The 57,671-nt window shown below is 42.3% G+C and carries 55 protein-coding genes (2 of these 55 running past the window's edge); 37 read left to right on the top strand and 18 right to left on the bottom strand.

From position 1 onward, the window contains the following. Both FHW89_RS17615 and FHW89_RS17610 read left to right on the top strand, forming a co-directional pair. A protein-coding gene (locus FHW89_RS17615) for a KUP/HAK/KT family potassium transporter (protein WP_172336369.1) crosses the window boundary here: on the top strand, nt 1–529 show its 3' end. 1,421 nt of this gene lie to the left of the window's left edge; the window shows 529 of its 1,950 coding nt (coding positions 1,422–1,950); its start codon lies off the left edge, out of view; the stop codon is at nt 527–529. A 216-nt stretch (nt 530–745) separates the two neighbouring features. After that, nucleotides 746–1,363, top strand: coding sequence for a phosphatase PAP2 family protein (locus FHW89_RS17610; protein WP_172336368.1), 618 nt, complete (start codon nt 746–748; stop codon nt 1,361–1,363). 90 nt (nt 1,364–1,453) lie between these two features. Here the strand turns inward: FHW89_RS17610 and FHW89_RS17605 are convergent, their stop codons facing one another. Beyond that, nucleotides 1,454–1,870 (bottom strand): DUF5655 domain-containing protein, encoded by a 417-nt coding sequence (locus tag FHW89_RS17605; RefSeq protein ID WP_253952260.1) that lies wholly within the window; start codon nt 1,868–1,870, stop codon nt 1,454–1,456. Nucleotides 1,871–1,947: 77 nt separating this feature from the next. Continuing rightward, nucleotides 1,948–3,879, bottom strand: a complete 1,932-nt coding sequence (locus tag FHW89_RS17600) for an amino acid permease (RefSeq protein ID WP_172336367.1) — start codon at nt 3,877–3,879, stop codon at nt 1,948–1,950. 80 nt (nt 3,880–3,959) lie between these two features. Between FHW89_RS17600 and FHW89_RS17595 the strand changes: the two genes are divergently transcribed. After that, nucleotides 3,960–4,625: a phosphatase PAP2 family protein gene (locus tag FHW89_RS17595; RefSeq protein WP_172336366.1), complete on the top strand. Its 666-nt coding sequence runs from the start codon at nt 3,960–3,962 to the stop codon at nt 4,623–4,625. A 147-nt stretch (nt 4,626–4,772) separates the two neighbouring features. On the opposite strand, the gene FHW89_RS17590 is transcribed toward FHW89_RS17595, so the two are convergent. The 8 genes from FHW89_RS17590 to yihA form a co-directional block, all read right to left on the bottom strand. Continuing rightward, nucleotides 4,773–5,444, bottom strand: coding sequence for a hypothetical protein (locus FHW89_RS17590; protein WP_172336365.1), 672 nt, complete (start codon nt 5,442–5,444; stop codon nt 4,773–4,775). 348 nt (nt 5,445–5,792) lie between these two features. Further along, the gene (locus FHW89_RS17585; protein ID WP_172336364.1) at nt 5,793–7,496 is read right to left on the bottom strand and encodes a M3 family oligoendopeptidase; all 1,704 of its coding nucleotides are present in this window, start codon (nt 7,494–7,496) and stop codon (nt 5,793–5,795) included. Nucleotides 7,497–7,642: 146 nt separating this feature from the next. Continuing rightward, nucleotides 7,643–8,464 carry a universal stress protein gene (locus FHW89_RS17580; protein ID WP_172336363.1) on the bottom strand — a complete coding sequence of 274 codons (822 nt, stop codon included), beginning with the start codon at nt 8,462–8,464 and terminating at the stop codon, nt 7,643–7,645. Nucleotides 8,465–8,717: 253 nt separating this feature from the next. Beyond that, entirely contained in the window at nt 8,718–9,650 is a 933-nt protein-coding gene (locus tag FHW89_RS17575; protein ID WP_172336362.1) for an NAD-dependent epimerase/dehydratase family protein, read from the bottom strand. Nucleotides 9,651–9,830: 180 nt separating this feature from the next. Further along, nucleotides 9,831–10,436 (bottom strand): Crp/Fnr family transcriptional regulator, encoded by a 606-nt coding sequence (locus tag FHW89_RS17570; protein ID WP_172336361.1) that lies wholly within the window; start codon nt 10,434–10,436, stop codon nt 9,831–9,833. Further along, a complete protein-coding gene (locus tag FHW89_RS17565) occupies nt 10,424–11,278 on the bottom strand; it encodes a UbiA-like polyprenyltransferase (RefSeq protein ID WP_172336360.1) in 855 nt (284 codons plus the stop codon). Before FHW89_RS17565 ends, FHW89_RS17570 begins: the two co-directional genes overlap by 13 nt. A gap of 58 nt (nt 11,279–11,336) precedes the next feature. Then, complete coding sequence (locus tag FHW89_RS17560; RefSeq protein WP_172336359.1) at nt 11,337–11,735, bottom strand: endonuclease domain-containing protein; 399 nt, start codon at nt 11,733–11,735, stop codon at nt 11,337–11,339. Nucleotides 11,736–11,816: 81 nt separating this feature from the next. Next, nucleotides 11,817–12,446 carry a ribosome biogenesis GTP-binding protein YihA/YsxC gene (gene yihA, locus FHW89_RS17555; protein WP_172336358.1) on the bottom strand — a complete coding sequence of 210 codons (630 nt, stop codon included), beginning with the start codon at nt 12,444–12,446 and terminating at the stop codon, nt 11,817–11,819. Between the two features lie 149 nt (nt 12,447–12,595). Here yihA and FHW89_RS17550 point away from each other — a divergent pair, with 149 nt between their 5' ends. After that, a complete protein-coding gene (locus tag FHW89_RS17550) occupies nt 12,596–13,087 on the top strand; it encodes a VOC family protein (RefSeq protein ID WP_172336357.1) in 492 nt (163 codons plus the stop codon). Nucleotides 13,088–13,214: 127 nt separating this feature from the next. Here the strand turns inward: FHW89_RS17550 and FHW89_RS17545 are convergent, their stop codons facing one another. Together FHW89_RS17545 and FHW89_RS17540 are read right to left on the bottom strand one after the other, a co-directional pair. Beyond that, on the bottom strand, nt 13,215–13,949 hold the full coding sequence (locus tag FHW89_RS17545; RefSeq protein WP_172336356.1) for a DUF1080 domain-containing protein: 735 nt from the start codon (nt 13,947–13,949) through the stop codon (nt 13,215–13,217). Between the two features lie 96 nt (nt 13,950–14,045). Further along, on the bottom strand, nt 14,046–15,416 hold the full coding sequence (locus FHW89_RS17540) for a Gfo/Idh/MocA family protein (protein ID WP_172336355.1): 1,371 nt from the start codon (nt 15,414–15,416) through the stop codon (nt 14,046–14,048). A 360-nt stretch (nt 15,417–15,776) separates the two neighbouring features. Here FHW89_RS17540 and ubiE point away from each other — a divergent pair, with 360 nt between their 5' ends. The 28 genes from ubiE (at nt 15,777) to FHW89_RS17400 (ending at nt 47,156) form a co-directional block, all read left to right on the top strand. Next, the gene (gene ubiE, locus FHW89_RS17535; RefSeq protein WP_172336354.1) at nt 15,777–16,508 is read left to right on the top strand and encodes a bifunctional demethylmenaquinone methyltransferase/2-methoxy-6-polyprenyl-1,4-benzoquinol methylase UbiE; all 732 of its coding nucleotides are present in this window, start codon (nt 15,777–15,779) and stop codon (nt 16,506–16,508) included. Between the two features lie 2 nt (nt 16,509–16,510). Next, the gene (locus FHW89_RS17530; RefSeq protein ID WP_172336353.1) at nt 16,511–17,254 is read left to right on the top strand and encodes an outer membrane beta-barrel protein; all 744 of its coding nucleotides are present in this window, start codon (nt 16,511–16,513) and stop codon (nt 17,252–17,254) included. Between the two features lie 198 nt (nt 17,255–17,452). After that, complete coding sequence (locus FHW89_RS17525) at nt 17,453–18,211, top strand: SDR family oxidoreductase (RefSeq protein WP_172336352.1); 759 nt, start codon at nt 17,453–17,455, stop codon at nt 18,209–18,211. 100 nt (nt 18,212–18,311) lie between these two features. Continuing rightward, a complete protein-coding gene (locus FHW89_RS17520) occupies nt 18,312–18,761 on the top strand; it encodes a GatB/YqeY domain-containing protein (protein WP_166089923.1) in 450 nt (149 codons plus the stop codon). Between the two features lie 239 nt (nt 18,762–19,000). Then, nucleotides 19,001–19,762 (top strand): alpha/beta fold hydrolase, encoded by a 762-nt coding sequence (locus FHW89_RS17515; protein ID WP_172336351.1) that lies wholly within the window; start codon nt 19,001–19,003, stop codon nt 19,760–19,762. Between the two features lie 4 nt (nt 19,763–19,766). Next, nucleotides 19,767–20,429 carry a CBS domain-containing protein gene (locus tag FHW89_RS17510; protein ID WP_172336350.1) on the top strand — a complete coding sequence of 221 codons (663 nt, stop codon included), beginning with the start codon at nt 19,767–19,769 and terminating at the stop codon, nt 20,427–20,429. 60 nt (nt 20,430–20,489) lie between these two features. Then, complete coding sequence (locus tag FHW89_RS17505; RefSeq protein WP_172336349.1) at nt 20,490–20,870, top strand: four helix bundle protein; 381 nt, start codon at nt 20,490–20,492, stop codon at nt 20,868–20,870. A 37-nt stretch (nt 20,871–20,907) separates the two neighbouring features. Then, complete coding sequence (locus tag FHW89_RS17500; RefSeq protein WP_172336348.1) at nt 20,908–21,789, top strand: NAD kinase; 882 nt, start codon at nt 20,908–20,910, stop codon at nt 21,787–21,789. Nucleotides 21,790–21,798: 9 nt separating this feature from the next. Beyond that, the gene (locus FHW89_RS17495) at nt 21,799–22,581 is read left to right on the top strand and encodes a DUF6089 family protein (RefSeq protein ID WP_172336347.1); all 783 of its coding nucleotides are present in this window, start codon (nt 21,799–21,801) and stop codon (nt 22,579–22,581) included. Between the two features lie 130 nt (nt 22,582–22,711). Beyond that, nucleotides 22,712–23,230 carry a biopolymer transporter ExbD gene (locus tag FHW89_RS17490; RefSeq protein ID WP_172336346.1) on the top strand — a complete coding sequence of 173 codons (519 nt, stop codon included), beginning with the start codon at nt 22,712–22,714 and terminating at the stop codon, nt 23,228–23,230. A gap of 392 nt (nt 23,231–23,622) precedes the next feature. Further along, nucleotides 23,623–24,363, top strand: a complete 741-nt coding sequence (locus FHW89_RS17485) for an isoprenyl transferase (RefSeq protein WP_172336345.1) — start codon at nt 23,623–23,625, stop codon at nt 24,361–24,363. Between the two features lie 63 nt (nt 24,364–24,426). Next, nucleotides 24,427–26,979, top strand: coding sequence for an outer membrane protein assembly factor BamA (gene bamA / locus FHW89_RS17480; RefSeq protein WP_172336344.1), 2,553 nt, complete (start codon nt 24,427–24,429; stop codon nt 26,977–26,979). A 15-nt stretch (nt 26,980–26,994) separates the two neighbouring features. Further along, nucleotides 26,995–27,525: an OmpH family outer membrane protein gene (locus FHW89_RS17475; RefSeq protein ID WP_172336343.1), complete on the top strand. Its 531-nt coding sequence runs from the start codon at nt 26,995–26,997 to the stop codon at nt 27,523–27,525. Between the two features lie 47 nt (nt 27,526–27,572). Continuing rightward, entirely contained in the window at nt 27,573–28,085 is a 513-nt protein-coding gene (locus FHW89_RS17470) for an OmpH family outer membrane protein (protein ID WP_172336342.1), read from the top strand. 174 nt (nt 28,086–28,259) lie between these two features. Next, nucleotides 28,260–29,099: a glutamate racemase gene (murI, locus tag FHW89_RS17465; protein WP_172336341.1), complete on the top strand. Its 840-nt coding sequence runs from the start codon at nt 28,260–28,262 to the stop codon at nt 29,097–29,099. A 220-nt stretch (nt 29,100–29,319) separates the two neighbouring features. Beyond that, complete coding sequence (gene nuoH, locus FHW89_RS17460) at nt 29,320–30,390, top strand: NADH-quinone oxidoreductase subunit NuoH (RefSeq protein WP_172336340.1); 1,071 nt, start codon at nt 29,320–29,322, stop codon at nt 30,388–30,390. 149 nt (nt 30,391–30,539) lie between these two features. After that, nucleotides 30,540–31,127, top strand: coding sequence for an NADH-quinone oxidoreductase subunit I (locus FHW89_RS17455; RefSeq protein WP_172336339.1), 588 nt, complete (start codon nt 30,540–30,542; stop codon nt 31,125–31,127). Continuing rightward, nucleotides 31,124–31,672 carry an NADH-quinone oxidoreductase subunit J gene (locus tag FHW89_RS17450; RefSeq protein WP_172336338.1) on the top strand — a complete coding sequence of 183 codons (549 nt, stop codon included), beginning with the start codon at nt 31,124–31,126 and terminating at the stop codon, nt 31,670–31,672. The genes FHW89_RS17455 and FHW89_RS17450 overlap by 4 nt, the downstream gene beginning before the upstream one ends. After that, entirely contained in the window at nt 31,669–31,974 is a 306-nt protein-coding gene (gene nuoK / locus FHW89_RS17445; RefSeq protein WP_216650607.1) for an NADH-quinone oxidoreductase subunit NuoK, read from the top strand. Before FHW89_RS17450 ends, nuoK begins: the two co-directional genes overlap by 4 nt. Next, nucleotides 31,974–32,714: a hypothetical protein gene (locus tag FHW89_RS17440; RefSeq protein WP_172336337.1), complete on the top strand. Its 741-nt coding sequence runs from the start codon at nt 31,974–31,976 to the stop codon at nt 32,712–32,714. The genes nuoK and FHW89_RS17440 overlap by 1 nt, the downstream gene beginning before the upstream one ends. Before the next feature lies 1 nt (nt 32,715). Continuing rightward, nucleotides 32,716–34,770 (top strand): NADH-quinone oxidoreductase subunit L, encoded by a 2,055-nt coding sequence (gene nuoL, locus FHW89_RS17435; RefSeq protein WP_172336336.1) that lies wholly within the window; start codon nt 32,716–32,718, stop codon nt 34,768–34,770. 125 nt (nt 34,771–34,895) lie between these two features. Further along, nucleotides 34,896–36,500, top strand: coding sequence for a NuoM family protein (locus FHW89_RS17430; protein ID WP_172336335.1), 1,605 nt, complete (start codon nt 34,896–34,898; stop codon nt 36,498–36,500). Nucleotides 36,501–36,584: 84 nt separating this feature from the next. Beyond that, complete coding sequence (locus FHW89_RS17425; RefSeq protein WP_172336334.1) at nt 36,585–38,507, top strand: mucoidy inhibitor MuiA family protein; 1,923 nt, start codon at nt 36,585–36,587, stop codon at nt 38,505–38,507. A gap of 177 nt (nt 38,508–38,684) precedes the next feature. Beyond that, nucleotides 38,685–40,184 carry an NADH-quinone oxidoreductase subunit N gene (locus FHW89_RS17420; protein ID WP_172336333.1) on the top strand — a complete coding sequence of 500 codons (1,500 nt, stop codon included), beginning with the start codon at nt 38,685–38,687 and terminating at the stop codon, nt 40,182–40,184. A gap of 104 nt (nt 40,185–40,288) precedes the next feature. After that, complete coding sequence (locus FHW89_RS17415; RefSeq protein WP_172336332.1) at nt 40,289–41,596, top strand: ammonium transporter; 1,308 nt, start codon at nt 40,289–40,291, stop codon at nt 41,594–41,596. Between the two features lie 427 nt (nt 41,597–42,023). Beyond that, nucleotides 42,024–42,644: an alpha-ketoglutarate-dependent dioxygenase AlkB gene (locus FHW89_RS17410; protein ID WP_172336331.1), complete on the top strand. Its 621-nt coding sequence runs from the start codon at nt 42,024–42,026 to the stop codon at nt 42,642–42,644. Between the two features lie 415 nt (nt 42,645–43,059). Beyond that, a complete protein-coding gene (locus tag FHW89_RS17405; RefSeq protein ID WP_172336330.1) occupies nt 43,060–45,036 on the top strand; it encodes an amidohydrolase family protein in 1,977 nt (658 codons plus the stop codon). A gap of 212 nt (nt 45,037–45,248) precedes the next feature. Beyond that, nucleotides 45,249–47,156 carry an amidophosphoribosyltransferase gene (locus FHW89_RS17400; RefSeq protein ID WP_172336329.1) on the top strand — a complete coding sequence of 636 codons (1,908 nt, stop codon included), beginning with the start codon at nt 45,249–45,251 and terminating at the stop codon, nt 47,154–47,156. A 180-nt stretch (nt 47,157–47,336) separates the two neighbouring features. Here FHW89_RS17400 and FHW89_RS17395 read toward each other — a convergent pair whose 3' ends face one another. Continuing rightward, nucleotides 47,337–47,993 carry a LysE family translocator gene (locus FHW89_RS17395; protein ID WP_172336328.1) on the bottom strand — a complete coding sequence of 219 codons (657 nt, stop codon included), beginning with the start codon at nt 47,991–47,993 and terminating at the stop codon, nt 47,337–47,339. Nucleotides 47,994–48,163: 170 nt separating this feature from the next. Between FHW89_RS17395 and FHW89_RS17390 the strand changes: the two genes are divergently transcribed. The 3 genes from FHW89_RS17390 to FHW89_RS17380 all read left to right on the top strand — a co-directional run bounded on the left by FHW89_RS17390 (nt 48,164) and on the right by FHW89_RS17380 (nt 50,712). Next, nucleotides 48,164–49,795, top strand: a complete 1,632-nt coding sequence (locus FHW89_RS17390; protein ID WP_172336327.1) for an MFS transporter — start codon at nt 48,164–48,166, stop codon at nt 49,793–49,795. 92 nt (nt 49,796–49,887) lie between these two features. Then, entirely contained in the window at nt 49,888–50,340 is a 453-nt protein-coding gene (locus FHW89_RS17385) for a dCMP deaminase family protein (protein WP_172336326.1), read from the top strand. Between the two features lie 18 nt (nt 50,341–50,358). Continuing rightward, nucleotides 50,359–50,712 carry a DHCW motif cupin fold protein gene (locus tag FHW89_RS17380; protein ID WP_172336325.1) on the top strand — a complete coding sequence of 118 codons (354 nt, stop codon included), beginning with the start codon at nt 50,359–50,361 and terminating at the stop codon, nt 50,710–50,712. Nucleotides 50,713–50,800: 88 nt separating this feature from the next. On the opposite strand, the gene cmk is transcribed toward FHW89_RS17380, so the two are convergent. Further along, on the bottom strand, nt 50,801–51,475 hold the full coding sequence (gene cmk, locus FHW89_RS17375) for a (d)CMP kinase (RefSeq protein WP_172336324.1): 675 nt from the start codon (nt 51,473–51,475) through the stop codon (nt 50,801–50,803). A 162-nt stretch (nt 51,476–51,637) separates the two neighbouring features. On the opposite strand from cmk, the gene arfB reads away from it, so the two are divergent. After that, a complete protein-coding gene (gene arfB / locus FHW89_RS17370; protein ID WP_172336323.1) occupies nt 51,638–52,045 on the top strand; it encodes an alternative ribosome rescue aminoacyl-tRNA hydrolase ArfB in 408 nt (135 codons plus the stop codon). Nucleotides 52,046–52,314: 269 nt separating this feature from the next. Here arfB and FHW89_RS17365 read toward each other — a convergent pair whose 3' ends face one another. Together FHW89_RS17365 and lon are read right to left on the bottom strand one after the other, a co-directional pair. After that, nucleotides 52,315–53,265, bottom strand: coding sequence for a lipid A deacylase LpxR family protein (locus FHW89_RS17365; protein ID WP_172336322.1), 951 nt, complete (start codon nt 53,263–53,265; stop codon nt 52,315–52,317). A gap of 98 nt (nt 53,266–53,363) precedes the next feature. Beyond that, nucleotides 53,364–55,838, bottom strand: coding sequence for an endopeptidase La (lon, locus tag FHW89_RS17360; protein ID WP_172336321.1), 2,475 nt, complete (start codon nt 55,836–55,838; stop codon nt 53,364–53,366). Between the two features lie 368 nt (nt 55,839–56,206). Between lon and FHW89_RS17355 the strand changes: the two genes are divergently transcribed. Continuing rightward, entirely contained in the window at nt 56,207–56,848 is a 642-nt protein-coding gene (locus FHW89_RS17355) for a tetratricopeptide repeat protein (protein WP_172336320.1), read from the top strand. Nucleotides 56,849–57,044: 196 nt separating this feature from the next. Here the strand turns inward: FHW89_RS17355 and FHW89_RS17350 are convergent, their stop codons facing one another. Together FHW89_RS17350 and gpmI are read right to left on the bottom strand one after the other, a co-directional pair. Next, on the bottom strand, nt 57,045–57,590 hold the full coding sequence (locus FHW89_RS17350; RefSeq protein ID WP_172336319.1) for a hypothetical protein: 546 nt from the start codon (nt 57,588–57,590) through the stop codon (nt 57,045–57,047). Nucleotide 57,591: 1 nt separating this feature from the next. After that, nucleotides 57,592–57,671, bottom strand: partial view of a 2,3-bisphosphoglycerate-independent phosphoglycerate mutase gene (gpmI, locus tag FHW89_RS17345; RefSeq protein WP_172336318.1) — the end only. Its footprint extends 1,444 nt past the window's final position; only the last 80 of its 1,524 coding nucleotides appear in the window; its start codon lies off the right edge, out of view — the gene reads right to left on this strand; it ends in the stop codon at nt 57,592–57,594.

The raw sequence follows: 57,671 nt of genomic DNA, 5'->3' as shown, positions 1-57,671 counted from the left end.
GGTGTATTTAACCAGCGCCAATTTCAACTCCGAAATTGAATCGAAGATAGTTTACTCCATTTTACAAAAGCAACCTAAACGTGCTGATGTTTACTGGCTGGTACATGTTGATGTGGTTGATGAGCCTTACAAACGCGAATATGAAGTGGAGTTCCTGGTGCCTAACAAATTGATCAGGATCGACTTTAAACTTGGTTTCCGGGTAGAGCAACAGATCAACCTGCTGTTCCGTAAAGTAGTGGAAGATCTGGTTAAAAAAGGCGAGGTGGATATTACCAGTCATTATAAATCATTGAACAAACACAAGATCGTTGGCGATTTCAGGTTTGTGGTGATCGAAAAAGTGCTGTCACGCTCGCACAGCCTGTCGTTCTACGAACGGTTTATCATGGATTTCTACGTACAGCTTAAAAAGGTGAGTTTATCTGAGGAACGTGGCTTTGGTCTGGACCTGAGCTTTGTTACTGTAGAGAAAGTACCGTTAATGCTGTCGATCCCTGAAGCTATAGAGATACACCGGGTAAATTAGATTTTTTGGATCAAGGATTTTGGGATTTTTGGAGTAAGGACTTTTAGACTTAAAGACTTAATCCTTGTTTCCAAAATCTTTGCCCCAATTAGTAATTTTTGTTCCTTGGTCCCAAAATCCTTGCTCCTTCTTCTCTAAAAGATGTTAAGTCAATATTAATCCAATATTACTACAGAATGTTTTTTCACTTTTATCGCGGTTTGAAAAATCCTGCGAGTGAAAAAGAAAATATATTTGACGTTTTGGGCATTGTTTTGTGCCGCCGGTTTATTTGCCCAGGGGCTTGATCTTAATCTGTTAAAAGATATCAATTGCCCGGTTAGCGGTGGAGATAAAACCTGGAGATTTGTTACCAAAAAAGCTATTTATGTTGATGCGGCGGTACCGGTTGGCTTCCTGGTAGCCGGCTTTGTTAACCATGATGACGACCTCAAAATAACTGGTTTACAGGCCGGAGCGTCTCTGATTGTCGCGGGCGGCTCTACCTATGTGTTAAAAAAGATATTTAACCGTACGCGACCTTACATAGCGCATCCCGATCTGATAACGCTGAAAGAATTGCCGGGGCCTACGGACCCTTCCTTTCCGTCTGGGCATACCGCATTTGCTTTTTCGGCGGCCACTTCTTTAAGTTTGGCTATACCCAAATGGTATGTGATAGCTCCTTCGTTTTTATACGCGGGCGCGGTAGGCTATTCTCGGATGTACCTGGGCGTTCATTACCCAAGTGATGTTGTGGCTGGAGCACTTGTAGGGGCAGGTTCGGCTTATCTGAGCTTTAAAGCTCAGCAATGGATTTTGGGTAAGAAGAAACATAAGAATTATCCGCAGTAGAGAGTATTAAGTCGGAAGTCTTAAGCCTGTAGTTGGTAAAAGATCTTTCTTTTTGCTAAAGATTTCTTAATTAAGACTTCCGACTCCAAACTACTTCCCCTTCTCCCAGGCCATTTTCATGTATTTCCTCACCTCGTCGTTTAGGTCTTCTTTAAAATACATCCGGAAGTAATGGTTATGATCATTAGTTCCCGGTACTGTTTTTATCTTGGTAAAGCAGAGGTTATCCTCATATATCTCGTTAAAGGGAAACACCACATCAACAAAGTTTTTACCCAATTGGGTAACATAGGCAAAGTTCACACGATCGCCTATGGCTATCATGCTTTTGGTTGGATAAACTTTGATGGGCGCTATTTGCAGGTATTCGTTGATGAAATAATCAAAAAGAGCTATGGTATCATCCGACTTTCCCTGCAAAAAATCGCTCAGGTTACGTTCCCGGCAGGAATGTACCTGGTTGGTAGCAGCAAATTCGCGGTTACATATGGGGCATATCCAGGTCATACAAGTTCTGAGTTCTAAGTCTTGAGTTCAAAGTACTAAAAATAACAAACTTAAAGATGAAATTTTATCCTCAGAACTTACGACTTAGCACTTGCCACCCTACCCAGTACGCTGTTTTTATAGCTGTAAGTAAAATAAATAACCAGGCCAATAACCAGCCATATTAAAAAACGCAGCCAGTTGGTGTAACCCAATTCCGTCATTAAATAAAAGCAGCTCATTAAGCCCAGCACTGGTATCAGCGAAAAGTTTTTGATAAAGCTGTATATGCTGATAATGATGATCAGGATAAAAAACAGGTAATTCGGGAAGTTATACAGGAACCCATCCAGACCGAGATAATACTTTTTAGCATCGCTGATATTGGTAGCCCTTAGGGCAGTGTTGAATTTATCTTCCTCAATGTCTTTGAAATATTTTGTGGCGTTAGCCGGAGTTATATGCTGATCACCATACAGCGTATTGAAACTGGTAAGCAGGGTTGTATTATCCGTAGCATCCAGGTTTTCAATAATAGCCGAGCGGTCTTTCAGCTTTTTAAGCTGCATCATCTCTACTTGTGGGGCTGGCTTAAAATAAATGCAAGCGCCCAAAATAATAAGCGTTATGAACGGTATAATGAGTTTACCATTCACATAAGGCAAGTGAAATTTACCGGCTTGTGCGCCCTGGCGTGGTAATAAAAGCACACCGCCGCATACCAGTACAAAAGCAAACAGGGTACCGATGCTGGTTAGGTCGGTAACTTCGGTCAGGTTCATGAACAGGGCCGGTATAGCTACCACAAAACCGGTAACTATGGTTGCAAAAGCGGGCGTATGAAATTTAGGGTGAATACGGGAGAACGCTTTGGGTAACAAGCCGTCACGGCTCATGCTCATCCAGATGCGTGGTTGCCCTAATTGAAATATCAATAAAACGCTGGCTGTAGCAATAACCGCGCTGATAGATATTACATAGCTGATATTGTGCAAACCAACCTTGGCAAACACAAATGCTAATGGATCACCAACCTGAAGCTCTTTATAACTTACCATACCTGTAAGCACCAGGGCAATGAGGATGTACAAAACTGTACAAATAATAAGTGAGTAGATCATGCCACGGGGCAGGTCGCGCTGGGGTTTTTCGCATTCCTCGGCTGTGGTTGATATGGCATCAAATCCAATATAAGCAAAAAATACTCCTGATACACCCTTCATCACTCCACTGAAACCGTTAGGCATAAATGGGTGCCAGTTGGCAGGGGTAACATAAAAAAAGCCGATAACAATAACGGCTATGACAATTAATATTTTAAGGATAACCATGGCATTGGTTGCCTTTTTTGTTTCGCGGATACCTACATAAACCAGGTAAGTGATAATAATTACAATACCTAAAGCAGGTAAATTAGCTATCAGTTTAAAATTTCCTATACCTGGAGCCATTTCCCATGCCGAAGCCGCTATTTTTACCCTGTCGCCAATATCGGCCAGATGACCGCCGGCTGCCTGTACCTGTTCATGTGCCCGTAGAGCCGACACATAATCCATAGTAAGGTATTTGGGCATATGGATGTTAAAACCTTCGAGCAGGTTTACAAAATACTCGCTCCAGGATATGGCTACCGCGATATTACCAATGGCATATTCCATTAAAAGATCCCAACCGATGATCCAGGCAATCAGTTCGCCAAAGGAAGCATAAGCATAGGTATAAGCACTGCCCGCAACGGGTATGCGCGAGGCAAACTCGGCATAACAAAGGGCCGAAAAGCCACAGGTGATGGCTGTAACCACAAATAAGATGGAAACCGCGGGCCCGCCGTGAAAAGAGGCTTCGCCGATGGTGGAGAATATACCCGCGCCCACAACGGCTGCTATGCCCATGAGGGTGAGGTCTTTTACATTAAGTTCTTTTTTGAGTTGTGATGTCGGTGTCCCGGGGTGCTCGCTATCACTAAATCCACACTCTACATCATGTAATATTTTTTCAACAGATTTCTTACGAAATATACTTTTCGACATTTATTTCAGCTAATTAGTTCAACTCAAATTCAAACATAATCATTTTTTTGCATTGAATAAGGATATGCTTATTTTGCGCCATGAAGATAGGAATAAAAGATGTTTTGTACCGGATAAGGCCGTTTTTTATCCTATACCTCCTGTTGCTCTGCGTGTGTTTGATTATCAAACTATCTTATAGCCGCGAAACTATATACTTTACTGTGAATGGCTTAAATGCGCCCTGGGCAGATACGCTGGCGCCTTATGTAACGGATATTGGCGAAGGACTTACGGCGGTGATCCTTTCGCTGGTTGTCGGCTTATTCAGTTACCGGAAAGGGTTATTATTGGCTACAAGCTATGCTGTTACCAGTATTGTGGCCCAGATCCTGAAATTTATTTTCGATGCGCCACGCCCCCGGATATATTTTGAAAACCAGCTCGATCGCATCCATTTTGTAAAGGGTATATACATATTGGCTACACATAGTTTCCCTTCGGGCCATACGGTTTCTATATTTTCGGCTACGGTGGTGATCACCTATTTGTGCAAAAATAAGCTGTGGGGAATACCGGCCTTTTTGGTTGCCGTAGCAGTAGGCTATTCCAGAATGTATTTGAGCCAGCATTTTTTTGAGGATGTGATGATGGGTTCGATTATCGGCGTAATTGTAACGGTAATTTGGCTGAGCTGGCTGGATAGCAGGCGGTTTATTCATACCGATAAATGGAATAAGGGATTGATTAAAACGCTGAGTAAATAAAGTCATCCTGAACTTGTTTCAGGATCCCTCAAGGCAGGTTAACTATCACGGCGTATACCTACCCATGGGATACAAGTTCGGCATGACTATATAGAATAAAAAAAGGCCCGGTTTAAACCGGGCCTTTTTCTTTTTAAATTTTTGCTATTAAGCTTGTTCAAGCGCTAATCTCCTGTTCCTTCGGATAACCATTAGTACAATGATCAGTACGATAGGGATACCGCCGTATAAGGCCATTTTGGCACCAAATGATATACCTTTGGCGTCTGATATATATTGGTCATGACGCTGCAGTTCAGGTGCTATTTTTAATGAACCGGTAAATGCTTTCAACTCATCTTTAGCTAAATCCTGGCGTTGTTCGGGAATCAGATACTCAATTGTATAAGCAGCTTCCTGAGTATATATCAGGATAAAATTCCTTAACTGTGGCGATTCGCCTGTTGTATTGCTATTATCAACAAACAGTGTAAATACTTTGGCTTTTAATGAGCCAACAGTGGTATCTCGCAGGTTCATGACACTACCGGTAACTGATTGTTTCTGGATATCATTCACCGTGTTTTTTAACACCTGGTTCAAATCGCGTTCTTTATCCAGTGGTTTGGTGTTAGCCGGATTTTTGGCCTTAATTACTACCATATAACCAAAAGCTCCATTACCGGAATAGATTTGCTGACCTAAAGTGTCTTTCTTTAAAAAATTTGCCGGTAATGATATCGAAACCAGGTTATCTATCTGCACTGGCTTTAAAGCCTGGCTAAAACCCAGTGTTGCAAACAAGCATATGATTGTTATACTTAAAATTATCTTTTTCATATTGATTAGAACCCTCTGCAGGCCGGTTAGTTTAAAAGAATATTAATAATGAATTTAATATGACTAAATCGTATCTTATTGACTGTCAATTATGTACGAATTAGTCTTATAAGACTGACAATGCAATGGGTATGCCAAAGACTAATCTGCAAGAGTTTTTAAAGGAAATGAAACAGGGGGATGACAGATGGATAGCACTGTTAATGAGTAGGATAACCAACAATCGGTTTCACGGTATCTGTTGGAACGTCAAGCTGATCAGTTTGTATTAAAAACAATACACTTTGATCTTCTAAAAATAAAAAAGCCCCTCCTTTTGGAGGGGCTTTTGCATCAATTGATGTTATTTTAATTGATCTTATCCATTTCGGCTTTTACAAATTCGGCCAGTTCTTTTACGTAAGCCGCGCTAAAATCAAATTTGATTCCTGCTGTTTCGTAGATTTCCTTGATGGTTTTGGTATAACCCAGTTTCAGGGCATCCAGATATTGCTGCAACCCTTTTTCGGGGTTTTCTTTATAGTTTTTCCATACAGCAATAGCGCCTAACTGGGCCATGCCATATTCAATGTAGTAAAACGGTACCTCGAAAATATGCAGCTGTTTTTGCCAAAGGTTAGCTTCGGCATCAGGATGCTCGCTCCAATCTACAAAGCCGGCACCAAATGGCTCATATATTTTTATCCAGGCTTCTGTACGCTCTGCGTCGGTGTGGTTAGGATTGGTGTAGATCCAGTGCTGAAACTGATCGATCACGGCTACCCATGGCAACGTTTTCAACACGTCAACCAACTGATCACGTTTGGCGCGTTTCAGGTCTTCTTCATTATCAAAAAATACATTCCAGTTATCCATCGAGATCAGCTCCATCGACATGGATGCCAACTCAGCCACTTCTGAAGGGCAATGTTTAAAATCATTCAGTTCCAGGTCGGCGGTTAAAAAAGTATGTACCGCGTGCCCGCCTTCGTGTACCATAGTAGTCAAATCACGGAAGGTATTGGCCGAATTCATGAAAATGAATGGCGCGCCGGTTTCGGCCAGCGGATAGTTGTAACCGCCAGGGGCTTTGCCTTTACGGCTTTCCACATCAAACAGGCTGTTATCTTTCATGATCTCCAGGCGCTCGCCCAGGTAACGGTTGATATTGCTGAAACACTGGATGGATTTCTCAATCAGATCATTGCCATCACTAAAAGGCTTTAAAGCGGGTTTGCCCGATATATCCACATCCATATCCCATGGTTTTAACTCGGGAAGGTTAAGGGCCGCTTTGCGTTTCGCGGCTTGTTCGCGCAGGATAGGTACAATTTCGGTTTCGATAGCCGCGTGAAAAGCGTAGCAATCCTGCGGGGTATAATCAAAACGCCCCAGTGCCTGGAACATGTAATCCCTGAAGTTTTCGAAGCCGGCATTGGTAGCCACGGTATGTCTTAGTTTGCGCAGATGATCGAATAACTCATTCAGCTGCTCTTTATCCTGTAAACGGCGTTTGGTGATCTTTTCCCAAACCTCATGTCGCTTAACGCGGTCGGTACCTTTCAGAAATACAGAAGCTTGCTCTAAGGTAAATTCTTTGTCGTCGATGTGTACCGACATGGCCCCGGTAATAGACTGATATTTTTGCTGTTCAACCTGTATCTCGGTTTGTACGGGGATATTCTCTTCCCTAAACAATTCGAGGGCTTTTTTTACGGCACGTAAAAAGATAAAATATTTTTCGCCGTCGAGCTGGTTAACATATTCGCTGGCAACCAGTTTTTTATTGAGCTCATTACCATAAGGCGCAACTTTAGGCTCAATTTCGGTAGCAAAGTACTGGAAGTTCTGTAAAAGCTCTTCGCTGGCTGTGTCGCAGGTCATGCGGATATAGCGCCAGGCAAAATCTTCTTCCAAAGCGGCTTCGAGCTCGCTTTTATCATGCAGCCATTTTTCCAGTTCCTGAACTGAATTCAGCGGACGATCGAGCAGTTCTTTATAAATAGGTTCCAGGTTCTCCCACTTCATTTCGAGTGTGGCCGGGATGTATGTTCTTGTTTTTTTGTGGATCATAATTTTTAGATGTGCAGATATGCTTATGTGCAAATATGCAGATTAGTCTGGAAGTCCGAAAGACCCCAAAGTCTGAAATTAAGATAGTACAAAACTTCCAGATTTTCATTCTTCCGGACTTTTCCGACTTTTGGCCTTCCCCTTTTTTAAGCTGGAATTGAAAATAGCGGAATATTTAAGCCCGAGGCCATGATGCGTGTTTTGCTGCGGTGCACCATGGAGCCCCAGAAGCCGTGTTGCTCTGGAACCATGATCAGCAGGTCGGCGCCGAATCGCTTGATCTCGTTGGCGATGCCATCAATAATAGAGTCGGATTTAACGTTTTTATAATAGTAATCAATGCCTTCTAATCCGTCGTCGATGCGATTTAATGAGGTCGCGTCTCCACCTGCTTCCTGCAATTCTTCTACGGTTTGATTGATCAGCAATATTTCGATCTCGGCCTTGGTCACCAGGGCAACTTCTTTAACCTGGGCCAGTATTTCTTCAGAAACCCCGTTCAATACATCGCAGGCAAAAAGCACCTTTTTAGGAACGCTGAACTTTGCATTAGCCGGAACTGCCAATACAGGCGAACGCAGTTTTTTGATGATTGATGTAGTGGTATTTCCCAAAAGCTCCTGCTCCAACGATTTTTCCTCCATGCCCATCACAATCATCTCGGGCTGATATTCGGTAACTACTTCTTTAATGGCATTATCTATAAAAGAGAATGTAGCCCGGGCCACTGTTTCGATACCATATTCGTCGGCCAGTAATAATGCTTTCGACTCGAGGAGCAGCCTGTTGGCTTCTATCATTTCTTCCACATGAGCGGCCGAAAGACGCGCGTTTTCCACATGTACGGAGATTGTGAAATCATTCAACAGGATTAATTTATAATTGTTTAAGCGGGCAATGCCTGCGGCCCAGGCAACGGCATTTTCTGCCAGATCGGTATAATTGGTTGCAGCTAAAATGGTTTTCATACTATTAAGGTTGAAATTATAATGGTTGAAATTAGCTGCAATTATTACATTTATTGTTATCGCAAGGTAATATTGCTGAATGTAGCACATTGGCTCTAAATCCACATCATAAGGAGGGTGTCATGCTGAGCACAGTCGAAGCATGGTGGGCAGGCCTCTACGCACTACCCTTCGACGGCGCTCAGGGTGACACCCCTCTTTTTGTGATATTATTGATTTGCCCGATTTACTCACCGGCTATTACTATTGGTATTTAAACTGATGCCTTATACAATATTTCAGACATGTGTTTGATACCATCCTCATAACTGGTGGTTTTAAAGTTGAAAGCTTTTTCAAATTTGCTGGAGTCAAAAATGTAGTCATGATCATATTGGTAGTACATCTCTACTGTACCCATAACCGTTTTGTTAAAAAGACCATAGCACCACAATAAAAATTTATTAACTGCGAAAAAGCTGGGTTTCATTTTGTAAATACGTGCGGCAAGTTCAATAAACTGCTGCCCGGTTATAGCGGGCGCGGTTGGTATATGCCACACCTGGTTATCGCTTTCGGGATGTTGTCCCAGCAAGAACATCGCTTTACCGGCATCAGGAATATAGGTAAAACTGTGCAGGGTTTTGGCTTTGCCAATCCACTGGGCGCTCAGTTTTTCAGAAAGACGTTTCAGCACCATCTGGTCAAAAAAGGCATTCAAGGAGTCGGTGCCGTAAAAATCAGCCCCGCGGGCGATACTGGCCCTGATGTTACCTGCTTTAACTTCGTCCATTAGAGTGTTGGCAACATCTACACGTATCTGGCCTTTAACACTGCTGGGATGGTAAGGGGTATCTTCGGTCATGGCACCGTTAACAAGGCCATAGCTGTAAACGTTATCAAAAAATATCAGTCGTGCCCCGGTTGCTTTGGCTACGTTGATCACATTTTGAATAATTACAGGCCATTGCTGCCGCCATACCTCTTTATCATAAACCAGGCCCGCGCACAGGTATATGACTGTTGATACTTGGGATGCTTGTAATATTTCGTCGTAATTTAACAGATCGGCTTTTTGCCAGGTTACGTTGGCTGCGTTTATTTGTACGGGTTTACGACTTACCAAACGTACAGTATCATTATTGTTGATTAATTCCTGGGTGAGGGCGTTGGCCACTGGGCCGCCGGCTCCTAATATAGTATGCATATGTTTTCTCGTTTTGTATATAACAAAGGTAGCCGGGCTTTGTAAATCAAAACGTTAACTTAAGATAAGAATTTGGTGCCTCACCCCAGCCCTCTCCAAAGGAGAGGGAGCTAAATAAAGTTGGAAATTAATATGCTAATAAAGTCCTCTCCTTTGGAGAGGATTTAGGTGAGGCTTTTATCAAGCGCTTATCTTCATGATCCGCCTGCGGATGCGGGAAAGCGAAACAGGGGTTATGCCCAAAAAATTGGCCACATAATGCTGAGGGATACGTTGTAGAACTTCGCCGCCGGTTTCCAGTAGTTTGTTATAACGTTCTTCGGGACTTTGGGTAATGAATGAAGTTACGCGGTCTTCATAGCAGATGAGGTAATGCTCTGCAACGAGCCTGTAGATGCGTTCCATTTTGTGGCCTACCAAATCATCAGCATAAAGTTGTTGTGTGTTGTTATAGTTAAGCGTAACTAATATGCTGTCTTCCAGTGCCTGAATATAGTTAATGGCCGGCTGGCGGGTTAAAAAACTTTTGTATGAGCTGATGAATTCGTTTTCGAAACAAAAGTAACCGGTGATCTCTTCGCCATCCTTCACATGAAAAAAGCGTACCGATCCTTTTACCACCAGACCAATCTGGTTACATACTTTGCCGGGCTCGACAAAATTCTTCTTTTTCTTAAGCACGCTTACTTCCAGGTAGGGCACTATAACCTGCCACTCCGTATCCGTAAGCGGAACGAACGTTTGGATATGCTCCCTGAACTGGTTTAGCGCGGTTAATGTATCCATACTCTATCTAACAGAAATAATGCGGCAAATACTACGCTGGCTATACCATTGGTGGTCATGAAGGCAAAATTTACCCGGCTCAGATCATTTGGTTTAACCAGCAAGTGCTGGTAAATAAGCATAGCACAAAAGAATACGATACCTATATAATACAGAAAGCCTACATGTGTAAAAAGCACAGGCATGATAATAAATGCAGCCGAAAGCACATGTAAAAAGGTGGATAATCTTAAAGCGTTTACTTTACCCAGGTATGCCGGGATAGAGTGTAATTTAAGACTGCGATCAAAATCTTCATCCTGCAGGGCATAAATAATATCAAAGCCGCTTACCCAGCACAAAACCGAAAGCGAGAAGAACAATGGCGTTAAAGCAAAGGCCCCGGTTACCACCAGGTAAGCACCAATGGGTGCGAGGGATAAACCCAAGCCCAACACCAAATGACAAAGCGCTGTAAAACGTTTGGTAGCGCTATAACCCATAACCACAAACAAAGCCACCGGCGACAGGTAAAAACACAGCGGATTGATAAACCAGGTAGCCACGATAAATAAGGCGCAGTTAACCAACGTAAAAGTTAAAGCCGCCGGGGCACTGATGCGCCCCGCCGGAATATCGCGTTGTTTTGTACGCGGGTTTTGTGCGTCGATATCCCTGTCCAGGTAGCGGTTAAAGGCCATTGCCGAGTTGCGCGCAAATACCATGCACAATATCATCAACACCAACTTACGCCAGTCAAAATGGTTTTGCGTAGTGGTAACTGCCAAAAAGAAGCCTATGAAGGCAAAGGGCATAGCAAAAATGGTATGTGCAAATGTTACTAATGAAAGATATTTTTTCATGTCTTAAATATGCTCCCCTCTTGAGAGGGGTAAGGGGTGTGTTCTACAATATGTTTTTTTATTCTATGCTCCCCTCTTGAGAAGGGTAAGGGGTGTGTTCTACAACATATCTCTCAAGCGTTCTCAAAACGTTAAGCATATCTTTTCGTACTTCATTCTCGCTAAAACGTACCACTGTTAGATCATACTTAGCGAGTTCCTGGTCTCTGATATTATCAGTCTCTGCTTTTTCTTTGTGATTATGATAATGTCCATCAACTTCAATCACCAAATTTAATTCGTAACAATAAAAATCTACAATATAATTTAATAATGGTTTTTGACGATGGAAATCATAGCCATGGTGTTTGTTCTTTAATTCATTCCAAAGAAGTATTTCACCTAATGTACTATCATTCCTGAGCTTTCGGGCCAATTCCTTTAATTTAGGATTGTATGGAATAATTTTACGTGGCATGTATATTTCTTTTCTATTGGATAACACACCCCTGCCATCACACTGTCTTTCGCGCCCCCTCTCAAGAGGGGAGCCAGCTTCTTACTCCTGGCCGGGGCCCTGGTAAGGCGGTATTACAAATTCCTTATTAATCGTATCAATAAAAGCCAGAATCTCCTCGCGGCCCAATTGGGTTTCTGAAGAGGTTACAAAATATTGCGGCGCTTCCTCAAAAGTAGCCAACAGGGCTTTTTTAAATTTGGCGATGCTTTGATCGGTTTTGATGCTTGACTGTTTATCAGCTTTGGTGAATACCAACACAAATGATAAGCCTTTTTCGCCAAGCCAGTTACAAAACTCCAGATCGATCTTTTGCGGCTCCAGTCTGCTGTCTATCAGCACCATAACGCATTGAAGGCTTTCGCGCTTATCCAGGTAGGTATGGATAAACTTATCCCATTTGGCTTTTTCGGTTTTGGAGGCTCTGGCATAACCATAGCCCGGTAAATCCACAATATACCAGCTCTCGTTGATATAGAAATGGTTAATGAGCTGGGTTTTTCCTGGTGTTTGCGATGTTTTTGCCAACCCTTTTTTTGCCGTGAGCATATTGATCAGCGATGACTTGCCCACGTTTGAGCGTCCGATAAAGGCATACTCGGGCTTTACCGGTGGTGGCAGTTTGGAGATTTGGGTGTTGCTGCAAATAAATTCGGCCGATTTAACAATCATGCTGCAAAGGTAATTATTTTTAATTGCGCGTTCATGGGCATTAAAGTTGATTAGGTTTGTGTTATATCTACCCGATCAGCTTGTTTTACAATAGCTCAACAATTATGAACGCAATAATAATTAAATTTGATGTTTAAACACGTAAATTAATGAACGATTATAAAATTCCTGCCCAAACACGTATAGGCCATGTACATTTAAAGGTGAGCGATCTGCAGCGTTCGCTTGATTTTTATTGTGGCTTGCTGGGTTTTGAAAAAATGGCTGCTTATGGCGATCAGGCTGCTTTTATATCAGCTGGTGGCTATCATCATCACATAGGCCTGAATACCTGGCAAAGTAAAGGCGCACCGCCAGCTCCCGAGTATGCGCCAGGCTTATACCATACCGCAATTTTGTACCCCGAACGGAAAGATCTGGCCGTAGCACTGCAACGCCTGATCGATGCCAAATACCACATCACCGGAGCATCAGACCACGGTGTATCGGAAGCCATATATTTGAATGATCCTGATCAGAATGGTGTAGAATTGTACTGGGACAGACCAAAAGAACAATGGCCCGTGGATGAGCACGGCAATCTGGGTATGTATACCAGCAGGTTGGATATAGAGGGACTACTAAACACGATTAAAGGATGATTAGGGATTTCAGGATTTTAATTTAATTAGCATATCCCACTTCAACCAAAAAAGAGGCTGTTCCTTGAATCGGGAACAGCCTCTTTTTTAGTTAGGATCCTGTAAATCTTACTAATCCCTGATCGTGTTATAGCTCCCTTATCTTAATATCTTTAAAATAAGCTTTGTGACCATGGTCCTGCAAGGCTATCAGGCCGGTTTTGGCATTGCCGTAATCAGGGTGATCTTTCCATTTACCTTCGGCTTTTTTCTTTTGCCAATCGGCATCCCAGGCGGTAAATTCTAAAATTTTGGCACCATTTAACCAGTGTTCTACATGACCTTTGTTGAAGACGATTTTGCTGGTGTTCCATTCGCCTACGGGCATGATCTTCTTTTTATCGTTAGGCAGGTGCATGGCATAATCGCAGCCTGTTTTTTGCCAGTCTTCCAGTTTCTCGGGCCAGCCGTTATCGTCAATGATCTGGTATTCTGGACCGGTTACATAGGTGGCGTCAAATTTAGGATCTTCAACCACGTGGTATAATACGCCGCTATTGCTGCCCTTGTCAATTTTCCATTTCCAGGAGAGCTCAAAATTGGCGTAGCTTTTATCGGTAACAATATCACCGCCGGTATCACCCTGTGCAGCACCCAAACATACGAGTGCACCATCAACAATGGTCCAGTTTTTTACAGGGCCTTTTTTATTAAAACCATGCCAGCCTTTGAGGCTTTTGCCATCAAACAAACTTACCCAACCACCTTTGGGGGCAACTCTTTTTACATGCTTTGGATCTTTTGCTGTAATAGCAGAAGTATGTACACAAACCAAACCAGCCGCAGCCAATATCAAACCAAGTTTTTTAATATGTTGTTTCATGTTTATTTGGTGTTGTTATGTTCATAGTTGATGGTTCATAGATCATAGTTAAATTGAGATTTAGCCATGAACCATGATCTATGAACCATCAACTAACTATTTTTTAATTAACTGCATTTTTTCAGGGTCCCAGAACATTGGGCTGTTGTTGTAATAGCTGTCGTTGCACAGCAGGGCAGGGGCCGCGGCGCGATAGCCAAAAATGGCATCCTCGGTTACTTTACCATTGTTACGAATGGCGTTGAAAAAGTTATTCATATGGTCGTACGGGCCTCCTTTATATCCCTTTTCGGCATCATAAACAATCTCTTCGGGTGGTACCATCTTTTTGCGTTCGGCATAACCGCTGCCCGCTTTTTTGAGTTTGTCCAGATAAAACGGATCGTCGGAGCCAAAGGTCTTGTTACGTTTCAGCGTTACTTTATCCCAGGTAATATCCATGGAGCCTTCGCTGCCTACAAGTTTCAGGTAGGTAGTACCACTGGTACCATCCACAAAATTACAACGCAAGGAAAGGTTAAAGGCAGGGTGAGCTGCCGATTTACCGTAATCAAAAGTGCCCAGTAATACATCCGGAACTTCGCGGCCATCATTCCAGAAACGCAAACCGCCTGAGGCGTATATTTTATTTGGACCTACAGAATCTGTTATAAAATGGAGGCTGGAGAACAGGTGTACAAATAAATCGCCGGCCATGCCTGTGCCATAGTCGGTGTAGTTGCGCCAGCGGAAAAAGCGTTTGGAATCGTAATCGCGTTTCTTGGTATTGCTGATGTAGGTTTCCCAATCCACCGTTTGGGCCGATGCATCGTCCGGAATAGGATATTGCCAAACCTCCAACGGTTCGCGGCGGGCCCAGAACCCTTCGGCATAGTTGAGCTCACCAATAGCACCGCTTTTTAACAGTTCGTGCGCTTTCTCGTTACCCAGTGATGATACGCCCTGGCTGCCCACCTGGAAAATCTTCCCGGTTTCTTTTTGAGCTTTGATTACGGCAGGGCCTTCGCTAATACCATGTACCATCGGTTTTTCGCAGTACACGTGTTTGCCCGCGTGCATCGCATCAACAGATATTTGCTGGTGCCAATGATCGGGCGTACCAACAATTACCGCGTCGATATCTTTGCGGTTCAGGATCTCTTTATAAACTTTTGTAGTGAAAATATCGGCGCCCCAGCGGGTTTTTGCATCTTTAAGCCGGCCATCATAAAGGTCGCAAACAGCTACCAGTTTTACCCCCGGGATTTGCAGGGCCACAATAGCATCTTGCGTACCCATCCCACCGGCTCCTATCAACGCGATGTTGATTTGGTCGTTAAAGCTGTGCCCTAAGGGTCTTTTCAGTATAGAAAAAGGTTTTAGCTCATGCTCAGCGGCAAAAATACTGGTACCCGCAGCTACGGCGGCTGTGGTAGTGGCTAATTTTTTAATAAAGCTGCGACGCGACGATTCTTGTTTTTCTTTCATAGATCAGGAAATGAATTTTATAACAATAATTAATTTAAAAGAGAACTAATGAACCTGGATTATCTTTTTGAGAAGAATAACCCCGTTCACCATGATTGGTCATAATTGGCTTTTAAAAGTAATGAATTGAATTGATAGTTCATAGTTGAAGGTTCATAGTTTATAGTTCATGAATCATAGTTGTAGCCTATAATTCATGGATGATAGTTCATGGTAGCCTCATGTTAATTATTGTATTTTGAATTATTTCTTTCTTACTATGAACCATGATCCATGAACTATCACCCATGAACAAATGAACAAATGAACAAATGAGCCAATGAACCGTCAACAATCACTATCTTTGCCTCCATTATACAAATGAGCAAAACCATAACTCCCTACCATGATCAGCAGGCCACCAAAAAAGAACAGGTGGCCGATATGTTCAACAATATATCTAAAACCTATGATTTCCTCAATCATTTCATGTCATTGGGGATCGATATCATCTGGCGTAAAAAAGCAATCAACGAACTAAAAAACGATAAACCCCGTTTGATACTGGATGTAGCTACCGGTACCGGCGATTTCGCGTTTGAGGCCCTGAAAACGCTTCGGCCAGAAAAAATAATTGGTGTTGATATTTCACGCGGAATGCTGGATATTGCCGAACAGAAGATACAGAAACGCAACCTTAGCGATAAGTTTGAAGTAAAACTGGGCGATTCTGAAAAGCTGCCATTTGAGGCCGATGAATTTGACGCCGTTACTGTGGCTTATGGCGTTCGTAATTTTGAAAACCTGGAAAAAGGCCTGGCCGATATACAAAGAGTATTAAGACCCGGTGGCAAAGCGGTAGTGCTGGAGTTTTCAAAGCCACGTGCATTCCCGGTAAAACAGTTGTATAATTTTTATTTCAACTATATTACACCGGGTATTGGCAAGTTGTTCAGTAAGGATGCAAGAGCTTACTCTTACCTGCCAGAGTCGGTAGCGGCTTTTCCGGATGGGAAAAGTTTTGTTAGCCTCATGGATAAGGTAGGTTTTAAAAACACCAAACACCGGCCATTATTATTTGGCATATGTTCTATATATACAGGCATTAAATAAAAATGAGTTTAAAAAGGTACCTGATTGTATTGATACTGATGCTGTGCAGCAATTTATTGTTTGCACAGGATAGGGTACCGGCATGGGGCGGTGGTGCCGATTTGCAGGATTTTAGCTTTGGCTTTAGCTTTACCTATGTAAGCAGCGATTTTAAGATCGTTAAGAAGCCAAACTGGAGCACTCCTTTTACCAATCCCGAAAACGGACAGCCACTTACCAGTCATCTAAGCAGTATTAGTTCTAAAAGTACGCCCGGCTTTGCGGTTGGCTTTGTTACCCGTTATAGTTTAACTGATCATTTGGAAGTTCGTTTTACTCCTTCATTGGTTTTTGCCGACCGGGATTTAACTTATACTTATGAAAATAATACACAAAACCCGGATGTAACCAAAAAAGTGCAGTCAACCACTGTTGATGCTCCGTTATCGTTCAAACTAAAATCAGACAGGTTAGGTAATTTCAGGGCCTATATGCTGGGTGGGGTTAAATATTCACACTCTATCGCGGCAAAAAAGAATGATGCTAATCTCGATCTGATGGATAAGCTGGTTAAAAACGTGAGTGGTTACGGCTCATATGAGGCTGGCCTGGGTTGCGATATCTACTTTGAATTTTTTAAACTTTCGCCCGAAATTAAAATATCCAATTCCTTTGGTAATATGCTGGTTCCGGAGAATCAGCCCTTCTCGGCACCTATCAGCAAATTATCGCTGCATACCATTATGTTCAGCCTGTTTTTTGAATAGTATTCAAATTTTAGATTTTTTGTCATCCTGAACGGAGTGAAGGATCTTCTTCGATGTATCAATCGCTTAACAGATGCTTCACGTTGTTCAGCATGACAAATTTATTTAGCAAGTTTTGCTAACCAAACTTCATTACCCCTGCCCGACAATAGTTTAAAGTAAAAAACATAATTTCGCCGCAATAGTTATCTACATACCATGACTAAAATTGCTTTAATCACAGGAGCCACCGCCGGTATTGGCGAGGCTTGTGCCCATGTATTTGCCCGCGAAGGCTATAATTTGATATTAACCGGCCGCCGGCTTGACCGCCTGGAAAAGATTGCCCACCATTTAAATGATAAATATAATGTTGAGGTTGCCGTATCGTCATTTGATGTACGCAACCGGGAGCATGTGATAGAAAACCTGGAAGGTTTACCTGCCGAATGGAAAAAGGTTAATATATTAGTGAATAATGCCGGTTTGAGCCAGGGTCTTGACCCAATACAAAATGGCAGCTATGATGATTGGGATACCATGATTGATACCAATGTGAAGGGGCTGCTTTATGTAAGCCGTGTGGTATCCAACTGGATGATTGGTAATGGCTTTGGGCATATTATTAACCTGGGTTCTATTGCCGGCAAAGAAGTATACGCCAATGGTAATGTGTATTGTGCTACTAAACACGCAGTTGATGCCCTAAATAAAGGTATGCGTATTGATCTGTTGCCGCATGGTATAAAAGTTACAGCGGTACATCCGGGAGCGGTGGAAACGGAATTTTCGGAAGTACGGTTTAAGGGGGATAAAGACAGAGCGAAAAAAGTATATGAAGGCTTTGAACCGCTTGCAGCCGATGATATTGCCGAAACCATATGGTTTGTGGCATCGCGCCCGGCGCATGTAAATATCAATGACCTGGTGATTATGCCAACCGCGCAGGCTACAGCAGGTAATATATTCAGAAAATAGATGTGCAGATGTGCAAATATTAGATGTGCAGATGATGCAATAATAATTGCTATTTTCACAAATCACTAATTCGCTAACTCAATAATTCACTAATTATAAAATGTCATTAATAAATCAAATAGACCAGGATATTAAGCTGGCTATGCTGGCCAAACAGGCCGATCGTTTAAGAGGTCTCCGTGCAATAAAATCAGCTTTGCTGCTAGCCAAAACCGAAAAGGGAGCGGCAGAAGAACTTACAGCCGAAGCGGAGATCAAAGTGCTTCAAAGATTGATCAAACAACGTAAAGAATCGGCAGATATTTATAAAACGCAAAATCGTGAAGACCTGTACGAGATAGAGATGGAAGAAATGAAGGTGATTGAGCCTTATCTGCCTCAACAAATGACCCGTTTTGAAATTGAAGGTTATCTGCAGGAACTGATTAGCCGGTTGGGGGCAACTTCAACCAGCGATATGGGTAAAGTGATGGGAGCCGCCAATAAAGAACTTGCAGGCAAAGCCGACGGCAAAACCATATCAGAAGTAGTAAGACAATTGCTGGGGTAGTTTTAAGTCAGAAGTTTAAGTGTTGAGTTCTGAGTTTCAAAAATAGAACCTAAAAGCATGTTACTGACTTAAAACTCAAGACTCAGAACTCAAGACTTAAAACTAACGACTTAGAAATTTATTATTATAATTGTTGTAACTCGTCCGTAATAAACTAATTTTATGGCGGAATAATAGAATTTATACTGAATTTGATTTCGGTATAAAAAGTTTAAAAAAAATTAATATCAGAATTTTATATGGATTTCGTGCTTAAAGAGGAACACGGGTTTAGTTATATAGATGAGGGCGAAGGTGAGGTATTGTTGTTATTACATGGGTTGATGGGCGCACTGAGCAATTGGGAAGAGGTTGTAGAAGAGTTCAGGCCAAATTATCGTGTTATTTTACCTATGCTGCCAATTTATGATATGCCTCTTATAACCACGGGTGTAAAAAGTCTTTCGAAGTTTTTACATAAGTTTATAAAGTTCAAAGAGCTGAACAATATAACCCTGCTGGGTAATTCACTTGGGGGGCACGTGGCTTTAATCTATGTGCTGGCTCATCCGGAAAATATCAAAGCGATGGTATTAACCGGAAGTTCGGGCCTGTATGAAAACGCGTTTGGTGGATCATTCCCCCGCCGTGAAAGCATCGATTTTGTAAGGGAAAAGGTACAATATACTTTTTATGACCCTGCTGTGGCAACCGATGAACTGGTTAACGACGTATATAAGGTAGTGAACGACAGGCATTGTGTGGTAAGGTTGCTGGCCATGGCAAAATCGGCCATACGGCACAACATGAAAAAGGACCTGCACAAAATGAATCTGCCGGTATCATTAATTTGGGGTAGAGATGATAAAATTACTCCGCCCGATGTTGCAGTTGAGTTTAGTGAATTATTACCCAATGCCGAATTACATTGGATAGATAAATGCGGACATGCACCGATGATGGAGCATCCGAAGGAATTTAACAGGTTGTTAACTGGATTTTTGGAAAAACTAAAAGTTTAATATCATGGTAGCAATTGAACTGATGGCAGACGCGATTCCGCCGGTACACACTTCTGATACGATACAGAAAGTACTTGACCGCATGGTAGAGTTCCGCCTCAGGCATTTGCCAATCGTGAACGAAGAACAGTTTTTGGGCCTGGTAGCCGAAGATGACCTGGTAGGGGAGAGCGATTACCAGACCGCTGTTGGCGCGCTGGCTCTATCGCAGGTAAACCCCTATGTGCTCGAAGATCAGCATGTATATGATGTGATACGGATGTTTTATGAGCGCCAGCTTACCGCCATACCGGTGCTTGATGCCAAGCGAAACTATCTTGGTTTGATATCCATTAATGCTATTACAGAATATTTTGCCAAGATAACCTCTGTAGCAGAGCCGGGTGGTATTATTGTATTGGAGATTGGTAACAAAAATAATTCCCTGGCGCACATGGCCCAGATCGTAGAGTCTGACAACGCCCAGATACTCAGTTCATACGTGCAAACTTTTCCAGATTCTACCAAGATGGAAGTAACCCTGAAAGTAAATAAACAGGATATTTCGGCTATAATAGCCACCTTTTTGCGTTATGAGTACGATGTAAAAGCTACTTTTAACAATACCGATAACAACGATAACGCGAAAGACCGGTACGACTCACTCATGAATTACCTTAATTTATAATTGGCTCACTTGTTCAGTGGTTTATTTGTTCATTGGTAAATAGTTCAATAATAAATATCCATGAGTTATTATAATCTTGAAGAGTTAGAAGTATATCAGTTAGCTGAAAGTTTTAGCGATGAGATCTGGATGTTAGTAAGTGAATGGGATTATTTTGCAAAGGATACCATAGGAAAACAAATTGTACGTGCAGCTGATTCAATAAGTGCTAATATAGCCGAAGGTTATGGCCGGTACCATTACAAGGAAAATAGAAACTTTTGCTTTTTTAGCCGAGGATCAATTTTAGAAACAAAAGGGTGGTTAAAAAAATCTTTAAACAGAAAACTTATAAATGATGATCAGTTCAATGTGTTATTTGAGAAACTTCAAATTATCCATATCAAATTAAATGCATATTTAAAGTTTATTGGTAAGGCTTCAACTATAAAAGACCAATGAACTAATGAGCCAATCAACTAATGAACCAAACTAACAAATGAAGATAGCAGTTTACGGCAGACCGTTTAATGATCCGTCTGTAATACCATATATTCAGCAGGTATTTGATAACCTGGCGCAGCATAATGTCGATATATATGTTCATCACCAGTTGCACGAATATCTGCAGGACAAAATAAACAGCGTAAAATATAACGTACTTGAAAATACCAATTCCATCAAAGGGTTTATTGATCTTTTTTTAACCCTTGGGGGCGATGGCACCCTGTTGGATATGGTAACCGTGATACGCGATTCTGGTATCCCGGTTATCGGTATTAATTTTGGCAGGCTTGGTTTTCTGGCCAGCATCAATAAAAATGATATCACCGCGGCTATACATGCAGTGGTAAACAAAGAATTTTCTTTGGATTGTCGGGAGCTGCTCACCATCGATTCAACCATGAAAATTTTTGGTGAGGATAATTTCGCCCTCAATGATGTAACCATTCATAAGCGCGACGATGCCGCTATGATCATCACCCATGTGTTTTTGAACGATGAGTTTTTAAACTCCTATTGGGGCGATGGTATCATTATATCTACATCAACCGGGTCAACAGCTTATTCATTGAGCTGCGGTGGCCCAATTATCTTTCCGCAGTCAAACAGTATTGTGCTAACCCCGGTGTCGCCCCATAACCTTAACGTGCGGCCTATCATTATACCAGATAACAGCAAACTGTGTTTTGAAGTGGAGAGCCGCAGCGCGAACTACCTGGTATCATGCGATTCGCGGGTGGCCGCATTAGATCAAACTGTTAAATTTCACGTTCAAAAAGCCGATTTTCAGCTAAATTTGGTACGTTTAAATAATGAAAGTTACTTAACCACGTTAAGAAACAAATTATTATGGGGCTTAGATGCCCGTAATTACTAAATTTGCTTAATGCCCAAATTTGTAACACTTCTATTTTTTTTATTGATATCCTATCAACTGCGGGCTCAAACCTGGGAAGTTGGCGGTGCTCTTGGCGGCGCAGGCTATATCGGTGATCTTAATCCCAATAATCCTATCAAAGTAAGCGGTATTTCTGGCGGTTTATTCGTAAAGCGTAATTTTGACGGCTACTTTGCAGCCAAGTTGAATTTTATTTACGGTAAGATCAGTGCCGACGATAGTAAATCAGGCAGTCAGCAGTTCAGGGATCGTAATTTGAGTTTCAACGACCCTTTGAAGGAGATAAGCATTATCGGGGAGTTCAATTTCTTGAACTATATTCCTGATGCAGGCCCGCATAAGTATACACCATATATATACTCGGGTATTGGTTTAACCGCTTTTGCGCCGCGTACTGATTATCAGGGAAGATCATATGGTTTGCGGAATTTAAGAACCGAAGGGGAATCATCCCCCTATAGCAAAAGTACCATCGTAATTCCTTATGGTGTAGGTTTAAAATATAACTTTAATGGTAAATGGACGGTAGCCGGCGATCTGGGTTACCGGTATACCATGACCGATTATCTGGATGATGTAAGCAAGGTTTACCCCAATCCTGGTCAGCTGCCCAATAATCTGTCAAGAGCTCTGTCCGACCGTTCGGGAGAAGTAGGCAAGCCCTTCAACCCAATGGGCTCGCAACGTGGCGATTTTAAGCCGCGCGATACTTATTTCTTTTTTGGCTTTACTGTTTCCTACACCTTCGTCACACAACGCTGTTATTATTAATAATTCTGTAATTTGTATTTTTAACAAAATTAAATTTTGTTAAAAATACAATAATGAAATTAAATTTTTCGTTTAAAGGTAAACGTCCAGAATAGCTGGCATTTATTATTTAACCTTAAACTTTAAGATCATGGCCGAATTAAATCCTTCAACACCAAAAACAGGCAAGGCACGTGGGCGAAAAAAAATGAACCTTCGGGTTGACCTTACCGCTATGGTTGATCTGGCATTCCTGCTGATCACCTTTTTTATCATGACCACCACCCTGGCAAAACCCAAAGCGATGGATTTGGCCATGCCCGTAGGCTCAGGTGATGCTGTGCCTGCCAGTCGCAGCCTTACCGTATGTCTGGGAAAAAACAACCAACTGATGTATTATCTGGGCGAGCTGAAAAAGCCGTTAATTGCCCCTGCTATTACCGGCTTTAATAAGGACGGTATTCGTAAAGTGTTGTTTGAAACAGCCAAAGTGATATATAACAAAACGGGTAAAAGCATGATCGTACTGGTGAAACCTTCTGATCATTCGGTGTACAGCAACCTGGTTAATGTTTTGGATGAGCTTACGATTACCAATGTGCCTTCTTATGCCATTGTAGATATTGACCCACACGATACGGATATGCTTAAACAAAAAGGGATTTATTAACAACCTTCCTTTTACGACCTTAAATAAGCAGATTAAGAGGCCGGGCATCATGATCATTTGATGATTTTTGATGTTTGGCCTCTTCATTTGAGTTTTAAATAAGTGTAATAAATCTGTACATAACCTGTTATTTGTGTGCTTTTTGCATCATTTTGGTGCATTATTGATAATAACATTTTCTTTTCCTACCGCATACTAAAAAAATACAAAGTAAGTTTTACCTTTGTACCCTGAAAAAACCGGCAAATTGAATTTTTACAATAGTATGGCCGGGCGCTATTTTTGGGAGTTGGCGTTGAACAAATATTTTATTTGGTTACAACATTGATAAAATTAAAACACCAGTATGTCTTTTGCAGGCATTCACAAAGTAGCTTTTGATAATGAACAGTATGGGATATTTGGATCAGATTGATTTGTTAAGGCTACCAAAACATGTTGCCATTATTATGGATGGCAATGGTCGTTGGGCAAAAGAAAAAGGCAAATTAAGAGTATTTGGCCATCATAACGGGGTAACATCTGTTAGGGATGTTGTTGAAGGCGCTGATAAATTAGGCATAAAATACATCACACTCTACACATTTTCGTCCGAAAACTGGAACCGGCCCAAGCTGGAGGTTATGGCCATTATGGAATTAATGGTTAGTACCATCCATAAAGAAATAGCCGGGTTTATGAAAAATAACATTAAACTAAATGCCATAGGCGATCTGGATATGTTACCCGATAAATGTAACCGGGAACTTAAGGCCGCTATGGAAAAAACATCTGGAAATACCGGGGTAGTACTTACGCTGGCGCTAAGCTACAGCTCAAGGCGAGAAATTGTGCGTGCAGCTAAAAATATAGCTATTAAGGTACAAAAAGGCGAATTGCAGATAGCTGACATCAACGAAGATGTTTTTGAAGATAACCTTTTTACCGGCGATATGCCCGATCCTGAATTATTAATCAGAACAAGCGGCGAATACCGTATAAGTAACTATTTATTATGGCAAATTGCCTATGCTGAGTTGTATTTTACACCTAAGTTTTGGCCCGACTTTAGAAAGGAAGATTTGTACGAAGCGATACTTGATTATCAAAAACGCGAGCGCCGTTTTGGTATGACAAGTGAGCAGGTTAACTAAATTTTTTCTTTTAACACTTTTTAACAACTGTATAAATTAATTTTAGCCCACTAAAATATTCGAATGTATAAATTTCTTTTTGCTATTCTTTTCTCTGTTTTTGTTACCTCCGCGTTTGCCCAGGTTTCAAATGCTCCGAGAACAACACTGACCAAATCGATACCGGCCGATAGTTTAAGTTATCTTAATCCCCGGGATTATATTATTGGTGGTATTTCTGTTAGTGGGGCTAAATATCTGGATAAGGATATTTTGATACAGCTTTCAAAATTAACCAAAGGCGATCGTATCAACCTGCCGGGCGAGCGTAATGCCGAGGTTATAAAAACATTATATTCCCAGGGCTTATTTGATGATGTACAGTTAAACATTACCAAAATAAACATGGATACCATTTACCTGGAGATAGCCGTTTCCGAGCGCCCGCGTTTATCGCGTTTGCATATCACAGGTATACGTAAAGGTGAAATTGAAGATGTACAGAAAAAACTGAATGACCGTACCGGGAAAATCGTTAACGAAAATTTAATAAATACCACTACGGCCATCATCAAAAAACATTTTGGCGAAAAGGGTTTCCTGAATACAACCGTAAAACTTACCCAGCGTAAAGATCCGGGAGATGCCAACAGCGTAATATTGGATGTAGCCATTGATAAGAAAACCAAGGTAAAAATAAACCAGGTTGTTTTTGAAGGTAACAAGGCATTTTCATCAAAAAAGCTGAAGGGCTTCTTGAAAAAAACAAGGGAGCGTAAATGGTATAACTTGTTTGGTTCTAAAAAATTCAAGCAGGATAAATACGAAGAGGATAAGCAAAGCTTGGTGGAATCAATGCAGGGGAAAGGTTATCGTGATGCGGAGATCGTGAGCGACTCTGTATGGAGCCATGATGCAACCACTGTTAACGTAAAAATTAAAGTTTATGAAGGCCCTAAATATTACTTTGGTAATGTGAAATGGTCTGGTAACGCCAAATACTCTACCGAGTTACTCAACAGGATACTGCACGTTAAAAAGGGTGATGTATTTAGCGAGGATGAGCTGAATAAAAGGCTTGTAGGTCCAACCCCAAGTAACGACGACGTTTCATCATTATATCTTAATGATGGTTATTTAACCTATACTGCCGATCCGGTGCAGGTTAAAGTTTACAATGATACCGTTGATTTGGACATCCGTGTTTATGAAGGTCCGCAGTACACCATCAATCGTGTTAGCTTAAAAGGTAACGATGTAACCAACGATAAAGTGGTTATGCGCGAGATACAAACCAAGCCAGGTCAAAAATTCAACAAAGAGTTATTGATCCGCAGCTCACGTGAAATTGGTCAGCTGGGTAACTTTGATGAGCAAAAAACAGAGCCGAAACCAGTTAACATCAATCCGCAGGATGGTACAGTTGATTTGGTTTACAACGTAGTTGAAAAACCTTCAGATCAGATCGAGCTATCGGGTGGTTTTGGTGGCGGCCAGTTGGTGGGTACCCTGGGTTTAACGTTCAATAACTTCTCGTTAAGAAATATCTTCAACCTCAAAGCATATAAACCATTGCCAAAAGGCGACGGTCAGAAGTTGAGCTTACGTGGCCAATCAAGCGGACGTACCTATCAAAACTTCTCGTTTACTTTCTCGGAGCCGTGGTTAGGTGGTAAAAAACCTATTTATTTCGCTTTATCGGCATATACACAAGGTAGCTCAACCGGGCAGTATTATCCTAAATCGAGCCCGTTATACAATAACCTGCGTATCAACGGTATTGGTGTAACTTTGGGTAAACGTTTAAAATGGCCGGATAACTACTTCCAGTTAAACTACTCGTTAAACGTCGATCACTATAATCTGGATAACTATACCGGTTATTTATTTACCAACGGTACCTCATATAACATCAAATTAACCCAGGAATTAAGTCGTAACTCTATCGATGCGCCTATTTTCCCAACTCAGGGTTCAAATATGAAGCTTACTATACAGGCTACCCCTCCATACTCGTTATTTAATAATATCAACTACAAAATAGCAACCCCAGAGGAACGCTACCATTTTGTGGAGTATTATAAATTTAAATATGATGCGCAATGGTTCTCTAAACTGGTTGGTAAATTCGTATTGATGTCACAAGTAAGATTTGGCTTCCTGGGTATGTACAATAAGGATGTAGGCCCATCGCCGTTTGAGCGCTTTAAACTGGGTGGCGACGGTATGCAGAGCTATCAGTTTTTACAAGGTAGCGAGATCATCGGTTTAAGGGGTTATCAAAACTTCTCGATAGTGCCTGAAGGTTCAACCGAAAATCAAAATACCAATACCGGTAGCACCATCTATAACAAATACACTATGGAGCTGCGTCACCCGGTAATTGCCAGTCAGTCGGCCACTATATTCTTATTGGCTTTTGCCGAAGGCGGTAACGTTTGGAATAACTTTAGCCAGTTCAATCCGTTTAACGTTAGGCGTTCTGTAGGTGTTGGAGCAAGAATATTTTTACCTATATTTGGCTTGCTTGGATTAGATTATGGTTACGGATTTGATAAAATACCAGGTCAGCCTGACGCAAACAGAGGCCAATTCCATTTTACAATTTCTCAGAGTTTATCCGGCGGATTTAATTAATTTGCACAGCGATATATGAAGAAGATAATTTTAATAGCGTTTTTAACGTTAACAGCAATTACGGGAGCTTATGCGCAACGGTTTGCTTACGTTGATTCGGAGTATATATTAAAACATATGCCCGAGTATGCCTCATCACAAAAACAGCTGGCAGCATTATCTGATCAATGGCAAAAAGAAGTTGACAGCCGTTTTCAGGAAATTGACCGCCTGTACAAAGCATACCAGGCCGATCAGGTTTTAATGACGGCTGATATGAAAAAGCGCCGCGAGGCCGAAATTGTTGATAAAGAAAAAGCCGCCAAGGATTTTCAGCGTCAGAAATTCGGGCCCGATGGTGAACTTTCACAAAAGAGTAACGCTTTGATTAAACCAATCCAGGATCGTGTGTCTAAAGCTGTACAAGCAATTGCCGAAGGCGATAACCTGGACATGATATTTGATAAAAACAGCGAAGTAATTATGCTGTATGCCAATCCTCGCTACAACAGGAGCGATGAGGTGGTAACTAAATTAGGGCTTAAACCCGGAGTATTTGCTAAATAAATTTTTGAATAAATAAACAGACTATTATTAAACACAGGACAAGAACAATGAAAAAACTATTTAAAGTTGCTTTAGTTGCAGTAGGTATGTTATTTGCGGGCAACTTTGCCAATGCGCAGACTAAGATCGGGCACATTAATTTTAATCAATTAATTGACATGATGCCTGAGACTAAAACTGTGACCACTCAGATGCAGGCTTATCAAAAAACATTTATTGATCAGCTTACTACCATGAATAATGAGTACACTGCAAAAGGTACCGAGTTTCAAAAAAACCAGGGTACTATGACTGACGCAGTACGTACAGCAAAAGGTAATGAATTACAGGATATGCAAAAACGCATGCAGGATTATCAAAACAATGCTCAGCAACAAGTTGATCAAAAAAGACAAGAGTTGGGTAAACCATTAATTGATAAAGCTACTGCTGCTGTTAACGCTGTTGCCAAAGAAAAAGGATACGCATATGTATTGGATTCTTCACAGGTAAGTTTATTGGTATCTCCGGATGCTGACGACCTGATGGCTGCTGTTAAATTGAAATTAGGATTAAAATAAGCATCAACTATTAGTCATTTAAAAAAAAGCGCCGCGTATTTACGCGGCGCTTTTTTTATTTTTGTATATGTCTGAATCAGAATTTTAGAGTTTCCAAAATAATTCTGATCATTTTAAAATTCTGATTCTGACAAATAAATCACTAATTCAATAAATCACTAATTCATTAATTGAATGTGTCAACCTATAGGTATTTTCGATTCGGGCTTTGGAGGCCTTACCGTTTTTAAATCAATTATTGAAAAGCTTCCGGAGTACGACTATATATACATGGGCGATAACGCCCGGGCGCCTTATGGCAACCGCTCATTCAACACCATTCATCAGTACACCTGGGAGTGTGTACAGTGGCTTTTTGACCAGGGTTGTCCGTTGGTTATACTGGCCTGCAATACTGCATCGGCCAAAGCTCTGCGTACCATTCAGCAGCAGGATCTTAAAACAGTTGATCCTACAAAGAGGGTGCTCGGCGTGATACGCCCAACTGCCGAGGTGGTGGGCGACTTTAGCAGCACCAAAGAAATTGGCGTATTAGGTACAAAGGGCACGGTGCAATCGGGCTCATATCTTTTGGAGATCCAGCGTTTTTTTCCTGACATTAAGGTTTACCAGCAAGCCTGCCCGCTTTGGGTTCCGTTGATCGAAAACGGTGAGTACGACCAGCCTGGAGCTGATTACTTTGTGAAATTATACCTCGATCAGATCATGGCGCAGTCATCGCAGATAGATACCATTTTATTGGCCTGCACACATTATCCTATCATCCAGCAAAAAATAGAAGCCAATTTACCCGCGCATGTTAAAGTGATTGGCCAGGGCGATATTGTGGCCAAAAGCCTGGTTGATTACCTGCTGCGCCATCCCGAAATAGAAACAAATTTAAGCCGCGGCGGAACCAGGGACTTTTTCACCACAACAGATGATACTGCCGATTTTGATCATCACGCTTCACTGTTTTTCTCGGCCCCGGTAAAGTCGACCTTTATATCTGCCAATGATCTGGTGAAGTGCTAAGTAGTGAGTTGGGAGTGGTCAGTTGTGAGTGATGATTTGCTGCAGTATTATTATAAGGACACCCGATCAGAGGTGTTGTTGCAATCATTACTCAACTTTGATCACTCACCACTCCCAACTGACTACTCACTACCCCATAATCCCCACCAACTTAATATAACTTACCTCCCTAAAATAGTATAACATTTAGTAAGTTTGCGGTTTAAGCAAAATAGACCCCTTGAATACTTATCTGATATATTTTATTGTAGCTATTGGGTTGTTTAGCTTTTCGGCCGTTTTCGCGCTGTTTGGTGTTTATGCCGAGCGCAAAATATCGGCATTTATACAAGACAGGCTTGGCCCAACAGAAACCGGTAAGTTTGGCTCGCTCCAAACCCTGGCCGATATATTAAAAATGATCCAAAAGGAGCTCATCATCCCGGCGGCGGCCGATAAATGGTTGTTCATGCTGGCGCCCGCGGTAATTTTTATTGCGGTTTATATGGGCTTTGCCGCCCTGCCCTGGGCGCCGGGACTTGTCCCCTCCAAAATAAACCTGGGTATCTATTACATATTTGCCATTATCTCGGTAGAAACTCTGGGCATTCTGATGGCAGGCTGGGGATCAAACAATAAATATTCTATTTTGGGCGCTATGCGCTCCGCTGCGCAGATCATCTCGTATGAGATACCTGCAGGTTTTGCCATTATAGCCGTAGTGATGATAGCGCAAACCCTCAATCTGCAGGATGTAGCTATGCAACAGGGCATTCTGGCGGGCGAAAAAATAAAATTCTTAGGCTTTTGGGATGTTACGAAAATAGGTGGTCTGTTTAGCTGGAACATATTCCGTGCTCCACATCTCATTATCGCCTTTGTAATCTATTTTATAGCTTCACTGGCCGAAAGTAACCGTGCACCTTTTGATATCCCTGAGGCAGAATCAGAACTGGTAGCCGGTTTCCATACCGAGTTTACAGGCATCAGGTTTGCCCTGGTGTTTTTGGCCGAGTATTCGATGATGTTCCTGGTATCTATGATTGGGGTTATCTTGTTCCTGGGCGCCTGGAATACGCCTTTGCCGAACATAGGACCGGCGCATCTGGCTACTTGGACAACAGGTATGGCCTGGGGTATTTTGTGGGTAAGCCTGAAAACCCTTGGGCTGGTAGCCGTACAGATGTGGATCAGGTGGACACTGCCCCGTTTCCGGGTAGATCAGCTGATGAACCTTTGCTGGAAGGTGCTTACGCCACTGGCTTTTGCCTGTATGCTGATATCGGGTGTGTGGAGGCTATGGTTAATGTAAATGGAGAGAGGCAAGAGATAAGAATCAAGAAATAAGATAAAAAATAAATAAGAAAAGAAATCAAGGTAATCCCTGAATCCTAAAAATCAAGGTTCAGATAAAAGAATAAAAATCAGCGGAATCAACGTAATTATACAAATCAACGGTCGATGTTTAAAAGGTTAATTAACGGTTTTACTACGGCATGGAAAGGTTTAAGTCTTACCATAAAACATCTTTTTGCCTCTAATGCCGACAGAAAGATCACAACCGTAAGTGACGATAATTACTTTAAACAACTGGAGGGTACCAATACTATTCAATACCCTAAGCAACAGCTGCCCGTACCCGAAGTGGGCCGTTATCAGCTCGATGTGGAGATGGATGATTGTATTGTATGCGATCTGTGCGCCAAAGTATGTCCGGTGAATTGTATCGATATCGAATCGATCAAAGCGACGGAAGCCATCGGGCAAACATCTGATGGTACTACCAAACGCTTGTACGCTGCTAAGTTTGATATTGATATGGCCAAATGCATGTATTGCGGTCTGTGTACCATCGTGTGCCCAACGGAATGCATCGTAATGACCAATCAGTATGATAAAACGGTATTCCAGCTAAGCGACCTTACTTATCAGTTTTCAGACATGTCGCCCGAAGTTGCTGCCGAAAAACGAGCTTTGTTTGATCAGCAACAAGCCGAAAAGCAGGCAGCCAAACTGGCTGCCATGCAAAAAAAGGAGGGGGAAGCATGACCCTTGTACGCGTACTCTTTTATTTCCTAAGTTTTATAGCCATAGTTTCGGCATTGTACGCGGCATCGAGCAAAAACCTGGTGCGCAGTATATTTGTATTTTTTGTGACCCTGTTTTCGCTTGCAGGCTTATATGTACTGGCCCTGGCCGATTTTGTGGCCGTAACCCAGGTGGTGATATACGTGGGTGGCATATTGGTGCTCATCCTGTTTGCCTTTATGCTTTCGGGCAAAGAAACCCTCAACGTACTACAAAAGCAGGAAGGAAAATTCCTGAACATAAAAAAGCTGCCTGCCATAATTTTAGCAGTATTGTTTTTTATTGTGCTGGTTAATGTGGTGTTTAAAGCGGATGTTAATAACCTGCCATGGGTTAAAGATGCGATCAGCTTAAAAAATGAGGTCACTCCTACGGATATCATGATCGATAATATCGGTGTAAATCTGATGACCCGTTATCTGTTGCCCTTCGAAGCCATATCTATCCTGTTGCTTGTAGCCCTGGTAGGCTCGGCCCATTTATCACGAAAGGAGGGCAAAGCATGATCACACTCACCGATTTCCTGGTAGTAAGCGTTGCATTGTTTTGTATAGGTTTGTACATGGTGGTATCCAAACGCAACGCCATCCAGATACTGATAGGCATCGAATTGATCCTGAACGCTGCCATTTTAAACCTGGTGGCCTTTGGTAAATATGATAAAGTAAATAACAGCGGACAAATATTCGCCCTGTTTGCCATTGTGCTGGCCGCAGCCACTACGGCGGTAGCACTGGCTATTATCCTGAATGTATATCGCCGGTATAAAACCATCGATCCGAATGAGATTAATAAATTAAAAGATTGATGATGAAGAGCCTGTTATATATAATTTTCATACTGGCTTGTACAGGTGCCTTCGCGCAAAAACGGGATACATTTTATGTTGATGGCCCCAAAAAGAAGATGATCATGTGCAGCGCCGCTATCGACAGCAACAGATCATACATTACGGTTAATGGCAGGGCCTACACTGGTATATTAGACAGCTTAAATACCGATAATATTATTCAGTTTAAAGTGCTGAAGGCAACTGAAGCAGTGGCCGTATTTGGGAAAAAAGGAAAAAACGGCGCTATGCTGATCACCATGAAAGAAGGCCACGTTACTGGCAGATCTGCAGCGGAATCATCCCCGGGCGAAAAAGATATCACAGAGTATCTTTTAGATGGCAGGCGATCAAATAAAATGGAGATAGCTCACCTGGGAAACCGTATTTTAAGTTCAAAATATGATAAAAAACCGACTATAGATCCATTAAAAAGCAAAATTACCTTAATTGCCGTTACCCGGAATTATGCCATTAAGCAATATCAAAAAAAGTTAAGCCGGCTTTCAACAGGATACAAAACGTATCTGAACAAGCACCATCAAAGTGATGCGGGTTTAACTTTTATTATTAATGGAGAAAAGTATATTACCTCAACAGACGACAGGATAAGAAAAATATATGAATCGTTTTCAGATGACAAGGTTCTGGATCTTAACTTGAAATATGTGATGGGATATGGTCGTACGCCTTCATTTGTTAAAATAGATACCAAATAAATTGGACAACTTTTTACACTCCATACAAAGTTTAAACTATACGGTTGCTGCCGTAGCATTGCCGCTGCTTGCTGCGTTGATCAACTTTTGTATGCCCGTAAAAAGCAAAGCTGCAGGTTGGATATCAACTATAGCTATTTTGTTAAGCTGCATATTATCTGCCAAAGTTTTTGCAACGGTATGGAATCACCCGCAGATACATGCCCAGCGTATTTGGTTCACCATTGGCCAAACCCAGGTTTATGCGGGCATCCTGCTCAATAATCTTTCGGTACTGATGTTGTTGCTGGTGTCGGTTATCGCGTTGCCGGTACACATCTATTCTACCGCGTACATGAAGCACGACGACAGGTGCAGCCGTTATTTTACCTATTTGAGTTTCTTTTGCTTTAGTATGCTGGCTTTGGTGGTGATAGATAGTCTGGTGTTGTTCTACGCCTTTTGGGAGCTGGTGGGCTTTTCATCATACTTGCTTATCGGTTTCTGGTTTACAAAGGACAAGGCCGTACAAGCCAATAAAAAAGCCTTCATCATGAACAGGGTAGGCGATATCGGCTTGCTGAGCGCCATCATTATCCTGTTTGCGCAGTTTCATACTTTTGATATGGATACTATCTTTGCCGGGAAAGGCCTGATCGCGCAAGCTGTTATAAAAAATGGTTTGTGGGCAGGCCCGGTTAGTCAAATACCAGCCATCTGGCAATATGTAGCCTGTGCCGGTATTTTCCTGGCCGTAGCAGCCAAGTCGGCCCAATTTCCATTGCATACCTGGCTGCCCGATGCTATGGAAGGCCCAACCTCAGTATCGGCCCTCATCCATGCCGCCACTATGGTTGCCGCAGGGGTATTTTTGCTGGGCAGAGTGTATCCCATGTTCACCGAAATGGAACTCACTATACTGGCCTGCATCGGTTGCTTTACCGCGTTTATGGCGGCAACCATCGCACTTACGCAAAACGATCTGAAGCGCATCCTGGCTTATTCCACCATATCGCAATTGGGTTTTATGATCCTGGCGATGGGGGTAGGAGCTTATGCATCATCACTGTTTCATTTGGCGACACACGCCTTTTTTAAATGTCTGCTGTTTTTGGTGGCCGGTATTGTGATCCACCAGATGCAGCACATCAAGGATGATAATCACCTGGATATCGATCCGCAGGATATCACACACATGGGTGGCCTGCGCAAAAAACTGCCGGTTACTTTTATAGCCGCCGTTATAGGTGCGCTGGCCCTGGTGGGTTTGCCGCTTACTTCGGGTTATCTGTCTAAAGACGGTATCCTGATACAGGCTTTTGAATGGAGCGACGGCCGGAATGTCTGGTTTAAGATTATCCCGGTGATAGCACTGCTCACCAGCTGGTTAACCGCGTTTTATGTGGCCCGGCTCATATTTAAAGTTTTTTTTGGCGAGTTCAGGTTGTTGAAAACCAAACCGGATGTTAAACTGCACCTGGGCGATGGCAATTGGCCGTATACCTTGCCTTTGATATTGTTGGCTGTTTGCTGTTTATTTCCATTGTTTTCGTTCAATCCACTATCCTATGAGCGTGCGTGGTTATTTGAAGGATTAAGATCATCTACCCATAACACTGGGGAAAGTATCTACCATAGCCTGGTACCCATTAGTGTTAATGTGATCAGCTTGCTGGTATTATTTACTGCTTACCGGATATATGCCTGGGAAAGTGGTTTTGCTTTTTCGCAAAGAGGCTATTTCTACCGTTTATCTTACAATCAATGGTATATCGACAATTTATATAAACGGGCTATTGTAAACCCGGTATTACGCCTGGGCAGCGCCTGCTTCTGGATCGACCGTACGGTTGTGGATGGCTTGCTGCATTTGCTGGCGCGTATCAGCGGCGCTATAGCCAAATTAGCCGCCTGGACAGACGAGTATATTGTTGATGGATTTTTGCATTTGTTAGCCGCTCTAGTGCAAAGTATTGGCAATTTTGCACGTAAGTTTCAAAGCGGTAAAGTACAATATTACCTGTTTAGCATGCTGGTGATCGTACTATTGTTGTTTATTTTAAAAATATTGATATAGGGAGGAGAAGCAAGAAGTTAGAATCAAGAGCCGGGAGCCCGGTATTAAAATTGGGGTTTAATTACCAACTATTATTTTCTTGATTCTTATCTCTTGATTCCTGGCTCCAAGATTTAACACGACGCATGAATATACTAACCTTACTATTACTGGTACCTGTACTGTTCGGCCTTATCATTATGGTGTTGCCGTCGTCTGTGCGGGGCTGCTTTAAGTACCTCACGCTAGCGGCTACGCTGATACAATTAGGCATCAGCATATGGATGTACCTGCATTTTAAAACGGGTGCGGCTTATGGGGGTATTAATCATGAGGATCAGTTCCAGTTTGTGCAGAAACTTCCCTGGATCTCCCTTAACCTGGGCAGCATGGGCAAAATGCAGATCGATTATTTTGTAGGCATCGATGGCATGTCTATCAGCCTGCTGGTGATGACATCGCTGGTAATGGTGATCGCCACACTGTCGTCATGGGAGATCAAGAGTAATCTCAAAGGTTTCTTCCTGCTGTTTTTACTGTTGAATATGGCGGTTATCGGCGTATTCTGCGCGTTGGATTTCTTTCTGTTCTACCTGTTTTATGAGCTGATGCTGTTACCGCTGTATTTCCTCATCGGGATGTGGGGTGGCGCGCGCAGGGAATACGCGGCCATCAAATTTTTCCTGTATACCTTATTCGGTTCGGTATTTATGCTGCTGGTGATGGTGGGGCTGTACCTTTCCGTTACCGACCCTGCAACGGGCAATCATACCTTTAATATCATCCAGATGATGAACCCTGCCAACTACAATGCACAGTCTGTGTTTGCCATTGCAGGTCATCAAACCATATTGGGCATGCCTGCGCGTACGGTTGGTTTTGTGGTATTGTTCGTTGCTTTTGCCATCAAAGTACCGGTAGTGCCCTTGCATACCTGGCTGCCCGATGCACACGTGGAAGCGCCAACCCCGGTATCTATCATACTGGCAGGTATCCTGCTCAAGATAGGGGGGTACGGTATCATCCGTATTTGTTTAGGCATCTTCCCCGAGGTGGCCACGACAGGTGCGTTCTGGTTGGGACTATTAGGTGTGATATCTATCTTATACGGTGCTTTCAATGCCCTGGCTCAAAAAGATCTGAAAAGGATGATCGCTTATTCGTCCGTATCGCACATGGGCTTTGTGCTGTTAGGTATCGCCTCACAAACCGCCGAGGGTGTTAGCGGCGCGGTAATGCAAATGGTGAGCCACGGGTTTTTATCAACCATGCTATTCTTTTTGGTGGGTGTGCTGTACAACAGGGTGCACGACCGGGGTATCAACCATTTCCGGGGATTGGGTACGCTGATGCCACAATACACCGCTTTTGTGATGATCGCGTTTTTCGCGTCGTTGGGTTTACCGGGCTTTTCGGCATTTGTGGCCGAGGCATTTTCTTTAACCGGTGCTTTTAAATCGCCAACGGTAAATGGTTTATTACCTTACTGGATGGCCGTTTGCGGTTCGGTAGGTATATTACTGAGCGCCGCTTATTTTTTGTGGACATTGCAGCGCATGTTTTTCGGCACCGAATCATTAAAGGGCGGTAATGTTTGGAAAATAGCCCTTACTGACCTCAATTTGCGCGAGAAACTGACCCTGGCACCCCTCGCGCTGATAGCGCTGGCTTTGGGCATTATGCCTTCGCTGGTTTTTGATAAGATCAATGATTCTGTACTGGCTTTTATCCAGTTTTTACAGCTTAAATAAATAATGGTGAATAAGCATCAATGCTTTTATGGAAAAATGCATAGCCATGCATCTTTAGTTTACCCAGCCGGTTTAATGCCGCGCATGGGCCAATTAACAGATGATATGTATTTAACCGAAGACATGATGTTCAAAAAACTATCTACCGCCGCGGTTCTTCTTTTTATGGCGATGGCATCCAAAGCCGATGAAGGACAAAAAATAGCTTCCAAAGTTCAAAAAGTAACCGTTTTCTTAAACGGTGCGCAAGTAACGCGTACGGCGCTGGTCAGCGTAAGCCCGGGTACTTCTACCCTGGTTTTCGGTAACATGTCGCCAGGAATGGATGTACAGAGCCTGCAGGTAAGTGCCGGTGGAGAATTTACCATATTATCGGTAAAGCAGGAACTGGACAATGCCAACGATGAGCTTAAACAAAAAGAGATCCGCGATCTGGAGACTCAAGCAAAAGCCATTAATTACAAAATCGGTCTTAAAAATAGCCTGCTCCCGATTTATGCGGAAGAAAAAAACATGTTGGGCAAAAACCAGATAGGCGGTGGTGAAAAGAATGGCCTGGATGTAATCAAATTAAAACAGGCGCTTGATTTTCAAACAGCCCGCTTAACCGAGATAAAACAAAAAGAACAGGATATCAATGACCAGGTTGCTGCCCTAACCGAAGATCTGAACAAGATTAATCAACATATAGTCACTATCATTAACGGCCGAAGCAAGATAACCAGCAATGTTTTGGTAACGGTATCAGCCAAGAGCGCTTTACAATCAACCTTTACCTTGAATTATGTTGTGCAAAACGCCAGTTGGTATCCAACCTATGATATCCGGGCAAAAAATGTCAATAGTCCTATCAGTATTACGTATAAAGCCAATGTATCACAACAAAGCGGCGAGGACTGGAAAAATATTAAAGTAACGCTGTCTACAGGTAATCCAACCATCAGTGGCAACAAACCCGAGCTTACACCCAATTACTTGAGCTTGGGTATGTATTCCACCAACAAAAGTGGACCTGTTACCAAAGTTACCGGTAAGGTATTTGAAGCCGGTTCAAGTAATGGCTTGCCTGGCGTTGCCATAAGAGTTAAAGGAACATCCATTGGTACGGTTAGTGATGCCCAGGGATTTTATAGCCTGCAGGTACCACCAAATAGCCCCGATCTTGCTTTTAGTTATATGGGATATGAGGCGGTGGAAAGACCAGCCAATATGCCGCTCATTAATGTTACGATGTCGCCTTCAGCAAAAAATTTGAATGAAGTGGTGGTAACGGGTTATTCGGCAGAATATAAAAAAGATTTAACCGGAGCAGTGGCAGGTATAGCACCAGGTATCGGGATACGGGGCGCAGCAGCCAGTGTGCAATCTATCCCGGTAGAAGTTAAACCGGTTGAAAATCAAACCAACGTAGAGTTTAATATTGCCAATCCATATTCTGTGCCGAGTGATGGTAAACAATATGCGGTTGAGATCGGACAATTTGATCTGAACGCCAGTTACCAATATTTTGTAGCGCCCAAAGTAAGCACCGATGTGTTTTTAACCGCGCAGCTCACCAACTGGAACAAGTATAATTTCCTATCGGGCGAAGCGAACCTGTTTTTTGAAGGTACGTTTATCGGTAAATCATTGATCAATACACAGGCTACTGCCGATACGCTGAACCTGTCATTAGGTGCCGATAAAAATATTGTGGTGACCCGTACTCTGCAAAAGGATCTTACCGAGCGCCAATCATTCGGTCCCAATAAAAAAGAAACGCGCAACTGGCTCATCGAGGTGAAGAACCGCAAAAACCAACCTGTGAGTTTATTGGTGGAAGACCAGGTGCCGGTTTCGCAAAACTCAGCCATCGAGGTGGAGCAGCAGGAAATATCAGGTGCAAAACTGGATGAGCTTACAGGCAAACTTTCCTGGAATTTCATGCTAAATTCGCAGGATAATAAGAAAATACAATTAAAGTACCAGGTTAAATACCCTAAAAATCAATCTGTAATAGTTCAATAGAAATAAAAAGATAATAATTTGTGCGGGCAAGGGAAAGTGCGAATCCCCTCTTGAGAGGGGCGGAGGGGTGTGTTTATAAAAGCAGATTAATAGCTTTTGGAATAACACACCCCTGCCATTACTCAGCCCAACACACCCCCTCTCAAGAGGGGAAAGAAAAAAATAACAATAAAATAAATGCACGATCTGCTATCACATATATCCGAGTCTTTATCATCTGTTTTTGACAGCATAGCCTTCTTTAAACCCGAGGTTTACCTGGCGCTGCTGTTTATTGTAGTCATGATAACCGATTTGATATTTGGTAAGCGTTCTTTAAAGTTATGCCGTATAGTAGCCTGCGCGGGTTTGTTGCTGGTGGTGTATCTTGACCTGAAGCAGTTTGCGCTGATACTTGACGGAAACCATTTGATATTTAGTAATATGCTGCTGCTGAGCCGTAGCGGCATATTCTTTAAACTCATCATTGATCTGCTATCGTTTATCCTGTTGTTGTATTTCGGTTGGGATAATAAGCTCAATGGTCACCAAAAAGGCTTGTCCGATCTGTATTCCATTGCCATAGCATCCGTATTTGGGCTGCATTTGATGGTGATGGCGGTAAACCTGTTATCCATTTACCTGGCTATCGAAATGGTTTCTATCGCCTCTTACCTGATGGTAGCCTACCGTACCGAAAACGCTTTCAGTACCGAAGCGGGTTTAAAATATGTATTGTTCGGCGCGGCATCATCAGCTATTATGTTGTATGGCATATCGCTGCTATATGGTTTCAGCGGATCTTTAGATATTATATTTAAATATAGCATCCAGCACTTGTCGGCTGTTAATCCGGTTAGTTCATCATTTGCCATGATATTGGTTTTATTGGGTATCGGGTTTAAGTTATCCTTCGTGCCGGTTCATTTCTGGGTACCCGATGTATACCAGGGAGCAAGCACACCGGTTACGGCATACCTGTCAACCGTGCCTAAAATAGCCGCCTTTGCCTTGCTGATCAATTTTATTTCGCCGTTTATATTTACCACCTATTGGAAAGGTTTTGATATAGGTATTGCATTCGCCCTTATCGGCACCGTAACCATGGTAGCAGGTAATTTCGCGGCGGTGCTGCAAACCAATGTGAAACGGATGCTGGCTTACTCCAGCATTGGGCATACTGGCTTCGCATTGATGGCTGTTGTGGTTTTATCCTTGCACAGCGTATCGGTACTGAGCTATTACCTGCTGGTGTACGCACTGGCCAATATCGGCGCACTGGCGCTGGCTACCTATTTTGCCAATGAAGCCGGCGCCGAAGACGTGGAAGAATACCGCGGACTGGGTCTTAAATATCCCATAGCTTCCGTTTGCTTTGTGATCATCCTCATCTCATTAACCGGCTTGCCCGTAACTGCTGGTTTTACCGGTAAGTTGTTTGTGTTTTCGGCGGTGTATGGGGTTTATCAGCAAACGCACAGCATTTGGTTAATGTTGCTGATGATTACCGGGGCATTAACTACGGTTGTCTCGCTGTTTTACTATATCAAGATCCCTTTGAATTTATTTCTGAAAAGAAAGGAAATGGTCGAAATAAGCAATAAAAAATCTGTGAATTTGCTCATTTTATCAATATTCATAAGTTTTATCCTAATTTTACTGGGTATTTTTCCTCATTGGGTGCTTCAACTGCTCTAATTTTTCAATTTTCGTAATTTTTTAACAAAAACTTAATATTCTTCGTTTTTTTATAATTAAAATCATACTTTCAGGCCGTTTTACAAAGCAATTCTAATATTTCCATGAAACGGTATTTTCCTTTCTTAGTAATTCTTGTCATTTTAGTACTAACTTTTCTTTTTCCATCTGTAGAATTCAAAAATTCCGGCGATCCTCACTTTAATACCGGCGATATTGCCTGGATGTTGATGTCGACGGCCCTGGTTCTGATCATGACACCCGGTTTGGCTTTCTTTTACGGTGGGATGGTTAATAAAAAGAACGTGATATCAACCATGCTGCAAAGTATTGTTTGTATGGTGATCATTACGGTGATGTGGGGCATATTTGGTTTTAGTTTAGCTTTTGGCGATAGCTTTTATGGTATCATCGGTAATCCATCAACCTATTTTATGATGAAGGGTATGCTGGGCAACGCCACCTGGAAAGCCGCGCCAACTATACCACTGCTGTTATTCGCTATGTATCAGCTGAAGTTCGCTATCATTACCCCGGCGTTAATCACCGGTGCCTTTGCCGAACGCATCCGTTTCAACTCGTACATTATATTCCTTTGCCTGTTCTCGATATTTATATTTTCGCCATTGGCACATTGTACCTGGCACCCGGATGGCATACTGGCCAAATTTGGTGTGCTTGATTTTGCCGGTGGTACTGTAGTACACATGTCGGCCGGATGGGCCGCTTTGGCTTCGGCTATTTATTTAAAACGCCGTAACGAGGCTAACCATTCACCTGCCCGTATCACTTATGTGATGATTGGTACCGGACTTTTATGGTTTGGCTGGTTTGGCTTTAACGCGGGTTCGGCCTTTGGCGCCAATGCCTTAGCGGTAACCGCTTTAGCTACAAGCACCACTGCATCGGCAGCGGGCGGTATTACCTGGATATTTTTTGATATGCTGCGCGGACGCAAACCTTCAGCTATGGGTACCTGTATTGGTGCCGTAGTGGGCCTGGTAGCCATTACACCAGCAGCCGGGTTTGTTACCGTGCCGCATTCACTGGCCATTGGTATCATATCGGCCGTAGTGAGTAACCTGGTGGTGGAGTGGCGCACACGTACTTCTATTGATGATACGCTGGATGTGTTCCCTTGCCACGGTGTAGGTGGTATGGTGGGTATGTTGCTTACCGGTGTTTTTGCCAATCAGCATGTAAACGCGGGCAATTTAACTGGCAACGGCTTATTTTTTGGCCAAACGCATTTGTTTATCGTGCAGTTGGTAGCGCTGATCTGTGTTTCTATATTCTCGTTCTTTGGCTCCATGCTGCTGCTTAAAATTACCGATATGATATCGCCGCTGAGGGTTTCGGCCGAGGAAGAAGTTGTGGGTCTGGATATCAGCCAGCATGGCGAAAAGCTATAATTATTGCATTTCAAACCAATTACATAAACATGAGAGAGTCCGGCTGTAAAGCCGGATTTTTTTTGATTAAGAATTTGAGGAGCAAGGAGCAAGGACGGCGCTGGAAACAAGATATAAGAGTCAGGAATCAAGAGGAACGCGGAATTGTCTTAATCTTTGCCTTACGCCGGTTCAAGCGTCTGCGCTTGAACCTTACTTTAGGTGAGCGTCGACGCTCACCTGTTTGGTATTTAAGCGTAGACGCTTAAATAGGCGGTAGGGGAAAGAATTAAGATATAAGAATCAAGAGTCAAGAAAAGATAACAAGTATGTGTATGATATTAAACTGTGATCCATATTCCTTGTCTAAATTTGTAGATGCCGGAACTAATCGAGTTTTGTCTTGATTCTTGACTCTTAGTTCTTGATTCTATTAAGATTCTAAAAAATGAGCGCCGATAATCAATTGAATATATTTAGCCCCGTCCGTCAAAACCTGTTGCCGTTTGATGGGGAAGTATTCTTATATCCCAATTTTTACCAGGAGGATGATGTTTATGACATTTTTAATGAGCTCAAGCATTCCGTTCTGTGGAAACAGGATAAGATGAAGATCTATGGCAAGCAGGTTAATTTTCCGCGCCTTACTTCCTGGTACTCCGATAGCGGTAAAACTTACACCTACTCTGGCGTGGTAAATATCCCCCTGCCGTTTACACCGCTGTTACTCCAGATCAAACAAGCAGCCGAGCAGCAATGCAATAAGCAATTTAATTCGGCCCTGCTCAACTTTTACCGCAATGGCGAGGATAGCATGGGCTGGCACAGCGATAATGAAAAAGAACTGAGTGGCAACCCTGTTATCGCCTCGGCATCATTTGGCGCTACGCGTACTTTTCAGTTTAAACACAAACAACAAAAAAATGCCAAAGTATCCATGGCGCTCAGCAATGGCAGCTTACTAATTATGCAGGGCGAAACCCAGCACCACTGGCTGCACCAGGTGCCCAAAACAACCGGCGATACAGGCCCGCGTATCAATATTACTTTCCGGGATATTAAATATTAAAACCGCTGATGATGTGATTGTATTTGAGCGCTAATTTTCGTATCTTTATATCAATACCAGCCCGGTTTTTTCTGAAAAGAGATAACCGGGCTGTTTTGTTAAGAGGGAAAAAGGGCATAAAAATCACTCAATTTTTAATACTTTTTAAAGTTTCAAAACCACGTTAAAAACCACACTGAATTTTGTTAAAAAGTGTTAAAATCGATGTTTTTTGAATGTTTTTGAATCGTTTTCGGGCCATTTTTGACTAAAATTTATTAAAATTTAAGGTTTAAAAAGTTTTGCAAGGGGAGAGGCTGGCATATTTCATCAACCGGAAAATATATTGAGGCTATTATATTTTTATTGATCTTGTAACAGATGCTTTTAAAATATCGTCATATATTTATCGCACCTATAAAACATTACCTGATCTATGAAGAAGCCTATCCTGTTTATTATTACCGCGTTATTTTTTTTAAATGCAAGCGCTCAAACTAATATCCCGGCTGATAGCGGGACTTTCTTTCTGCATAAATTCGCGCAGCAGATAGGTAAAGAAACCTATGTGGTGCATAAATATAAAGACGCCATACAATATAGTATCGATTTTAAGTTTGTCGACCGTGGTTCGCCGGTGCCCCTAAAAGCAGAGTTGAAAGTAAATCCGGTTAACGACCCACTTGAACTTACCATAAAAGGCAGTACCTCAAGGTTTTCAAAAGTGGATGATAAAATTACCATACGTGGCGGCGAGGCCACCATCCGGGTAAATGATTCTTCCTATACGCAAAAAGTATCACCACCCAGCTTTACCGTAGCGGGATACTCGCCCGGAACCGTACAGCAGGTGCTGTTGCAATACTGGAAAAAGCAACCTGAACCAGCGACAATCCGCACCCTGCCGTTTGGTTCGGTACAAATAAAAAAGGAGGGGACTGATGAATTGAGTTTTAATGGCAAATCAGTAACCTTTGACAGGTTTACCATCAGCGGTTTGGTTTGGGGTAATGAGTTGATCTGGGCTGATAATAAAGGCAACCTCATCTGCCTGATCACCAATGATGCCGAAGGGGATAAATTAGAGGTGATGCGCACGCAGTATGAAGCCTTATTGCCGCAACTCATCAGCAAGGCAGCTGTTTATGGTATGGAGTTGTTTACAAAAGCCACCGGGCAATCAACTGCGACTGATGAAACCATTGCTATAACAGGAGGGACATTATATGACGTAGTAACCGGTACAAGCATTCCCGACGCGGTTATACTGATCAGTAAAGGTGTTATTGTACGCACGGGCAAGGCCGGATCGCTAACTATCCCTGCTGGTGTAAAAGTAATTGATGCTAAAGGCAAAACTATTTTACCGGGTTTGTGGGATATGCACTCGCATTTTGAGCAGGCCGAGTGGGGACCTGCCTACCTGGCTGCTGGCGTTACTACAGTGAGGGATTGTGGTAATGAGTTTGAATATATCAACGCCATCAAGAATGCTATTGACAGTGATAAAGGTATCGGCCCCAATATATTAAAGGCAGGTATTATTGATGGCAAAGGCCAGAAAGCCTTAGGAATTATACAGGCTGATACCAAAGAAGAAGCTATCAAAGCGGTTGACCGCTATAAGGAAAATGGTTTTGTACAGATAAAAATATACAGTTCGGTAAAGCCTGAGATAGTTAAGATAATTTGTGATGAGGCACACCGCCTCGGGCTGACGGTAACCGGACATATCCCAAATGAAATGACCCTACAGCAAGGTGTTGATTCTGGAATGAACATGGTGAATCATATCCAATATGTTTATTCGATCATGAAGCGGAACGCCGACAAGTCTGTTGATTTTAATGATCCGCAGAGTATAGCAGCCATTGATTTTATTAAACAGCATCATGTGGTTATTGATCCTACGGTAGGGGTTTATGAGCTGGCTTTCCGTAATTTAAAAGATGATATTACACTGCTTGAGCCTGCATTTTATAACCTTCCGCTGCCACTACAGGCTTTGTTTAAAAATATGGGGGAAGATCCGGAACAGGCTACTAAAGTTATACCCCTGATGGCAAGTATGCTACAGGCGGTGAAAAAGCTGTATGATGCAGGCGTTCCTATTGTGGCTGGCACAGATATGGGTTTCCCGGGTTATAGCCTCGACCGGGAACTGGAGCTGTATGTAGAAGCCGGACTTACACCTGCCCAGGCTATCAAAACAGCTACCATTATTCCGGCTACTGTGATGAAGATGGATAAACAAACCGGATCGGTGGAAGCTGGTAAACAGGCAGATCTGGTTATTATTGATGGTGATCCGGTAAAAAATATCAGGGATATCCGTAATGTTTCGGTTATTATAAAAGGTGGCAGAATCTATGATCCGGTAAAACTGCACCAGATGGTTGGTTTTGCAAAGTAGGAGCAAATAGGCTAAATTAGTAAAGTGTAAACAAACAAGATCATTACATTAGGCCAGATAGAAATTACACAATCTTTCTATCTCCCGAATAGGTAAATGATGTGTGCAAAAAATTAACGTTGCGGTAACTTATCCACAAACTACTGTTTAATGACAATTGATATGGGGATAGTTCATTATAAAATGATACCTTTGCAGCCTCATTCCAAATCATGAGCGATCAGATTAAACATGAATGCGGTGTGGCATTTATCCGCCTCTTAAAGCCACTGTCTTATTATCAGAAAAAGTACGGAACAGCTCTGTACGGCCTGAACAAGCTTTACCTTTTGATGGAAAAACAACACAACCGGGGCCAGGATGGCGCGGGGGTTGCTACCATTAAACTGGATATTGAGCCTGGCAAGCGGTACATCAGCAGGCACCGGTCGATGGCATCAAATGCTGTTGCTGATATTTTTGAATATATTCAGAAGAAATTCGCTGACATTCAGAAAGAAGCACCTGAAAAACTGGCTGATACCGAATGGTTGAAAGAAAATGTAAGCTTTACCGGTGAGGTTTTACTGGGGCACCTGCGTTATGGCACTCACGGCAAAAACAGCATCGAAAGCTGTCACCCGTTTTTAAGGCAAAACAACTGGATGACCCGTAACCTGGTTATTGCCGGTAACTTTAACATGACCAATGTTGATGAGTTATTACAGCAATTGTACGACCTGGGCCAACATCCTAAAGAAAAAGCCGATACCATAACCGTTCTGGAAAAAATAGGCCACTTCCTGGATACCGAGAATCAGGGCTTGTTTGATCAATACAAACGCGAAGGTTTGGACGATAACATGGAGATCAGCAAGCTGATAGCCAATGATATGGATGTAGCCAAGATACTTCGCAAATCGGCCAAAAACTGGGATGGTGGTTATACCATTGCGGGTATTATAGGTCATGGTGATGCGTTTGTAATGCGTGACCCTGTGGGTATCCGTCCGGCTTATTACTATTATAACGATGAGATAGTTGTTGCTGCTTCAGAGCGCCCGGCTATCCAAACTGCCTTCAATGTACCTGTTGAAGATATTAAAGAGATCCGCCCAGGTCATGCACTTATCGTTAAAAAGAACGGTAAAATAACCGAGGACATGTTTAGCGAACCGCTGGAAAAAAAGGCCTGCTCCTTTGAGCGTATCTACTTTTCACGTGGCAGCGATTCGTCTATCTATCGTGAGCGTAAGCAATTGGGCAGATTGCTTTGTCCGCAAATATTGAACGCAGTTGATAACGATATCAAAAACACCGTATTCTCATATATCCCAAATACTGCAGAAGTCGCCTTTTACGGTATGGTTGAGGGGATACACAAGTACGTTAAAAAATACCAGCGTGATAAACTGCTTAACCGTGAGGATAAGATAAGTGAAGAGGAGCTAACAGAGGTATTGCAGATGGCGCCGAGGGTTGAAAAAATAGCGATTAAGGATGTAAAGTTGCGCACCTTTATTACCCAGGATGCCGACCGTAGCGAAATGGTAGCGCATGTGTATGATACCACTTACGGATTGATCAAAAAGAATACCGACACACTGGTAGTATTGGACGATTCTATTGTACGTGGTACCACGCTGAAGCAAAGCATCCTGAAAATATTAGACAGGTTAGGTCCTAAAAAGGTGGTGGTAGTATCCTCTGCTCCGCAGATCCGTTACCCGGATTGTTATGGTATCGATATGTCGCGTATGGGTGAATTCGTGGCTTTTGAGGCGGCTATCAGCTTACTGAAGGAGATGGATCGCGAAGACATCATTCTGGATGTTTACCAGAAATGTAAGGATAGTGCCAAGTTGCCAAAAGAAGAAGTGAAGAACTATGTAAAAGAGATCTACTCTTTGTTTACCGATCAGCAGATATCTGATCGCATAGCGCAGATCATCACTCCAAAAGATATCAAGTGTAAAGTTGAGGTTTTATACCAAACCCTGGATAACCTGCACATAGCCTGCCCGGATCATACCGGCGACTGGTATTTCAGCGGTGATTACCCAACCCCGGGCGGTAACAAAGTAGTTAACCGAGCCTTTGTAAACTGGATGGAAGGTAAAAACCAGAGAGCTTACATGTAAGCAGAGCCTCCTAACCCCCTGAAAGGGGGAATATGATATTCAAGGCGGTGAGTTTTAACTCATCGCCTTTTTTTGTTTTGCTGATTTTGATTTCAGTCGGAACATAACTGCTAACGGAGAAGAAATTGATTAATGGAAATAACACTCACTAATTCACTAATTCAATAATTAAAAAGAGGATTAACTTCCTGCCGGAGCCGAAAATACAAAGTGAGTAACCAGTTTATCTACCAATATCAAGGAGGCTATGATGAGCGCTATACCCGCTACCTCGTTAAGGCGGTGAACCAGTTTAACAGATATTTTGTCGCGCAGTTTATTGGCATAAAAAGCTTTGGTGATATCCATGCCAAACTGTACTATAAGTACCGTGGCAAACATCACCGCGATTTTAAAAGAGCGATGGGCTACACCTTCATGAAAAACCGTACTGGCAGTACCAATCACGGTAATCCAGTGAAATAGCAGGGTAGGGTTAAAAATGCACATCAAGAACCCCTTTAAAAAGTATCCGGCTCGGTTTATACCCGAGGGTACTTTGTTTTCATAGTTCACCTCGCCCTTTTTAAACAGGTAGCGTATCCCTACACTAAATAATATGATGCTTCCAACAACACCGGCTATGGTTTTGGTATGGTTAGATATATCAAAATATTGAGAGCCAAATAAAATTGCTCCCACGAAAACCACATCACTGCTAACTACGCCGAGTGCCAAGGCAACACCGGCATGAAAACCTTTTTCGATGCTGGTTTTAATAAGAGCAAAAAAGACCGGGCCAGTCAAAAACGTCAACACTAATCCTATCCCCAATCCCGAAATAACAGCTTCTATCATTATTTAGGCTTATGTTCCAAAATTTTGAACCATGCGAATATGCAATTTTATCTCTTAAACAACGAAACTTAAAATTGTGATTTATTTAATTTGAAAAAGAATAATAACATTTACAAAAATTGAATTATGTTTAGCGATTCAAAATACATTCTGTATAACTAAACTTAAAAATGGAACAAAAAGACAATAAAAATTACAGTTCGGCATTATACACGCTGATTACTGTGTTTTTCTTCTGGGGTTTTTTAGCCGCATCAAACGGTATCTTTATACCATTTTGTAAAACGCATTTTCATCTCACTCAATTTGAGTCGCAGTTGATCGATTTTACCTTTTATGGTGGATACTTTATAGGCTCATTAATACTTTACTTCGCATCACAGGCCAGTAAGGTTGATATCATGAATAAGTTGGGTTATAAAAATGGTATCATCCTGGGTTTAGTTATATCAGCCGTAGGCGCATTAGGTATGATACCTGCTGTGGCCAGTGGCGCGTTTGGTTTTATATTGGCGGTGTTTTTTATCATTGCTGTTGGTTTCTCTTTACAACAAACTGCTGCGAATCCATTTGTGGTGGCTTTAGGCCCTGCCGAAACAGGCTCCAACCGTTTGAATTTTGCCGGTAGTATCAATAATATAGGTGCCCTGTTAGGCCCGATAGTTGTGAGTGTGGTGTTGTTTGGTACTGCAAATTCCGAGGTTAAACCGGAAGTTAAAATATCGTCTATCAATAACCTTTACTACATGCTGGCAGCTTTATTTATAGCTGTGGCTGTGTTCTTCTGGTTCTCAAACCTGCCCAAAGTTACCAGCGACGAGAAAATTGAATCGAGCAAAAAAGCTAATACGCCGTTATTTATCATATTCATCGCGTTTTTATTGATACTAGCTGCCGACCCATTAAGCAATGCTATTGGTATCCCAAGCCAGTATTTTGTGTATGCTTCATTGGCTATTATCATATTTACGCTTGTAGGTACCATATTTGCCGCTAAACAAAGTAAAGAAGGTTGGGGCGCTATGCAATATCCGCAATTGATTTTGGGTATGCTGGCTATTTTCACCTACGTAGGTACTGAGGTTACTATTCAAAGTAACATGGGCTCTTTACTAAAAACTCCGGAATTTGGATCATTCAACGAATCGGACATTGCACCTTATATATCTTTATACTGGGGTAGCTTGATGATCGGTCGTTTTGCTGGTTCAATTGGGGCTTTCAACCTTTCTACGTCAACCAAGTATATTTTATACGTTCTTGTTCCGTTTGTAGCGTTTGGTCTGGTATTATTTGTAAACGCCATAACCGGTGTAAATGTAGGTAACCTGTATGTTTACGCGGTTTGTGTGGCAGTGCTTATTGTGGCCTTCTTTATCGGTCAGCAAAAGCCAACACGTACTTTATCTGTATTAGGTATACTTGGCGTTATATTTATGCTCATCGGTTTGTTCACTACCGGCAGGGTAGCCACTTTCGCTTTCATTAGCGGTGGTTTATGCTGCTCAATCATGTGGCCATCTATATTCTCATTGGCTATTACCGGTTTAGGTAAATACACCAGCCAGGGTTCGGCATTTTTGATCATGATGATCCTGGGGGGCTCAATTATCCCGCCACTGCAAGGTAAAATAGCCGATGGTGCAGGTAATGTTGTACCAGGCATGAGCGGTATCCATTTCTCGTACATTGTACCGGTATTGGGCTTTGCTTACCTGGCATATTTTGCATGGAAAGTGAGCCGTGAACTTCGCAGCCAGGGCATCGACCTTGACCATGTTGAAGTATCAGGCGGACATTAATATTTAGTTCATTAGTTCAATGGTTCATTAGTTTATTGGTAGCAAATTTGCCGATACTAATGAACCATTGAACTAATGAACCAATAAACTACATGAAACCAAGTTTCGATCATATTTTTATGAACCTGGCTACTGATCTGGCTAAGCGTTCACACTGCGTTAAAGCCCAGGTAGGCGCTGTTTTAACCCGCGACACCCGTATTATATCCATTGGCTATAATGGGCCGCCTGCACATACGCATAATTGCGATGAGGAATGGCCCGGCGAGGGTTGCCCCCGGGATTCAAAAGGAAGCTGCTCATTGGCACTTCACGCCGAAGAAAATGCCATACTATATGCCGTAAAAAATGGGGCTAAATTGGAAGGAGCTACGCTGTACACTACCTTATCACCTTGTCTGCCTTGTGCCCGCCTGATATTTTCGGCCGGCATTAAACACGTGTATTTTGATAAGTCATATGCCGAATACAAAGGTTTAGCCAGCGATGAAGGAGTTGATTTTTTGAATCACTTTGGTGTTAAAGCCGAAAAGTTTATTGGATAAGTAAATAATTCGCAAATCATGTACAATATACCTTTTCAAACTATTGACTGGGCCTCAGTTGGGAAAACAGAACACAAAGGAGAGACTGGAACCGCGTTTTGGCAAACTTTGTTGCTTGATGGGCTCAGAGTGCGATTGGTAGAATATTCTGCCGGTTACCTGGCCGATCATTGGTGCCAGAAAGGGCATATTGTGCATTGCCTGGAAGGGGAGTTTATAAGTGAACTTCAAAATGGCGAAGCGTTTACCTTAACTAAAGGAATGACCTATATCGTATCTGACGATCTGAGCTCGCACCGGTCTGTATCCGCGGCCGGTGTAAAGCTCTTAATTATAGATGGCAGCTTTTTAAAGCCCGACTCTTTAAGATGAAAGGTCAAAGGCGAAAGGGAGAAGGACTTTTCGCTTTTGATCTTTAATCTACACCTTTCGCCTTTGACCTTTATCCTTTCACCCTTACTTAAAGAATGAGCGGTTTTACCCTGTCCAGAGCAAAGTCCAGCTGTTGTTGTGGAGTTAGGTTGGTATTATCCAATATAATTGCATCCTCGGCCCTTACAAGCGGACTTTCCTCACGGGTGGTGTCCTGGTAATCCCGGTGGGCTATATTCTCAAATACCTCTTCTAACGTTATTTCGGGGTTTTTGTCCTTGATCTCGTTATAGCGTCTTTCGGCACGCACTTTAGGGTCTGCCGTCATGAATATTTTTACATCGGCATTCGGGAAAACGGTTGTGCCTATATCGCGGCCGTCCATCACGATGTTTTTAGAATGGCCCATGCGCTGCTGCTGTTTAACCATTTCTTTCCGCACTTCGCGAATGGCCGAAACCTCGCTTACTTTATCGGATACGGGCATCAAACGGATCTCCTCAGATACCTCTTCACCATTAAGGGTAATGTGGGTTTGATAATCGCGCGAATGAAAATTAAGGTGGATGTTTTCTAATGCCTCCTCAATTTGATCGTGGTTGGTTACATCGATATTGTTACGTAAAAAATACAAGGCAACAGCGCGATACATTGCGCCGCTATCCACATAAATAAAATGAAGTTTTTTTGCTAACGCTTTGGCCAGTGTGCTTTTACCACATGATGAATAGCCATCAATTGCCACTACTATGTTTTTACTCATAAGCGTAGCTAAAGTACAAATAATTGTGATTGATTGAGCAGGTGAGTGATTGATTAAGTTCATGAAATAGGTAGTTGCTTAGTTTGAATACTTTGTACATCCTGGAAACTACCCACTTAATCAACCATTCACCCAATCAACCTAAATAATTACCTTTGCCGAATGAACCTTACTAAATCAGATCTGCAAAAAGAAATTACTTATAAAACCTCGCGTAGCGGGGGTAAGGGTGGTCAGAATGTAAATAAAGTATCGAGCAAGGTGGAGCTTTTATTTAATGTGGATAGTTCTGTATTGTTTACCGAAGAGGAGAAATTGTTGCTGAAAGATAAATTACAAAACCGCTTCAATAAGGGTGGTTTTGTGCAAGTGATCTGTGATGAAGAGCGTAGCCAATACCTTAACAAAGAGAAAGCTATTGAACGATTGATATTATTACTTACTCGCGCATTACAGAAACCCAACGTGCGTAAACCAACCAAAGTAAGTAAGGCCGCAAAAGTCGCCCGCTTGGATGACAAAAAGAAACACTCCGCCAGGAAAGAAAACCGGAAAGTTGATTTTGATTGAGCCCTGAAAAGGCGACAATAATTTTGTTAAAAAGTGGGTTTACATGGTTTACACTTTTTACCATTAATATTGGATTAACCAATTGACTATCAATAGATTAATTATTTTTCTTGATAAAAAGTGTAAACCATGATTTTGTCGAATTTTGTCTGAATCAGAATTCTCAGAATTTGTAAATTAACAGAATTGGTCTTCATTCTGTTAATCCTTGAATTCTGTAAACAGCGAAGCCATCAACCAAGTTAATTCTGATTCAGAAGATAGATCATTTATTTAAACCGATACGCACCGGTAATGCTGGCCCATTGATGCGACCTAAGCATCTGCTCCGCATCTTTAGTGTGGAAAACAGCCGCCACGTCAAAAGTAAAACGACTGGTCGTAAAGGCTACCCCAACCTGGTTGCTGAATATAAAAGGCTTTTTGTTTAACGTAACCTCCAGGCTGCCTGGGTCATTGTTTTTGTTAAACAGGGGGCCTTGTATAGTGGCATCATACAATACACCGTTGATTTGCGGTTTATAGTAAAAAAAGATCTCATGCGCGTGCAACAAACCGGTTTGATCGGCCAGGGAAGTTGTACTTTGGGTACTTACCGAATTGAAAAGCTGGTTAAAATTGCCCAGACGGATCAACGGACCTAAACCTGCACCGGTAAACCCGTTACCCAGGTTGGCATATGAGGTAAAACTCAGGTCTACCCATGATGCCCTGGCCAATAGTTTATTATACTCGGCGCCTAAATTAAGTTCTACGTTGTTTTTTATCTGGTACTGCCAGCCATTGAGGGAATAAAAGCCGAAAGTATTATGAATGAATTTCTGTATCGGTTCGCCGCCTGCGGCTGGTCCTACAATGCCTACCTGTGCGCTAAGCTTGATGTTACTTTCGTTTTTATATAAAAGGTTGAGTGTTGACCCAATGTAGGAGTAGGCCGCGAAAGGCCTGTCTATGTATGAGGCATTAGGTACATAGCCCGATTGAGGATTGTACATTTTCTGACCGATCTCAAACCCTAAAACCTTGTTCTGCAAATCACCATCGGCTTTTAAAGCTTTACGGTAATAAATAAAGATACCATTGGTATAATACCTGTCTGAGCCCTGACCCAGGTACCCATCATTATCAGTTTGTATAGCAATTTCGTGACCGCGGGTTTGCGCAAATAAACTGATGGAACCCAACAGGCACAACAGTGTGAGGAATAGTTTATTAGACATTAGGTTGTAAAATATATCAGCGCCTAATATAGAAAAATTGAGCTGATTTATGTATGCACAAAAAAAGAGGGGTTAAATTATTTTTAACCCCTCTTTTTTTAATTAGCTATCGGCTTTTCGTCTTCCTTGACGGTAAGATCGATCGGATGACTTACCTTTTCATCCAGGAGTGCCAGCGCGATAACCTCGCGCATATCCGCTACATAATGAAAGCTTAGATCCTTGATATAATCTTCTTTGATCTCCAGAATATCTTTCTGGTTGGATTTACATAGAATGATCTCTTTAATATTGGCGCGTTTGGCTGCCAGTATTTTTTCTTTGATACCACCTACGGCTAAAACACGGCCGCGCAGGGTGATCTCGCCGGTCATGGCCAGGTTAGGTTTTACCTTACGTTGGGTAAATGCCGAAACCAGGGCGGTAAGCATGGTTATACCAGCCGATGGGCCATCTTTTGGTGTAGCGCCTGCAGGTACGTGCACATGCACATCCCATTGGTCAAATAACTTCGGGTTGATGTTGAAATAGTCGGCGTGTGCACGCAGGTAAGCTAAGGCGATAGTCACCGATTCCTTCATCACATCGCCCAGGCTGCCCGTTAAGGTTAAACGTCCTTTACCCGGGCTTAAACTAGCTTCAATGAACAGGATATCGCCGCCAACCGATGTCCAGGCCAGACCTGTAACTACACCGGCAACGTCGTTACCTTCATAAAGGTCCTTATCATAGATAGGGGCACCCAGTATTTTTTCGATATCTTTCTTGTTTACCACGGGATTGTATTCCTCTTCCATGGCAATGTTTTTGGCTACACCGCGCACTACCGAACCTATTTTTTTCTCCAACGCGCGTACACCCGACTCACGGGTATAGTCAACGATGAGCTTTTCCAATACATCGGTTTTAAGGCTTACATCTTTCAACTTTAGGCCATGCGCTTCGCGCTGTTTTGGCAATAGGTGTTGTTTGGCAATCTCTATCTTTTCTTCAATGGTATAGCCATTTACTTCGATGATCTCCATCCTGTCTAAAAGGGCTGGTTGGATGGTGCTTAATGAATTGGCTGTAGCAATGAACATCACGTTCGACAGATCGAAGTCCATCTCCACATAGTGGTCATAAAAAGTACTGTTTTGTTCAGGGTCGAGTACTTCTAATAAAGCCGATGATGGATCTCCGCGGAAATCGTTACCCACTTTATCAATTTCATCCAGTATAAACACAGGGTTGGCCGCACCTGCTTTTTTAACCGATTGTATGATACGGCCCGGCATCGCACCAATATAAGTTTTGCGGTGCCCCCTTATTTCGGCCTCATCACGGATACCGCCCAAGGCCATACGTACATATTTACGTCCAAGCGCTTTAGCTATTGATTTTCCTAGGGATGTTTTACCAACTCCCGGAGGGCCCACCAAACAAAGTATAGGGGCTTTCATATCGTGCTTTAACTTAAGCACAGCCAGGTATTCAATAATACGTTGTTTTACTTTATCCAGGCCAAAATGGTCTTTATCCAACACCTTTTGTGCCCGTTTAAGATCGAAATTATCTTTGGTGAACTCATTCCAGGGCAGATCCAGTAACAACTCAAGATAGTTGATTTGCACCGAATAGTCTGCAGCTGCCGGGTTGGTTCTGGCCAGTTTTTCGAGTTCCTTAGCAAAATGATCTTTTACTTCCTTGGCCCACTTCTTTTTCAAGGCACGTTGGCGCAGGTCATCAATTTCCAGATCGGGTGAATTACCGCCTAATTCTTCCTGGATGGTTTTTAATTGTTGATTTAAAAAGTAATCGCGCTGCTGTTTATCCAGATCAACACGTACTTTGGTTTGGATCTGGTTTTTAAGCTCCAGCATCTGCAGATCAAGCGTGAGGTGTTCCAATACCATGTTGGCCCGCTCGCGCAGGTTGGCAACCTCCAGCAGGCGTTGTTTGGCAGCCATATCTGCATTCATGTTTGATGAAATAAAATTGATCAAAAATGAAGTGCTTTCGATATTTCGGATGGCTATACCGGCCTCGCTCGGGATATTGGGCGATAATTGTATAATGTTCATGGCCATATCTTTAATAGACGATACCATGGCTTTAAATTCCTTATCCTCTTTGGCCTTTATTTCTTTAAAAGGTTCAACAGTAGCTTTTATATAAGGCTCGCTTTGTACTTCATCTTTTAAAACAAAACGCTTTTTACCCTGAATGATAACTGTGGTGTTACCATCGGGCATTTGTAGCATTTTGATGATGAGGGCAATGGTGCCAATTTTATTTAACTGGTTAAAATTAGGGTCTTCTATCCCCACATCCTGTTGCGCAACTACCCCAATCATGCGATTGCCTTTGTTGGCGTCACGTATCAGTTTAATTGATTTGTCTCTGCCAACCGTTATCGGTATTACCACACCCGGAAATAGAACGGTGTTACGTAAAGGCAATATGGATAATACCTCCGGCATTTCCTCATTGTTCATTTCCTCCTCGTCTTCGGTAGACATTAGCGGAAAAAACTCTGAGTCTTCGTTTATAACCGGTAGCGCATTTTTAAAATCGAATGGATCAAAAGTCATTAATTATATATTATATAGATAAAACCGTCATGTTGTCAGCCTGCATTACTATGAGGCTGTAAAATACAGGTAAAACCACGGTTGTTACTTGTTGTAACCTATGTTTCAAGAGCTGTGCCAAGATATGGTTATAATGCTTAACAAGCAATATGGCAGTATATTGGTTTGCCCGTTTGTTTATTACAAGTGACTTATAAGTTAATCAATTAAATGAGAAATTATTGATAAATATGAAAAAAAGTCATACTATAGCCTTCTGGAATTTTTTTGAAAACGATATTTTTTTAAAGAAAAGTACCGTTTGGCATAATAATTCGATGTAATGGTAGTTATTGTTATACCGTTTCTGTTTCACTATTAATAGCTAAATGAAGTTATCGGTCATTGTATCTTTTCTGATTATGTCCTCGCTCGAAACAGCAGTGGCACAAAGTGCCTATGTAAAAATGGGACAGCAGGCCTTGATGGATGGCGATTTCAGATCGGCGGTATCTCACTTGGAGAAGGCCTGTATCACAGATTCAACCAACGCCAACGCGCTGTGGATGTTGGGCTACTCTTATTACCATAGCGATAATTATAAAAAATCAATAGCTGCTTATACCCGTGTTATTGCCATAAAACCTGCGGATGCTTCGGCCTATTATTACCGGGCCAGGGCAAAAAGCTACCTGGGGAAAGATAACCAAACGTCGCCTGCGGATAAGGAATTATACCTGTTAGGGGCAATTGTTGACCTGACCAAGGCCATATCTATCAGCAGCGACCCAAATGATAGTAAATTCTACCAGAACAGGGGACTTGCTTACCGTGATTACGGATTATTTAAACTACAGAATAACTCACATTTCTACGATAGGGCAAGGGGTATAAATTCCCTTAAAGCATCCATAACCGATCTTGAAAAAGTGCTGAACGATAACCCCGGAAGAATGGATATTGCCAATCTGATCGATCAGTCAAAAGATAAACTTTCACAGGCTGTTAGCCCTGCAGTAGCCCGCCATTAAGGGGGATTTTTAGATTTCTTGGATTATTGGATTTTTAGACAGAGGATCAAAGATCTCTAGACTATAGAATTTTTGGACTTTTGAGACAAAGGAGAAAGCCCCCAAGATTTCATTGGGAATAGAACAAATTTAGTTTTACATTTTTATTCCCCCATCTAACACTCCTAAAATCTAATAGTCCCAAAATCCAATAGTCCTACTTAACCAAAACCCCTTCAATACGATAATTGTTACGGCCCATTAACCGCACTTGCTGCCATTTTTCAATCAGATAGGCCGAATCTGGGAAATAGCTTAATTTTTCGCGGGTTTCATACAGCAGGTTTTTGGTATGATTAAAAATGAGCACCCATTTTATTTGAGCACCATTTTTTCTGATCACGATGCGGGTAGTACGCAGATCGGGGTATTTGGCCTGATATACGATCAAACTATCGGTGGTTTGAACCTTGTAGCTGTTTTTCCAGGCTGGCCGGTTAATATCTGATTGGATGAACAGGTTTAACTCCTGTCCCCAATTGGTAATATGTACAGTTTTATTTTCTGTTACACCGTTATGGGTTACGGTTTTATTAACCAGCGGATTTAGTTTGGTGAGCTTTGCCGTGTCGGTTTTGAAAAAGCCGCTTATATCGACGTATTTGAGTACAGCGCCGCTTTGCTTGATATCCGGCCTGCATGATGGCAAGCCGGATATAAGCAGTATACCGCCCAAAAAGGCGGTTATGGGTAATGATTTCAATTTATACCAATACATTCCCGGTCATTTCCGCAGGGATAGCTACGCCCAGTATACTTAAAATGGTAGGGGCAACATCGCCAA

The organism is Mucilaginibacter sp. SG564, assembly GCF_013149275.1.
GTDB lineage: Bacteria > Bacteroidota > Bacteroidia > Sphingobacteriales > Sphingobacteriaceae > Mucilaginibacter.
The sequence above is the reverse complement of the archived record's forward strand: the minus strand, read 5'-3'. Positions and strand labels throughout refer to the sequence as shown.

Excerpts from the sequence above, each read along its gene's own strand:
- FHW89_RS17605 (WP_253952260.1), bottom strand. The coding sequence starts at position 1,870 with ATGACCTGGATATGCCCCATATGTAACCGCGAATTTGCTGCTACCAAC.
- FHW89_RS17600 (WP_172336367.1), bottom strand. The coding sequence starts at position 3,879 with ATGTCGAAAAGTATATTTCGTAAGAAATCTGTTGAAAAAATATTACAT.
- FHW89_RS17595 (WP_172336366.1), top strand. The coding sequence starts at position 3,960 with ATGAAGATAGGAATAAAAGATGTTTTGTACCGGATAAGGCCGTTTTTT.
- FHW89_RS17590 (WP_172336365.1), bottom strand. The coding sequence starts at position 5,444 with ATGAAAAAGATAATTTTAAGTATAACAATCATATGCTTGTTTGCAACA.
- FHW89_RS17585 (WP_172336364.1), bottom strand. The coding sequence starts at position 7,496 with ATGATCCACAAAAAAACAAGAACATACATCCCGGCCACACTCGAAATG.
- FHW89_RS17580 (WP_172336363.1), bottom strand. The coding sequence starts at position 8,464 with ATGAAAACCATTTTAGCTGCAACCAATTATACCGATCTGGCAGAAAAT.
- FHW89_RS17575 (WP_172336362.1), bottom strand. The coding sequence starts at position 9,650 with ATGCATACTATATTAGGAGCCGGCGGCCCAGTGGCCAACGCCCTCACC.
- FHW89_RS17570 (WP_172336361.1), bottom strand. The coding sequence starts at position 10,436 with ATGGATACATTAACCGCGCTAAACCAGTTCAGGGAGCATATCCAAACG.
- FHW89_RS17565 (WP_172336360.1), bottom strand. The coding sequence starts at position 11,278 with ATGAAAAAATATCTTTCATTAGTAACATTTGCACATACCATTTTTGCT.
- FHW89_RS17560 (WP_172336359.1), bottom strand. The coding sequence starts at position 11,735 with ATGCCACGTAAAATTATTCCATACAATCCTAAATTAAAGGAATTGGCC.
- yihA (WP_172336358.1), bottom strand. The coding sequence starts at position 12,446 with ATGATTGTTAAATCGGCCGAATTTATTTGCAGCAACACCCAAATCTCC.
- FHW89_RS17550 (WP_172336357.1), top strand. The coding sequence starts at position 12,596 with ATGAACGATTATAAAATTCCTGCCCAAACACGTATAGGCCATGTACAT.
- FHW89_RS17545 (WP_172336356.1), bottom strand. The coding sequence starts at position 13,949 with ATGAAACAACATATTAAAAAACTTGGTTTGATATTGGCTGCGGCTGGT.
- FHW89_RS17540 (WP_172336355.1), bottom strand. The coding sequence starts at position 15,416 with ATGAAAGAAAAACAAGAATCGTCGCGTCGCAGCTTTATTAAAAAATTA.
- ubiE (WP_172336354.1), top strand. The coding sequence starts at position 15,777 with ATGAGCAAAACCATAACTCCCTACCATGATCAGCAGGCCACCAAAAAA.
- FHW89_RS17530 (WP_172336353.1), top strand. The coding sequence starts at position 16,511 with ATGAGTTTAAAAAGGTACCTGATTGTATTGATACTGATGCTGTGCAGC.
- FHW89_RS17525 (WP_172336352.1), top strand. The coding sequence starts at position 17,453 with ATGACTAAAATTGCTTTAATCACAGGAGCCACCGCCGGTATTGGCGAG.
- FHW89_RS17520 (WP_166089923.1), top strand. The coding sequence starts at position 18,312 with ATGTCATTAATAAATCAAATAGACCAGGATATTAAGCTGGCTATGCTG.
- FHW89_RS17515 (WP_172336351.1), top strand. The coding sequence starts at position 19,001 with ATGGATTTCGTGCTTAAAGAGGAACACGGGTTTAGTTATATAGATGAG.
- FHW89_RS17510 (WP_172336350.1), top strand. The coding sequence starts at position 19,767 with ATGGTAGCAATTGAACTGATGGCAGACGCGATTCCGCCGGTACACACT.
- FHW89_RS17505 (WP_172336349.1), top strand. The coding sequence starts at position 20,490 with ATGAGTTATTATAATCTTGAAGAGTTAGAAGTATATCAGTTAGCTGAA.
- FHW89_RS17500 (WP_172336348.1), top strand. The coding sequence starts at position 20,908 with ATGAAGATAGCAGTTTACGGCAGACCGTTTAATGATCCGTCTGTAATA.
- FHW89_RS17495 (WP_172336347.1), top strand. The coding sequence starts at position 21,799 with ATGCCCAAATTTGTAACACTTCTATTTTTTTTATTGATATCCTATCAA.
- FHW89_RS17490 (WP_172336346.1), top strand. The coding sequence starts at position 22,712 with ATGGCCGAATTAAATCCTTCAACACCAAAAACAGGCAAGGCACGTGGG.
- FHW89_RS17485 (WP_172336345.1), top strand. The coding sequence starts at position 23,623 with ATGGGATATTTGGATCAGATTGATTTGTTAAGGCTACCAAAACATGTT.
- bamA (WP_172336344.1), top strand. The coding sequence starts at position 24,427 with ATGTATAAATTTCTTTTTGCTATTCTTTTCTCTGTTTTTGTTACCTCC.
- FHW89_RS17475 (WP_172336343.1), top strand. The coding sequence starts at position 26,995 with ATGAAGAAGATAATTTTAATAGCGTTTTTAACGTTAACAGCAATTACG.
- FHW89_RS17470 (WP_172336342.1), top strand. The coding sequence starts at position 27,573 with ATGAAAAAACTATTTAAAGTTGCTTTAGTTGCAGTAGGTATGTTATTT.
- murI (WP_172336341.1), top strand. The coding sequence starts at position 28,260 with ATGTGTCAACCTATAGGTATTTTCGATTCGGGCTTTGGAGGCCTTACC.
- FHW89_RS17455 (WP_172336339.1), top strand. The coding sequence starts at position 30,540 with ATGTTTAAAAGGTTAATTAACGGTTTTACTACGGCATGGAAAGGTTTA.
- FHW89_RS17450 (WP_172336338.1), top strand. The coding sequence starts at position 31,124 with ATGACCCTTGTACGCGTACTCTTTTATTTCCTAAGTTTTATAGCCATA.
- nuoK (WP_216650607.1), top strand. The coding sequence starts at position 31,669 with ATGATCACACTCACCGATTTCCTGGTAGTAAGCGTTGCATTGTTTTGT.
- FHW89_RS17440 (WP_172336337.1), top strand. The coding sequence starts at position 31,974 with ATGATGAAGAGCCTGTTATATATAATTTTCATACTGGCTTGTACAGGT.
- FHW89_RS17430 (WP_172336335.1), top strand. The coding sequence starts at position 34,896 with ATGAATATACTAACCTTACTATTACTGGTACCTGTACTGTTCGGCCTT.
- FHW89_RS17425 (WP_172336334.1), top strand. The coding sequence starts at position 36,585 with ATGGGCCAATTAACAGATGATATGTATTTAACCGAAGACATGATGTTC.
- FHW89_RS17420 (WP_172336333.1), top strand. The coding sequence starts at position 38,685 with ATGCACGATCTGCTATCACATATATCCGAGTCTTTATCATCTGTTTTT.
- FHW89_RS17415 (WP_172336332.1), top strand. The coding sequence starts at position 40,289 with ATGAAACGGTATTTTCCTTTCTTAGTAATTCTTGTCATTTTAGTACTA.
- FHW89_RS17410 (WP_172336331.1), top strand. The coding sequence starts at position 42,024 with ATGAGCGCCGATAATCAATTGAATATATTTAGCCCCGTCCGTCAAAAC.
- FHW89_RS17405 (WP_172336330.1), top strand. The coding sequence starts at position 43,060 with ATGAAGAAGCCTATCCTGTTTATTATTACCGCGTTATTTTTTTTAAAT.
- FHW89_RS17400 (WP_172336329.1), top strand. The coding sequence starts at position 45,249 with ATGAGCGATCAGATTAAACATGAATGCGGTGTGGCATTTATCCGCCTC.
- FHW89_RS17395 (WP_172336328.1), bottom strand. The coding sequence starts at position 47,993 with ATGATAGAAGCTGTTATTTCGGGATTGGGGATAGGATTAGTGTTGACG.
- FHW89_RS17390 (WP_172336327.1), top strand. The coding sequence starts at position 48,164 with ATGGAACAAAAAGACAATAAAAATTACAGTTCGGCATTATACACGCTG.
- FHW89_RS17385 (WP_172336326.1), top strand. The coding sequence starts at position 49,888 with ATGAAACCAAGTTTCGATCATATTTTTATGAACCTGGCTACTGATCTG.
- FHW89_RS17380 (WP_172336325.1), top strand. The coding sequence starts at position 50,359 with ATGTACAATATACCTTTTCAAACTATTGACTGGGCCTCAGTTGGGAAA.
- cmk (WP_172336324.1), bottom strand. The coding sequence starts at position 51,475 with ATGAGTAAAAACATAGTAGTGGCAATTGATGGCTATTCATCATGTGGT.
- arfB (WP_172336323.1), top strand. The coding sequence starts at position 51,638 with ATGAACCTTACTAAATCAGATCTGCAAAAAGAAATTACTTATAAAACC.
- FHW89_RS17365 (WP_172336322.1), bottom strand. The coding sequence starts at position 53,265 with ATGTCTAATAAACTATTCCTCACACTGTTGTGCCTGTTGGGTTCCATC.
- lon (WP_172336321.1), bottom strand. The coding sequence starts at position 55,838 with ATGACTTTTGATCCATTCGATTTTAAAAATGCGCTACCGGTTATAAAC.
- FHW89_RS17355 (WP_172336320.1), top strand. The coding sequence starts at position 56,207 with ATGAAGTTATCGGTCATTGTATCTTTTCTGATTATGTCCTCGCTCGAA.